The organism is Gammaproteobacteria bacterium (assembly GCA_030680605.1).
GTDB lineage: Bacteria > Pseudomonadota > Gammaproteobacteria > SURF-13 > SURF-13 > JAQBXX01.
Genome location: JAUXUQ010000022.1, coordinates 53579 through 108201 on the forward strand (window position 1 = coordinate 53579; position 54623 = coordinate 108201).

65 protein-coding genes, 1 tRNA gene and 2 pseudogenes (1 of these 68 cut by a window edge) are annotated in these 54623 nt (G+C 59.2%); 35 read left to right on the forward strand and 33 right to left on the reverse strand.

From position 1 onward, the window contains the following. Positions 1 to 182: 182 nt before the first annotated feature. The 5 genes from Q8L89_08945 to Q8L89_08965 form a co-directional block, all read right to left on the reverse strand. Positions 183 to 1037: an alpha/beta fold hydrolase gene (locus tag Q8L89_08945; GenBank protein MDP1709171.1), complete on the reverse strand. Its 855-nt coding sequence runs from the start codon at positions 1035 to 1037 to the stop codon at positions 183 to 185. Next, a complete protein-coding gene (locus tag Q8L89_08950) occupies positions 1019 to 1222 on the reverse strand; it encodes a hypothetical protein (protein ID MDP1709172.1) in 204 nt (67 codons plus the stop codon). The genes Q8L89_08945 and Q8L89_08950 overlap by 19 nt, the downstream gene beginning before the upstream one ends. 160 nt (positions 1223 to 1382) lie before the next feature. Next, positions 1383 to 2723 (reverse strand): DUF262 domain-containing protein, encoded by a 1341-nt coding sequence (locus Q8L89_08955; protein MDP1709173.1) that lies wholly within the window; start codon positions 2721 to 2723, stop codon positions 1383 to 1385. A gap of 99 nt (positions 2724 to 2822) precedes the next feature. After that, positions 2823 to 3485, reverse strand: coding sequence for a hypothetical protein (locus Q8L89_08960; protein MDP1709174.1), 663 nt, complete (start codon positions 3483 to 3485; stop codon positions 2823 to 2825). A 92-nt stretch (positions 3486 to 3577) separates the two neighbouring features. Then, a complete protein-coding gene (locus Q8L89_08965) occupies positions 3578 to 4180 on the reverse strand; it encodes a competence protein CoiA family protein (GenBank protein MDP1709175.1) in 603 nt (200 codons plus the stop codon). 225 nt (positions 4181 to 4405) lie between these two features. Here Q8L89_08965 and Q8L89_08970 point away from each other — a divergent pair, with 225 nt between their 5' ends. The 12 genes from Q8L89_08970 to mtnC all read left to right on the forward strand — a co-directional run bounded on the left by Q8L89_08970 (position 4406) and on the right by mtnC (position 13569). Continuing rightward, on the forward strand, positions 4406 to 4603 hold the full coding sequence (locus Q8L89_08970; GenBank protein MDP1709176.1) for a hypothetical protein: 198 nt from the start codon (positions 4406 to 4408) through the stop codon (positions 4601 to 4603). A gap of 147 nt (positions 4604 to 4750) precedes the next feature. After that, entirely contained in the window at positions 4751 to 5731 is a 981-nt protein-coding gene (locus Q8L89_08975; protein MDP1709177.1) for an integron integrase, read from the forward strand. Between the two features lie 71 nt (positions 5732 to 5802). Next, positions 5803 to 6015: a TraY domain-containing protein gene (locus Q8L89_08980; GenBank protein MDP1709178.1), complete on the forward strand. Its 213-nt coding sequence runs from the start codon at positions 5803 to 5805 to the stop codon at positions 6013 to 6015. Next, positions 5999 to 6268: a type II toxin-antitoxin system RelE/ParE family toxin gene (locus Q8L89_08985; GenBank protein MDP1709179.1), complete on the forward strand. Its 270-nt coding sequence runs from the start codon at positions 5999 to 6001 to the stop codon at positions 6266 to 6268. Before Q8L89_08980 ends, Q8L89_08985 begins: the two co-directional genes overlap by 17 nt. A 14-nt stretch (positions 6269 to 6282) precedes the next feature. Further along, positions 6283 to 8157 (forward strand): tRNA uridine-5-carboxymethylaminomethyl(34) synthesis enzyme MnmG, encoded by a 1875-nt coding sequence (gene mnmG, locus Q8L89_08990; protein ID MDP1709180.1) that lies wholly within the window; start codon positions 6283 to 6285, stop codon positions 8155 to 8157. Continuing rightward, positions 8150 to 8803, forward strand: a complete 654-nt coding sequence (gene rsmG / locus Q8L89_08995) for a 16S rRNA (guanine(527)-N(7))-methyltransferase RsmG (protein ID MDP1709181.1) — start codon at positions 8150 to 8152, stop codon at positions 8801 to 8803. Before mnmG ends, rsmG begins: the two co-directional genes overlap by 8 nt. Beyond that, a complete protein-coding gene (locus tag Q8L89_09000; GenBank protein ID MDP1709182.1) occupies positions 8803 to 9609 on the forward strand; it encodes a ParA family protein in 807 nt (268 codons plus the stop codon). The genes rsmG and Q8L89_09000 overlap by 1 nt, the downstream gene beginning before the upstream one ends. Next, positions 9599 to 10453, forward strand: a complete 855-nt coding sequence (locus tag Q8L89_09005; GenBank protein MDP1709183.1) for a ParB/RepB/Spo0J family partition protein — start codon at positions 9599 to 9601, stop codon at positions 10451 to 10453. Before Q8L89_09000 ends, Q8L89_09005 begins: the two co-directional genes overlap by 11 nt. 289 nt (positions 10454 to 10742) lie before the next feature. Continuing rightward, complete coding sequence (locus Q8L89_09010) at positions 10743 to 12032, forward strand: hypothetical protein (protein ID MDP1709184.1); 1290 nt, start codon at positions 10743 to 10745, stop codon at positions 12030 to 12032. Beyond that, on the forward strand, positions 12029 to 12205 hold the full coding sequence (locus Q8L89_09015; protein MDP1709185.1) for a hypothetical protein: 177 nt from the start codon (positions 12029 to 12031) through the stop codon (positions 12203 to 12205). Before Q8L89_09010 ends, Q8L89_09015 begins: the two co-directional genes overlap by 4 nt. Positions 12206 to 12230: 25 nt before the next feature. After that, the gene (locus Q8L89_09020) at positions 12231 to 12830 is read left to right on the forward strand and encodes a methyltransferase domain-containing protein (GenBank protein ID MDP1709186.1); all 600 of its coding nucleotides are present in this window, start codon (positions 12231 to 12233) and stop codon (positions 12828 to 12830) included. A gap of 58 nt (positions 12831 to 12888) precedes the next feature. Further along, positions 12889 to 13569: an acireductone synthase gene (gene mtnC, locus Q8L89_09025; protein ID MDP1709187.1), complete on the forward strand. Its 681-nt coding sequence runs from the start codon at positions 12889 to 12891 to the stop codon at positions 13567 to 13569. Here the strand turns inward: mtnC and Q8L89_09030 are convergent. Next, the gene (locus tag Q8L89_09030) at positions 13566 to 14135 is read right to left on the reverse strand and encodes a DUF1134 domain-containing protein (protein ID MDP1709188.1); all 570 of its coding nucleotides are present in this window, start codon (positions 14133 to 14135) and stop codon (positions 13566 to 13568) included. The genes mtnC and Q8L89_09030 overlap by 4 nt on opposite strands. Positions 14136 to 14296: 161 nt before the next feature. Between Q8L89_09030 and Q8L89_09035 the strand changes: the two genes are divergently transcribed. The 12 genes from Q8L89_09035 to glmS all read left to right on the forward strand — a co-directional run bounded on the left by Q8L89_09035 (position 14297) and on the right by glmS (position 25075). After that, a complete protein-coding gene (locus Q8L89_09035; protein ID MDP1709189.1) occupies positions 14297 to 14497 on the forward strand; it encodes an AtpZ/AtpI family protein in 201 nt (66 codons plus the stop codon). Continuing rightward, positions 14494 to 14904, forward strand: coding sequence for an ATP synthase subunit I (locus Q8L89_09040; protein ID MDP1709190.1), 411 nt, complete (start codon positions 14494 to 14496; stop codon positions 14902 to 14904). Before Q8L89_09035 ends, Q8L89_09040 begins: the two co-directional genes overlap by 4 nt. Beyond that, entirely contained in the window at positions 14901 to 15728 is an 828-nt protein-coding gene (atpB, locus tag Q8L89_09045) for a F0F1 ATP synthase subunit A (GenBank protein ID MDP1709191.1), read from the forward strand. The genes Q8L89_09040 and atpB overlap by 4 nt, the downstream gene beginning before the upstream one ends. A 112-nt stretch (positions 15729 to 15840) precedes the next feature. Continuing rightward, on the forward strand, positions 15841 to 16131 hold the full coding sequence (gene atpE, locus Q8L89_09050; protein ID MDP1709192.1) for a F0F1 ATP synthase subunit C: 291 nt from the start codon (positions 15841 to 15843) through the stop codon (positions 16129 to 16131). 41 nt (positions 16132 to 16172) lie between these two features. Next, complete coding sequence (locus Q8L89_09055; GenBank protein MDP1709193.1) at positions 16173 to 16643, forward strand: F0F1 ATP synthase subunit B; 471 nt, start codon at positions 16173 to 16175, stop codon at positions 16641 to 16643. Between the two features lie 14 nt (positions 16644 to 16657). Beyond that, entirely contained in the window at positions 16658 to 17194 is a 537-nt protein-coding gene (locus tag Q8L89_09060; GenBank protein MDP1709194.1) for a F0F1 ATP synthase subunit delta, read from the forward strand. Between the two features lie 49 nt (positions 17195 to 17243). Beyond that, on the forward strand, positions 17244 to 18785 hold the full coding sequence (gene atpA, locus Q8L89_09065; protein ID MDP1709195.1) for a F0F1 ATP synthase subunit alpha: 1542 nt from the start codon (positions 17244 to 17246) through the stop codon (positions 18783 to 18785). A gap of 98 nt (positions 18786 to 18883) precedes the next feature. Next, entirely contained in the window at positions 18884 to 19747 is an 864-nt protein-coding gene (atpG, locus tag Q8L89_09070) for a F0F1 ATP synthase subunit gamma (GenBank protein ID MDP1709196.1), read from the forward strand. A 50-nt stretch (positions 19748 to 19797) separates the two neighbouring features. Then, positions 19798 to 21177, forward strand: a complete 1380-nt coding sequence (gene atpD / locus Q8L89_09075; protein ID MDP1709197.1) for a F0F1 ATP synthase subunit beta — start codon at positions 19798 to 19800, stop codon at positions 21175 to 21177. 110 nt (positions 21178 to 21287) lie between these two features. Then, positions 21288 to 21710: a F0F1 ATP synthase subunit epsilon gene (locus Q8L89_09080; protein ID MDP1709198.1), complete on the forward strand. Its 423-nt coding sequence runs from the start codon at positions 21288 to 21290 to the stop codon at positions 21708 to 21710. Between the two features lie 81 nt (positions 21711 to 21791). Further along, positions 21792 to 23162, forward strand: a complete 1371-nt coding sequence (glmU, locus tag Q8L89_09085) for a bifunctional UDP-N-acetylglucosamine diphosphorylase/glucosamine-1-phosphate N-acetyltransferase GlmU (GenBank protein MDP1709199.1) — start codon at positions 21792 to 21794, stop codon at positions 23160 to 23162. Positions 23163 to 23242: 80 nt separating this feature from the next. Further along, on the forward strand, positions 23243 to 25075 hold the full coding sequence (glmS, locus tag Q8L89_09090; GenBank protein ID MDP1709200.1) for a glutamine--fructose-6-phosphate transaminase (isomerizing): 1833 nt from the start codon (positions 23243 to 23245) through the stop codon (positions 25073 to 25075). A gap of 38 nt (positions 25076 to 25113) precedes the next feature. Here the strand turns inward: glmS and Q8L89_09095 are convergent, their stop codons facing one another. The 17 genes from Q8L89_09095 to Q8L89_09175 all read right to left on the reverse strand — a co-directional run bounded on the left by Q8L89_09095 (position 25114) and on the right by Q8L89_09175 (position 37740). Then, positions 25114 to 25413 carry an MscL family protein gene (locus Q8L89_09095; GenBank protein ID MDP1709201.1) on the reverse strand — a complete coding sequence of 100 codons (300 nt, stop codon included), beginning with the start codon at positions 25411 to 25413 and terminating at the stop codon, positions 25114 to 25116. Positions 25414 to 25594: 181 nt separating this feature from the next. Further along, positions 25595 to 25670 (reverse strand) — tRNA-Lys (locus Q8L89_09100). Positions 25671 to 25799: 129 nt separating this feature from the next. Then, positions 25800 to 26501, reverse strand: coding sequence for a 7-cyano-7-deazaguanine synthase QueC (gene queC / locus Q8L89_09105; GenBank protein MDP1709202.1), 702 nt, complete (start codon positions 26499 to 26501; stop codon positions 25800 to 25802). Between the two features lie 71 nt (positions 26502 to 26572). Beyond that, positions 26573 to 27262: a 7-carboxy-7-deazaguanine synthase QueE gene (gene queE / locus Q8L89_09110; protein MDP1709203.1), complete on the reverse strand. Its 690-nt coding sequence runs from the start codon at positions 27260 to 27262 to the stop codon at positions 26573 to 26575. A gap of 36 nt (positions 27263 to 27298) precedes the next feature. Further along, positions 27299 to 28108 carry a tol-pal system protein YbgF gene (gene ybgF / locus Q8L89_09115; GenBank protein ID MDP1709204.1) on the reverse strand — a complete coding sequence of 270 codons (810 nt, stop codon included), beginning with the start codon at positions 28106 to 28108 and terminating at the stop codon, positions 27299 to 27301. Continuing rightward, the gene (gene pal, locus Q8L89_09120; GenBank protein ID MDP1709205.1) at positions 28108 to 28638 is read right to left on the reverse strand and encodes a peptidoglycan-associated lipoprotein Pal; all 531 of its coding nucleotides are present in this window, start codon (positions 28636 to 28638) and stop codon (positions 28108 to 28110) included. The genes ybgF and pal overlap by 1 nt, the downstream gene beginning before the upstream one ends. Positions 28639 to 28670: 32 nt before the next feature. Continuing rightward, positions 28671 to 30002 carry a Tol-Pal system beta propeller repeat protein TolB gene (gene tolB / locus Q8L89_09125; GenBank protein ID MDP1709206.1) on the reverse strand — a complete coding sequence of 444 codons (1332 nt, stop codon included), beginning with the start codon at positions 30000 to 30002 and terminating at the stop codon, positions 28671 to 28673. A 6-nt stretch (positions 30003 to 30008) separates the two neighbouring features. Further along, positions 30009 to 30908: a cell envelope integrity protein TolA gene (gene tolA, locus Q8L89_09130; protein MDP1709207.1), complete on the reverse strand. Its 900-nt coding sequence runs from the start codon at positions 30906 to 30908 to the stop codon at positions 30009 to 30011. 9 nt (positions 30909 to 30917) lie between these two features. Further along, a complete protein-coding gene (gene tolR / locus Q8L89_09135) occupies positions 30918 to 31355 on the reverse strand; it encodes a protein TolR (GenBank protein MDP1709208.1) in 438 nt (145 codons plus the stop codon). Next, a complete protein-coding gene (gene tolQ, locus Q8L89_09140) occupies positions 31355 to 32026 on the reverse strand; it encodes a protein TolQ (GenBank protein ID MDP1709209.1) in 672 nt (223 codons plus the stop codon). Before tolQ ends, tolR begins: the two co-directional genes overlap by 1 nt. Further along, positions 32016 to 32435, reverse strand: a complete 420-nt coding sequence (gene ybgC / locus Q8L89_09145; GenBank protein MDP1709210.1) for a tol-pal system-associated acyl-CoA thioesterase — start codon at positions 32433 to 32435, stop codon at positions 32016 to 32018. Before ybgC ends, tolQ begins: the two co-directional genes overlap by 11 nt. Continuing rightward, on the reverse strand, positions 32428 to 33483 hold the full coding sequence (gene ruvB / locus Q8L89_09150; protein ID MDP1709211.1) for a Holliday junction branch migration DNA helicase RuvB: 1056 nt from the start codon (positions 33481 to 33483) through the stop codon (positions 32428 to 32430). The genes ybgC and ruvB overlap by 8 nt, the downstream gene beginning before the upstream one ends. Before the next feature lie 12 nt (positions 33484 to 33495). Next, positions 33496 to 34104, reverse strand: a complete 609-nt coding sequence (gene ruvA / locus Q8L89_09155; GenBank protein ID MDP1709212.1) for a Holliday junction branch migration protein RuvA — start codon at positions 34102 to 34104, stop codon at positions 33496 to 33498. After that, positions 34101 to 34613 carry a crossover junction endodeoxyribonuclease RuvC gene (ruvC, locus tag Q8L89_09160; protein ID MDP1709213.1) on the reverse strand — a complete coding sequence of 171 codons (513 nt, stop codon included), beginning with the start codon at positions 34611 to 34613 and terminating at the stop codon, positions 34101 to 34103. Before ruvC ends, ruvA begins: the two co-directional genes overlap by 4 nt. 5 nt (positions 34614 to 34618) lie before the next feature. Further along, complete coding sequence (locus Q8L89_09165; protein MDP1709214.1) at positions 34619 to 35365, reverse strand: YebC/PmpR family DNA-binding transcriptional regulator; 747 nt, start codon at positions 35363 to 35365, stop codon at positions 34619 to 34621. 102 nt (positions 35366 to 35467) lie between these two features. Beyond that, on the reverse strand, positions 35468 to 36367 hold the full coding sequence (locus tag Q8L89_09170; GenBank protein ID MDP1709215.1) for a diguanylate cyclase: 900 nt from the start codon (positions 36365 to 36367) through the stop codon (positions 35468 to 35470). A 14-nt stretch (positions 36368 to 36381) separates the two neighbouring features. After that, a complete protein-coding gene (locus Q8L89_09175; protein MDP1709216.1) occupies positions 36382 to 37740 on the reverse strand; it encodes an MBL fold metallo-hydrolase in 1359 nt (452 codons plus the stop codon). 180 nt (positions 37741 to 37920) lie between these two features. Here Q8L89_09175 and ppsA point away from each other — a divergent pair, with 180 nt between their 5' ends. From ppsA to Q8L89_09225, 10 genes are all read left to right on the forward strand, one after another. Then, positions 37921 to 40341 carry a phosphoenolpyruvate synthase gene (ppsA, locus tag Q8L89_09180; protein MDP1709217.1) on the forward strand — a complete coding sequence of 807 codons (2421 nt, stop codon included), beginning with the start codon at positions 37921 to 37923 and terminating at the stop codon, positions 40339 to 40341. 1 nt (position 40342) lies between these two features. Then, complete coding sequence (locus tag Q8L89_09185) at positions 40343 to 41473, forward strand: 4Fe-4S dicluster domain-containing protein (protein ID MDP1709218.1); 1131 nt, start codon at positions 40343 to 40345, stop codon at positions 41471 to 41473. Next, positions 41470 to 42321 carry an FAD/NAD(P)-binding protein gene (locus Q8L89_09190; GenBank protein ID MDP1709219.1) on the forward strand — a complete coding sequence of 284 codons (852 nt, stop codon included), beginning with the start codon at positions 41470 to 41472 and terminating at the stop codon, positions 42319 to 42321. Before Q8L89_09185 ends, Q8L89_09190 begins: the two co-directional genes overlap by 4 nt. 1 nt (position 42322) lies before the next feature. Next, the gene (locus Q8L89_09195; GenBank protein ID MDP1709220.1) at positions 42323 to 43126 is read left to right on the forward strand and encodes a sulfhydrogenase subunit delta; all 804 of its coding nucleotides are present in this window, start codon (positions 42323 to 42325) and stop codon (positions 43124 to 43126) included. Next, positions 43119 to 44405, forward strand: a complete 1287-nt coding sequence (locus Q8L89_09200; protein ID MDP1709221.1) for a Ni/Fe hydrogenase subunit alpha — start codon at positions 43119 to 43121, stop codon at positions 44403 to 44405. The genes Q8L89_09195 and Q8L89_09200 overlap by 8 nt, the downstream gene beginning before the upstream one ends. Further along, positions 44402 to 44857, forward strand: a complete 456-nt coding sequence (locus Q8L89_09205) for a hydrogenase maturation protease (protein MDP1709222.1) — start codon at positions 44402 to 44404, stop codon at positions 44855 to 44857. Before Q8L89_09200 ends, Q8L89_09205 begins: the two co-directional genes overlap by 4 nt. A 113-nt stretch (positions 44858 to 44970) precedes the next feature. Then, positions 44971 to 45594, forward strand: coding sequence for a hypothetical protein (locus Q8L89_09210; protein MDP1709223.1), 624 nt, complete (start codon positions 44971 to 44973; stop codon positions 45592 to 45594). 150 nt (positions 45595 to 45744) lie between these two features. After that, positions 45745 to 46257 carry an Hsp20/alpha crystallin family protein gene (locus tag Q8L89_09215; protein MDP1709224.1) on the forward strand — a complete coding sequence of 171 codons (513 nt, stop codon included), beginning with the start codon at positions 45745 to 45747 and terminating at the stop codon, positions 46255 to 46257. A 52-nt stretch (positions 46258 to 46309) separates the two neighbouring features. Beyond that, positions 46310 to 47287, forward strand: coding sequence for a pyruvate dehydrogenase (acetyl-transferring) E1 component subunit alpha (gene pdhA, locus Q8L89_09220; GenBank protein MDP1709225.1), 978 nt, complete (start codon positions 46310 to 46312; stop codon positions 47285 to 47287). Continuing rightward, positions 47284 to 48321, forward strand: coding sequence for an alpha-ketoacid dehydrogenase subunit beta (locus Q8L89_09225; GenBank protein MDP1709226.1), 1038 nt, complete (start codon positions 47284 to 47286; stop codon positions 48319 to 48321). The genes pdhA and Q8L89_09225 overlap by 4 nt, the downstream gene beginning before the upstream one ends. Before the next feature lie 23 nt (positions 48322 to 48344). On the opposite strand, the gene Q8L89_09230 is transcribed toward Q8L89_09225, so the two are convergent. Beyond that, positions 48345 to 49118, reverse strand: coding sequence for a zinc-dependent peptidase (locus Q8L89_09230; GenBank protein ID MDP1709227.1), 774 nt, complete (start codon positions 49116 to 49118; stop codon positions 48345 to 48347). Between the two features lie 14 nt (positions 49119 to 49132). Next, positions 49133 to 49321 (reverse strand): annotated as a pseudogene (locus Q8L89_09235) (phage integrase N-terminal SAM-like domain-containing protein). A gap of 85 nt (positions 49322 to 49406) precedes the next feature. Between Q8L89_09235 and Q8L89_09240 the strand changes: the two are divergent. Beyond that, positions 49407 to 49619: a transketolase C-terminal domain-containing protein gene (locus tag Q8L89_09240; GenBank protein ID MDP1709228.1), complete on the forward strand. Its 213-nt coding sequence runs from the start codon at positions 49407 to 49409 to the stop codon at positions 49617 to 49619. Between the two features lie 73 nt (positions 49620 to 49692). On the opposite strand, the gene Q8L89_09245 is transcribed toward Q8L89_09240, so the two are convergent. The 8 genes and pseudogenes from Q8L89_09245 to dcm all read right to left on the reverse strand — a co-directional run. Continuing rightward, a complete protein-coding gene (locus tag Q8L89_09245) occupies positions 49693 to 50196 on the reverse strand; it encodes a hypothetical protein (protein ID MDP1709229.1) in 504 nt (167 codons plus the stop codon). Positions 50197 to 50298: 102 nt separating this feature from the next. Then, the gene (locus Q8L89_09250) at positions 50299 to 50667 is read right to left on the reverse strand and encodes a type II toxin-antitoxin system VapC family toxin (protein ID MDP1709230.1); all 369 of its coding nucleotides are present in this window, start codon (positions 50665 to 50667) and stop codon (positions 50299 to 50301) included. Continuing rightward, positions 50664 to 50861, reverse strand: coding sequence for a type II toxin-antitoxin system VapB family antitoxin (locus tag Q8L89_09255; GenBank protein ID MDP1709231.1), 198 nt, complete (start codon positions 50859 to 50861; stop codon positions 50664 to 50666). The genes Q8L89_09250 and Q8L89_09255 overlap by 4 nt, the downstream gene beginning before the upstream one ends. A gap of 339 nt (positions 50862 to 51200) precedes the next feature. Further along, positions 51201 to 51365, reverse strand: a pseudogene (locus tag Q8L89_09260) (addiction module toxin RelE). A 29-nt stretch (positions 51366 to 51394) separates the two neighbouring features. After that, positions 51395 to 52624, reverse strand: coding sequence for a type II restriction endonuclease (locus Q8L89_09265; protein MDP1709232.1), 1230 nt, complete (start codon positions 52622 to 52624; stop codon positions 51395 to 51397). Next, a complete protein-coding gene (vsr, locus tag Q8L89_09270; protein ID MDP1709233.1) occupies positions 52621 to 53067 on the reverse strand; it encodes a DNA mismatch endonuclease Vsr in 447 nt (148 codons plus the stop codon). Before vsr ends, Q8L89_09265 begins: the two co-directional genes overlap by 4 nt. After that, complete coding sequence (locus Q8L89_09275; GenBank protein ID MDP1709234.1) at positions 53067 to 53351, reverse strand: hypothetical protein; 285 nt, start codon at positions 53349 to 53351, stop codon at positions 53067 to 53069. The genes vsr and Q8L89_09275 overlap by 1 nt, the downstream gene beginning before the upstream one ends. Before the next feature lie 23 nt (positions 53352 to 53374). Beyond that, positions 53375 to 54623, reverse strand: the 3' portion of a protein-coding gene (gene dcm / locus Q8L89_09280; GenBank protein MDP1709235.1) for a DNA (cytosine-5-)-methyltransferase. 14 nt of this gene lie beyond the right edge of the window; the window shows 1249 of its 1263 coding nt (coding positions 15–1263); the start codon falls outside the window, past its right edge — the gene reads right to left on this strand; it ends in the stop codon at positions 53375 to 53377.

Consider the following 54623-nt stretch of genomic DNA (forward strand, 5'->3'; position numbering starts at 1 on the left):
TAAGGCCTGACCCGCATGCCCTCCCTCGCGGGCATGCGGCGAACGAAGCGATGACTTTCTCGACTAGATTTGCCAATTCTATCAACGACCCGCGAATCAAAATCAAAATCAATGGGGTCAGACTCAAATCAATGGGGTCAGACTAATCAATGGGGTCAGACTCGATTGATTCTCACGCTGGTTCATCGCGCCTCCAAGCCTTCAGTTCCCGCGAAGAACGCTCGAATGAGATCGAGACGCTCACTGTGGATGTCGGCATTCGAGTCCATGAAAGGATGGGCATAGTCAGGCCGAACGATGGCCCGGCCGCCCCGCGTCTCGGCAACATCGAGGAGATCCTGAGAGCTCTGCCTCGGCACAACGGTGTCCTGTTCGCCCGCGATCAGGAGAAATCGAGCGCCGTCTTTCGGGAAATTGACAACAGGGTCGTATTGCTCCGGGCAACCCAGGTGCGAGACGCGGCTTGGAGTCGAATCAATCACGGCACGATCAAAGTCGATGCCCGATCCGACGACGTTGAGCAACACGACGCCGCCAAAAGAAATGCCGTAGAGGAAGCGCTTACCCTTGGCCGATGCACCGATGCGGGCGAAAAGCTCCTGATAGTCACTCACCATTGCCTTAAGCCGCCGATTTCCCTCGGAGCCCCCGTAACCGCGATAATCAAATATATATACGTCAAGGCCCGCCCGTGAGAAGCCGGCCAGACTCGAAAGCAGCTGGTCGGCCAGCATCGCGTTACCTTGAGCCACCAATATAGAGCCGATAACAGCCCCGTCAGTGGCGGTACTCCTGAGCTTGTAACCCCTCAAGAGACGGCCATCCTTTGTCCTATGCACCATGGGCTCAGCATTTGGAACCTGGCCGGCAGTGGCTGGATTCGGCGTTCCGGCGGCAATGCTCCATGTCCAGAAGGCAAAAGGCTCTCGAAAAAAGCCGCAGACGCTTTCCTCAAGCTTCTCTGATTCAGTTGCCGGGGAAGTTGTGGCAGTGGTCACAAGGACGAGTGCCGCGAGTATCAGGCGAAGAAGCTGCATATACCGAAAATCAGAATCAATGCAGAACCAATGGGGTCATGCAGAACCAATGGGGTCAGACTCGATTGATTCTCAAGATAGAAACGGTAATCTGCGTCGGCACAGAAGATTTCTGTACGGTTGTTGCCGCGCAGGATGATATGTTGCGGTTGGCCGGGAATCACAAATCTAGGTATGCGCGCCATTGCCTGCCTCCAGCTTCATAGGAATAGGTACTGTCCTACGTTTTCAATCATATATCAATCGAGTCTGACCCCATTGATTCCACACCTCCGAGCTCGTTAGCCCAAGGTGTCAACTAAATCGGGGGAAGTTTACAGTCCGAGTTGAAGCTGTTGTTAGCCATCAGTTATTTCTTGGGCGTGACCAATTACAGAATCTATGGGTAAGACGCGCATTCTCCGGCACCGTTTTACCACCGCGCCAATACTGTTCTATGTGGTCAAGGGCAGCATCATCTACCAACTGAATTTGTTGACCACATATTTCACATGTTGGATTTAAATCAAATATTTCTCGCTTCAGGCTATAACTAAAACAGCGCGGTTCTCGATGCTGAATCCCGATTACTTGCTGGAGCGCACTGCGCCATTTATCGAATCTTTTGGTGATTGCCTGAATCGAACTTGTGGACAACTCGATTGAGTCTATGAACTCTTGGTCGGACGTCATTAAATAGATTAACGCCTCGCGAACAGCGTCAAGATTTTGGAATACCCGATTCTTATCCTCCTTTGCAAAGGAATACATCAAAATATCGTACAGCGACGCATTAAACACCTTCGGTTCCCAATGACCGTTTGGGTCAGTTTCCGTGCCTTTGTAGTAGCGTTTAAATGCGTTGGCTCCGAGAACAGACTTGACGAGATGAACTGAATTTCTAAACGCTGCTTCCAGTTCTGCTGAATCAGAATCAGAAATAAACTGATGTTTTTCCATTTCCCTATTTAAGAAGCTACGCATAGGGGGCTTATAGTTCAAGTATGTCTGGTGAAAGAACGCAGAAAATCTCAAAACCAGTTCCACATCTTTCATCCGCTTGTCTGGCGCAGAGATACCCATAAGTGCGGTGAACTCAGAACTTGTTGCCAGTTTCTTTAGCAGATGGTTGTACGGGCCTCTGTAGATACAGTTGCGAAGCTCCTGATCATTTAATGAAACTGAACCTGTATTGAGTCTTTCGAATATTTCAAATTTCAAATTAGGATCGGATTCCTTACGGAAGGTAATTGTGCGGATTTTGCAATAACGAACTTTGTCCTGATCTGCCTCGGGCAGCTCTGCAAAATGCTTCCGATTGTACTCCGCAAAAACTTTTAGCCCAGAAAGGCGGAAATCCGCACCATCTGGAAACTTTCCGTCTACGAACGAAAAGAATGATGTAAGTCGTTGCTGCCCATCAATTACGTATTCGTTTCCATCATTCTCTTGTGAGATGTAGACCACAGGGAGCGGGATATCCAACAGAGCAGATTCGATAAGCCGGCTAGATTTTTTGGGATCCCATACAAACTGGCGCTGAAAATCTGGCTGGATTACGAGTTTGCCTCGTTTCCACTTGTTGTAAAGTGACTCTATTTCGGGATCACCTTGATCTGTAAATATCTTGTTCCGCCCAGCTTGAACATCAGCTTCTTCGACCTCTTCTTCAAGAGGTGTTTCGAATTGCAGTTCATCTTCTTCCATCAGTGATGGCTCCTTACAGACTAATTATTGATGGCTAACGTGCAAGCTCAGCGGACTGGCAAAAAGCGCAGCTTTTTGCCAGTCCGCTGGAGCACAGTGTTAGGCGAGAATTTTAACCGGGTGATGTTTTTCATATTCACGATTAATTTTTCTAACTCTATGAATTGTTTTAGGAGACGAAGACACGCTGACAAACATCAGGGAGTGCCAGTAAATTGCAGTAGAATACCCACTTAGGAGGCGTTCGCGAATGCGCGCAAAGTCATCGGGGAATTTTTTTCGTCGGTGATGTTGAAACACGGTGACCACAGTATAGGGAGATATCGATTTGATCAGCCTATCAAGATCGGAGTAGCGGACGTGCTTATCAGAAGAACTACGTTCGGGCTCAAAACCATTGTCTGGATCAAGGAAAATAACCTGGTCTTGGCTGGTTTCAATGCCTGCGAAAAATGAGTTGTGACTGTTACCGTTCAGGGCTTCATTTGGCTCATGAAAGCTGACCTTGTACTGCGCGCCTGTTGTGGCTGGCAACCCCAGCACTAACCCAGGGTCTCGGCTGGAACGCAAATGGTTACAGAAATTCAGTATCTCTTGTCTCGCAGGAAATAATTCGGGTGCAGTGTTTCCGTCTGGCCCATTGTCATCGGGCGTCATCATCCACGCGATCTTGAGGTGGCTATAGCCAAGGGCTTCAACAAGATAATGGTGGTAGTCCCACTTGAAGCTGTCTTTTGAGTCACCGAGATATTGGCGCTTCATTTGGTTTGATCGCCTAACGTAGAGGTGACCGGCGCTGCGCCGCTTTTTGGCGCAGCGTCCAGCGACCAAAGGGAGCGAGGTTGAGCGCCATGTTATGCATAACCACTTTCCAGCGCGCGCACATGTTTGAGATGGCCCCACCCGCCGCAGGGTGTGTTTTTGGACATGCGACGAACATTAAGCACCTTGCCACCACCAAGATCAAGCCGAGCAGGTGCTGTTGTGTAAGCCACGGATTTGCGAGGATGTTTCCACCGGAACGAATAATAGTCACCGCGTGGACGAAGATTAAAGCGATCTTTTTTGTAAGGGTCGCGGGCGTCAAATACCCATATCATATTTCTATAAAAACGCTCTCTAGTCTCTATTTCATCAACGGAAATTCCAGAGCACTGCAATTCAATAACGGTGCCACCAGGGAGCACAGCATCTGCTCTGTGGTTTTCACCATCTTTAGACATGAATACTTCAAGGGAAGCGCCAAGTGTTTTTAGGTAATGCTGCCACCGAATATGCCAAGCAGACGGGCTTTCTGCCCACGGATCGCAATCAACACCTGAAAGGTGACGCCAATGCCACATAACAATTTGCCCGCAACAAGCGACCAACTCCCCACCGCAACCGGGACAGATTGTCCGTTGACCGGAGAACTCCGGCTCAATAGTGGCCCCCTGTTCAGTGGTGAAGCAGATCATGAGCCTATTTGGTTTCCAGAGGTGGCATATATAGGTGCTCTATGTGATGCATTTCAAGACTGCAAGAATGATGAGGAGCGCAACGGTTTGGTAAGCCAGATTCGCTTTGAGGCACAGGTATTTCCCGATATGCATAACGCAGAGTTCAGCGGGACTCCGGCAGCATTATCGCCGGAGGCTCCGCTGGAACGCCGGGTTGGGCCTGGCGCACAGGAGGGCTGAGATATGCAAACAGCGAAAGAGCGAGAAGAAGCGTTTCGCCGCGACTTAGCGGAACTGCTGGCAAAGCACAAGGCCGAACTGAACATCGCGGACGACGGCAAGAGCTACGGAATGCACAGCGGAATCGCCGAGGTAACGATGATGAGCGAATGGGACGAGGCAGGGAATCAGACCGCCGACTACACGGAATTTCGGATATGAGGCCCAACGTAAAGTAGACACCAATAAAGTACTAAATAGTTTAGCACACTGGTGTACTAAACTATTTTTAATGAGATATTGCTTTATAATCAAAGTTGGCATAAATTTATCACACCATTTCCCGGTTTTTAGTACACCGTCCTAAAAATGCCCAACGAATCTCAGAAATCCCCGAAGCTTATGGAGCAGGTGCGCGACTGTTTGCGGGTTAAGCATTACAGCCTGCGTACCGAGCGTGCTTACATGGACTGGATTAAACGCTTTATTTTGTTTCATGACAAGCGTCATCCGGAGAAAATGGCGGTGGCCGAGGTGGAGGCGTTTCTTTCGCATCTCGCGGTGGCGCGCGAGGTGTCGGCTTCGACCCAGAACCAGGCGAAAAGCGCTTTGCTGTTCCTGTATAAAGAGGTGCTGGGTATTGAGCTGCCTTGGCTGGAAAATGTGACGCGCGCCAAGACGCCACAACGTTTGCCGGTGGTGCTGACAGAGGACGAAGTGCGGCGCGTGCTGGGTAAGATGGAGGGCACGCTTTGGTTGATGGTCAGCTTGCTGTATGGCACGGGTATGCGGCTGATGGAGTGCGTGCGATTGCGCGTGAAGGATGTGGATTTTCAACGCGGCGAAATTACAGTGCGCGAGGGCAAGGGCTTCAAGGATAGAGTGACGATGCTGCCGCAGATTTTGTTTGAACCATTGAAGCATCACCTGGACCGGGTGCGCGAGGTGCATAAGAACGACTTGGCACAGGGTTATGGCAAGGTCTATCTACCCAATGCACTGGCGAAAAAATATCCGAATGCGGCAGCTGAGTGGGGATGGCAATATGTGTTTCCGGCGCGTGGACTTTCTACCGACCCGCGCTCCGGCGAGGTGAGGCGGCATCATGTGGACGAGAAGCTGATTCAGCGTGCAATGAAGCGGGCGGTGCAAGAGACGGATATCGTTAAGCCGGCGACGCCGCACACCCTGCGCCATTCCTTTGCCACGCATTTGCTGCAGGCCGGTTACGACATCCGTACGGTGCAGGAGCTGCTTGGCCACAAGGATGTGCAGACGACGATGATTTATACTCATGTATTAAACCGCGGCGGGAAGGGTGTGCAGAGCCCGCTGGATCAGTTGCTTTAAGGGAGGGAAGAGGGTGTACCGTGGGGGTGCTGCCCCATGCTATACTTGTATAGCATTAGTAGGAGGACACGATGTTAGCCCTGAGATTATCCCCCGAGATTGAGCAGCGTTTGGAAAAGCTGGCGCAGAAAACTGGCCGCACCAAGAGCTATTATGCCAAAAAGGCGATCACCGAGTTTTTGCAGGACGAGGAAGATTACCTGCTCGCCTTGACGCGCCTGGAAAAGAGTAATCCCCGCATTTCCCTGGAAGAGGTCGAGCGCCAACTTGGTTTGGAAAGTTGAGTTTGACAGCGCCGCGCTGAAAGACTTAAAGCGCCTGGATCAAACTGCTCAGCGGCGTATTGTCCACTATCTGCGCGAACGCATCGCCATAGAAGAAAATCCGCGCCGCTTGGGCAAGGCTCTGCACGGAGATAAATCAGGGCTCTGGCGTTACCGCGTAGGTGACTATCGCTTGCTTTGCCGTATTGAAGACAACATATTAATGGTTCTCGTCATAGCTGTTGGACATCGTAGCGGCGTTTACAAAAACTAGATGCATGTATTGCGATGAAGTATCAACACAAATTTGACGTAATCATTGTCGGCGGCGGGCACGCGGGCACCGAAGCGGCGCTGGCGGCGGCGCGCATGGGCGCGCGCACATTGTTGCTGACGCAAAGCATTGAAACCCTGGGCCAGATGAGCTGCAACCCCTCCATCGGCGGTATCGGCAAGGGCCATCTGGTAAAGGAGATTGATGCGCTCGGCGGGCTGATGGCGCGTGCGGCGGATCAGGCCGGTATCCAGTTCCGTACCTTGAATGCGAGCAAGGGCCCGGCGGTGCGTGCCACCCGTGCGCAGGCCGACCGTGTACTCTACCGGCAGGCGGTGCGGGGCGCATTGGAGGCGCAAGCCAATCTTTCCATCTTTCAGCAGCCGGTGGAAGATTTAATCATTGAGGGCGAGCGCGTTACGGGTGTGGTGACGCAGATGGGTTTGCGTTTCAGCGCCCGCTGCGTGGTGCTGACAGTGGGCACGTTTCTCGCCGGGCGTATTCATGTCGGATTGTCGAATCATCAGGGTGGCCGCGCCGGTGATCCACCCGCGAACGCGCTGGCAAGTCGCATGCGCGAGTTGCCGTTTCGGGTGGGGCGTTTGAAAACCGGCACGCCGCCGCGCATCGACGGGCGCACGATAGATTATTCAAAGCTCGCGCCGCAGCCGGGCGACGAACCGCAGCCGGTGTTTTCCTTCATGGGGCGCGTCGCAGATCATCCGCGCCAGGTGCCGTGCCACATCACCCACACCAACGAGCGCACGCACGACATCATCCGCGGCGGCCTCGACCGCTCGCCGATGTACACCGGCGTGATCGAAGGTGTGGGGCCGCGCTACTGTCCGTCCATCGAAGACAAGATCGTGCGCTTTGCCGACAAGGCTTCGCATCAGATTTTTGTCGAGCCGGAGGGGCTGACCACGCACGAGGTTTACCCCAACGGTATCTCGACCAGCCTGCCGTTCGATGTGCAGATCGAGCTGGTGCGCTCGATCAAGGGCTTTGAAAACGCGCACCTCACCCGCCCCGGCTACGCGATTGAGTACGATTACTTTGACCCGCGTGACTTGCAGCCTTCACTCGAAACCAAAATCATTCAAAATCTGTTTTTCGCCGGCCAGATCAACGGCACCACCGGCTACGAAGAAGCGGCGGCGCAAGGCATCATGGCGGGCATCAATGCCGCCCTGCGGGTGCAGGAGCAGATGCCGTGGTGTCCGCGCCGCGATGAGGCGTATATCGGCGTATTGATTGACGACCTGATTACGCGCGGCACCAGCGAGCCGTACCGCATGTTCACCAGCCGCGCCGAGTACCGCCTGTTGTTGCGCGAAGACAATGCGGATTTGCGTCTCACAGCCAAGGGCCGCGAACTCGGCGTGGTAGACGATGCGCGCTGGCAGGCATTTGAGGCCAAGCGCGAGGCGATAGAAAAGGAACAGCAGCGCCTGCGCGCCACCCGGCTGCGCCCGGAGACATTGCCGGAAGAGGAGGCCGTGCGCGTGCTGGGGCAGCCGCTCAGCCGCGAGGCGACGCTGATGGAGTTGCTGCGCCGTCCGGATGTGAATTATCACGCGCTGCTGTCTCTGCCGGGTGCGGGTGAGGCGGCGGCCGATGAAAAAGTGGCGGAGCAGGTGGAGATACAGGCCAAGTATCATGGCTATATAGAGCGCCAGCACGACGAGATTGCGCGCGCGCGCCTGCATGAAGACACAGCCCTGCCGCTGGACCTCGATTACAGCAACGTGCGTGGTCTTTCCAGGGAAGTGCAGAGCAAGCTCGGCGACCACCGGCCGGCCACGCTGGGCCAGGCGGGCCGCATCTCGGGCGTCACCCCCGCCGCTGTATCGCTGTTGTGGGTACATGTGAAAAGGTGGCGTGCGTAATCATGAGGCGCTGAAAAATGTACTCCACGCCGGCCTCGTGCAACTCGGCGTGGCGTTGCCCGTTGCGGCGGAGCAGAGCCTGCTCGACCTTGTCCAGCTCATGGAGAAGTGGAACAAGGTCTACAATCTGACGGCGGTACGCGACCCGCAGGAGATGATCACCCGCCACCTGTTGGACAGCCTCGCGGTGCTGCCGCATGTGCGCGGCCAGCACGTATTGGATATCGGCTGCGGTGCGGGCCTGCCCGGCCTGCCGCTTGCCATTGCCCTTCCCGGTACCCGTTTTACCCTGCTCGATGCCAATGCCAAGAAGACCCGCTTTGTCACCCAGGCCGCGGTGGAGCTGGGCTTGGCCAATGTCGAGGTGGTACAGACACGGGTGGAGAAGTACCGGCCTGTGCGGAAATTCGATACACTGATGGCGCGCGCCGTTGCCAGTGTTGCCGAGCTGCTGCGTAACGCGCAACACCTGTGCGCCAGCAACGGCGAGTTTCTGTTCATGAAGGGGGCTTACCCGGCGCAAGAGTTGGCAGAGATGCCCGGGGAATTCAAAATGGTTGAAGTCATCAAACTGCAGGTGCCGGGGCTGGATGCAGAGCGCCATCTGGTGCGCGTGCACTGCGCTACAGCACAGGAGTCCGTGTAATGGCGCGCATCATCGCGCTCGCCAACCAGAAGGGCGGCGTCGGCAAGACCACCACGGCCATCAATCTTGCGGCCTCTCTCGCCGCGTGCAGCCGCCGGGTGCTGCTGGTAGACCTTGATCCCCAGGGCAACGCCACCATGGGCAGCGGCATTGACAAGAACGGCGTCAGTTACAGCGCTTACGATGTGCTGACGGGTGATGTCTCGCCCGCCGACGCCATACAGCCGACCCAGCTGAAAAACTTTTTTGTGCTGCCGGGCAATGCCAACCTCACGGCTGCCGAGGTGGATCTGGTCGGCAAGCTGCAACGCGAACACCGGCTGCGGCTGGCGCTGGCGCAGGTGGACGCGCAGTATGATTACATCCTCATTGACTGCCCGCCGTCGCTCAACATGCTTACGGTGAACGCGCTGGTGGCGGCGCAATCGGTGATGATCCCCATGCAGTGCGAGTATTACGCGCTGGAAGGGTTGGCCGCGCTGCTCGACACGGTCGAGCGTGTGCGCCAGACGCACAATCCGCGGCTTGCCATCGAAGGCCTGCTGCGTACGTTGTTTGACCCGCGCAACAACCTGGCGAACGAAGTCTCCGCGCAGCTCACGCAGCACTTCGACGACAAGGTCTACCGTACGGTGATCCCGCGCAATGTGCGGCTGGCGGAGGCGCCCAGCCACGGCATGCCGGCGCTGGTATATGATAGGGCCTCACGCGGCGCGCTCGCTTATCTTGCGCTGGCGGGGGAAATATTGAAAAAAGACCGACAGGCGCAGCTGATGAACAAGGAAAAAGTAGCCAGTGGCAATTAAAAAACGCGGACTGGGGCGCGGCCTCGATGCATTACTCGGTGGTGCGGTTGCGGCCGGTCAGGTCGGCGATGGCGATCTGCGGACTCTGCCGCTGGAGATTATCCGGCGCGGCAAATACCAGCCGCGCATGGACATGCGCCCGGAGACGCTGGAAGACCTTGCCAACTCGATACGCGCGCAGGGTGTGGTGCAGCCGATCGTGGTGCGGCCCATCGCGGCGGGGCAGTACGAAATCATCGCCGGTGAGCGCCGTTGGCGCGCGGCGCAGATCGCGGGCCTGACCGACATCCCCGCCGTGGTACGCAAGGTGGCCGACCAGGCCGCCATCGCCATGGCGCTGATTGAAAACATTCAGCGCGAAGACCTCAATCCGCTGGAAGAAGCCAACGCCTTGCAGCGTCTCATCAATGAATTCGACATGACCCACGAGCTTGCCGCCGAGGCGGTCGGGCGCTCGCGCGCGGCGGTGAGCAACCTGCTGCGGCTGCTCTCGCTCAATGCCGACGTGCGCAAACTGCTGGAAACCAACGCACTGGAGATGGGCCATGCCCGCGCCCTGCTCGGCCTCAGCGGCAAGGCGCAGAGCGAGGCCGCGCAGCGTGTGGCCGACAAGGGCATGTCGGTGCGTGAGACCGAGCAACTGGTGCGCCGTCTGCAGTCAGCACCCGCACGCGGCAAGACCAAGCCCCGCGTCGATCCCGACATCCGCCGCTTTGAAGCAGAACTGTCGGAAAAGCTGGCGGCACCGGTGCGTGTAGAGCACGGCGACAAGGGCAAGGGTCGGCTTATTATCAGCTACAACAGCCTGGACGAGTTGGAAGGAATCTTGAAGCACATCAAATAGCGCCATGCAGCACGTGCTATGTACGCCAGCGTACAGAACATTCTCGACAGAGGGCGCATAAATACCACAGCTTGGACGTCGATCATGCCTTATCTGTATTGGTATAGTCAGTGCAGACTACCTTCGAGCCTGAGCAAGAGTGCAGCGGATGAGGCTTACGCCGTGATGCCGCCGATGACTAAACTGGCTGCATGAGCAGCAGCGGGAAATCCACTGGAAAACCCTGGATTACTGTTTAAGCGAGCGGGGCCACTTCTGACAAGCAGCAGCTAAATTTTAAGGAGGACCTATGTTCAGCCAGCGTTTTCTTTTAATCGTATCTTTATTAATTCCGTTCATTCTAGTTGCGCCCGCTGCTGCGGATGACGCAAAAGCCACGCCTGTCATAGACAACTTTTACGTCGAGCAAGTCGATAACCTCGACCCTGACACCGACTTGGTGTTTGTCCTGGAAGGTACGCGGGGCGGCGCGGCCAAGTTACGCATCAGTGGTATCGCGCGCACCATTCCCATGCGCGAGGTTGAGTCGGGCGTGTATGAAGGCAGCTACACCATCAAGCGTACGGACAAACTCAAGGCCAATACCCGCGTGAGTGCCACGCTTGAGAAGCGAGGACTGCTGGCCACACGGAGCCTGGGGAAGCCACTCACGACCGACAGCCTGAGCATTGGGAGCTTCACTGTGCAAGCCGTGGATCGTATCGAGCCGGGCGTCGATCTCAATTTCACACTGAACGGCACGCCGCGCGGCAAGGCTACATTTACCATCGAAGGGGTGGTAGCCAACGTGCTGATGAGGGAAACCAGCGCCGGTGTTTACACAGGCACATACACCATACGCCAGCGCGACAACTTCCCGCCCGGCGTGAAGATCACAGCCATGCTCTCGCCACACACGCAATCGGCGGTAGCAACGCTCAAACAATCATTAGTCAAAGACGCTGACGCGCCGATCATTAAGAATCTCACGCCGCACGATGGTGACACGGTATCGCTGGGCAGCCGTATATTCATCTCAAGCAGTTTTGATGATGGCGCAGGCTCCGGTGTAGATCCTGCCGCGGTGCGTGTGCTGTTTGACGGGCGCGACGTTACTGATAGCGCTGTTATCACAACGAGCTTCTTCAGCTATCAGCCTGAGTCTCCGCTTTCCCCTAAGGAATATAAGGTAGAGGTCAGCGCCAAAGACCTGGCCGGTAATGCAGCACGTATGCAGTGGAAATTCAAAGTGCAGCGTGACGGGGGCAGGCCAGATGCAAGGGCCATCTTGCCTCTGGAAATCCTGAGCCCTGCCAACAACAGCGACGTGAGGGGGTCGGGAGCCGTAGAGGTGAGTGGCAGAAGCGCCCCTAATATCGACGTGAGCATCAATGTTGAGGCCTACTCCGCGCTCGCCGGTATCATTGGGATGAATCAAAATATCCTTAACCGCACAGTGAGGAGTGATGCTAACGGTAACTTCAACTTCACCTTCAAGCCACTCTTCGTCGTACCCGGAACGCGCTACGAAGTGAAGCTCAGTGTCGGCGGAGGTGACCAAAGACGCGAACAGACACTGGTGCTGCATGCGCGTCAATGAGCAAGCCAATTAAGATAATCGTCACAAGCAGTGAGGGTGTCACGCCCTCGCTGCCGTTCGTGAACGACGTGCCGGTTCTTTATGCGAATCCATTTTTCGCCTTGAACGGCACGCTGCAAAGCGCGGTGGCGCAGGAAGTAGCGGGGGAGGCCTCCCTGAAGCACAGCAAATAACCGGTTTGCAGGCTTACCCCCAGGCATGAACGAAACCGAGCAACGTCGTAAGGAATGGGAAACACGCTATCAGGCTGGCGCTACGGGCTGGGATCGCGGCGTACCCAGCCCTGCGCTCCATGCCTGGCTGGCGAGCGGTGCCCTTACCCCTTGCCGCATACTCATTCCCGGTTGTGGCCGCGGCCACGAAGTAACGTATCTGGCGCAACTGGGTTTCGATGTTACGGCCGTCGACCTCGCCCCCTCAGCCGTGCATGCCTTGCGCGCCGCGTTGGCAACAACTGGCGTTTCAGCGCAGGTGGTGGAGGCAGACCTGTTTCATTGGCAACCAGACACTACCTTTGACGCCATCTACGAACAAACCGCATTGTGCGCCATTGATCCCACCATGCGCAGCGACTACGCTGAAAGACTATGGACATGGCTCAAGCCCGGCGGAAAACTCTACGCCCTCTTCATGCAGACCGGTCAACCCGGAGGCCCGCCGTTTCACTGCGAGCTGGTGGACATGCGCGCACTATTTCCTGCGGAGCGCTGGCACTGGCCCGATGAATCCGCAACACGCATCCCACACCCTTCGCGTGCAGAAATGCACGAGCTTGGGTTTGTGCTCACGCGGCGGTGAGAGTTACGCTACCGTATCGGCATCTACAGCCGACCTGAATATAAGGCATAGCCACGCCATGATTAAAGCCATTCTTACTGACATCGAAGGCACAACGTCGTCGCTGTCGTTTGTGAAAGACGTGTTGTTTCCCTACGCACACACGCACATGGCGGCGTTCGTGCGCGCCCATGCGCACGAGGCGGCGGTGCGTAAATGGCTCGATGAGGTGCGGCAGACGCTGGGTGGGTGTGCCGATGATGAAAAAGTCATTGCGCAACTTGTGCAGTGGATAGACGAAGATAAAAAAGTTACGCCGCTGAAGGCGCTGCAGGGCATGATCTGGGAGGCAGGCTACCGGCAGGGCGATTTCAAGGGCCATGTGTACGAGGACGCGGTGCAAAAACTTGAGGAGTGGCGCGCGCAGGGTTTAAAACTGTATGTATTTTCCTCCGGCTCGGTGCAGGCGCAAAAACTTTTATTCACCCACTCGGAGTATGGCGATCTCACGCCGCTGTTTTCAGGCTATTTCGATACCACCGCAGGGACGAAACGGGAGCCGGGTTCTTATCGCAAGATCGCAGCGGACATCGGCCTGCCGCCGGGTGACATTTTATTTCTGTCGGATATTAAAGAGGAGCTGGATGCCGCCCGCAACGCAGACATGCAGACGGTGTGGCTGCTAAGAGAGGGTGACCTGCCCGCCGCACATCCACAGGCCCGCAGCTTCGACGAGATTTCTTGGGTGTCTGAAAGTTAAAACGGCACCCAGGTCTTTTCCTCGCTGTAACTGAGATAGCCGATGTTCACGCCGCCACGCAGGCCGACGCCCAGACGGATGGGCGCAAGCACGATCTTGTCTTTTTGCTGGTAGTTGATGCCCGCACCGGCAATGTAATAGAAGCTGCCCTCAACAGCGGGGAAGCGCTGGTAGATGGCGCTGGCCGCAGGCAGGTGATAGACCAGCACGAACACCTTGGAGGCGTTCGCCCCAGCGTCGAAGCCGATGGAGGGGCCGGTCCAGTGTACCTTGCGCGTGCCGCCGTTTTTCAGCGTGATACTGCCGTCGCCGTAGCGCAGGCCCACCACCAGCGCGCCACTTACCTCTTCGCCCTTGATGTAGCCGTTGGGCTGGCCGTGATCCTCAAAGGCCTTTTCTATGACCTTGGCGAGACCAGCTGTGCTTTCACCAAAAAACGCCTCGGCTTCCTTGAGGGTGGTGTTTTTGTCGTAGGTGTCCTTGTCGTCGGCTGCGGTTGCCGCCAGCGGGGCGCCGAGCAGACAGGTCATCAGGGTCGCGAGGGCAGATAATGAGGTCAGGCGCATCGTTCAAGTCTCCTGTCGGATGGCGGTGTGTGAGGAGTCAGTCTATCATAGCCAATAATGCGGCAAGGCACGCTACGGTTGACGCCAGGACGGCATGGCGTCGCCCAACTACCGGGCGGTCGTTGACGCCACACCGCCTCAACCTTTATACTTCGCGCCCTATGAGCAAGGCCAAGGGAACCGGCTTGGCGCTGATCGGGGTAGGTACGCTGTTGACCTCCTCGGTGCTGGTCGGGTTGCTGTTGGGATATGGTCTCGATGTGTGGTTAGGTACACTCCCACTCTTCATGTTCATCTTGGGCTACCTGGGTTTCGTGGGCGGATTCCTGAAGGTTTACAGGCAGTTGACCAAGCCAGAGTGAGCAGAAACGCACTCACACAGGCGGTATCCGGCGGCGCGCAAGTGGTGATTGCCACGCAGGCAGTCATTTTGCTGGCGAGCGCGCTGGGGTCTTTTGCGCTCGCCGGGCCTTGGGCAGGACTTTCTGCTGGCTATGGCGGGTTGGTGGCCATGGCGCTGGCGTGGTTATTGAGTCGGCGCGTTGCGCGCGCGGGTGAGGCAGCGTGGCAGAGCAGTGGCCGGGGCATGCTGATTTTGTTCGCAGGCCTCGCGCAGCGATTTATGTTGGTGCTGGTGTTGCTGGGCATCGGGCTGGGTGTGTTCAAGCTCCATGCGCTCGCCACCATCACCGGGTTTGCCCTGACGCAGTTGGGCTATTTAACAGGAATGCGTACTACAGGTTCAGGACACAGGGGATCACAGCCGTGAGCGCAGCGCCAACCTCCTCGGGCGGAGGAACAGTCGAGTATATTCAGCATCACCTGACCAATCTATGCGTCGGTGACTGCACGGGCGGCTTCTGGTCGTGGCATATTGATACGCTGGCTGTCAGCGTTATATTGGGCGCGCTGATTGTGCTGACCAGCTGGCGTCTGGGGCGGAACCTGTCGGCCGATGCACCCAGCGGCTTTCAAAATGCCGTAGAGGCGATTCTCGAGTTCGTCGGCGGTCAGGTAAGAGACAGCTTCCCCGGCCACAACCCGCTCATCGCGCCGCTCGCGCTGACGATTTTTGTGTGGGTGCTTCTGATGAATTCCATGAAGTTGATCCCGGTGGATCTGCCCGGCGTTATCCTGGGGTGGTTCGGCGTGAGCTATTTCAAAATAGCGCCGACCACGGATCTCAGCGCCACCTTTGCACTGTCGCTTACTGTGTTCGCGCTTATCATCTTTTACAGCATCAAGATCAAAGGCCCCATCGGCTATCTCAAGATGTTCCTGTTTCACCCCTTCGGCAAGTTTTTCATTCCGGTGAATGTCGTGATGACCCTGATCGAAGAGGTCGCCAAGCCCTTGAGCCTGGGGTTACGACTGTTCGGCAACCTGTTCGCGGGAATGCTGGTGTTTCTGCTCATCGCCCTGATCGGCGGCACGCTCGCCGTGGGCGTGGCAGGCTGGCTGTTCTGGTTCCCGCTGCAAATCACGCTCGGTTTCGGCTGGCTGATTTTCCACATGCTGGTGATTACGCTGCAGGCGTTTATTTTCATGGTGTTGACCATTGTGTATCTTGGCATGGCGCATCAGGACCACTAACTATCAGGAACTACAGTAGCTGGTGGCCAGGAAATATACCACCTCGCCACCAGCAACTAGTCACTCGCCACTTGTTGATTTAGAACTACTTACTTTAATTTAGGAGACTGAAATGACACCCGACATGATTGCAATGATTTACGCCTACACCGCAGTGGGCGTGGGCGTGATTCTCGCCGCCGCCGGCCTGGGCTCGGCCATCGGCTGGGGCCTGATCTGCGCCAAGACGCTGGAAGGCATCGCGCGCCAGCCGGAGATGCGTCCGCAGCTGATGACCAACATGTTCATCTTCGCAGGCCTGATGGAGTCATTCCCGTTCATCATTCTCGCGTTCGGCATGTGGTTCCTGTTCGCCAATCCGTTCGTGGGCGCACTGCAGGCAGCCATAGGCGCGGCGGGTTAATTGCCCGCCCCATTCTTTCCGCTTGATCGAGTGAGACGCGCATGAATATTACAGCCACATTGTTTGGCCAGATCGTGGCCTTCATCCTGCTCATCTGGTTTGTTAACCGGCTGCTGTGGGGGCCGCTGACCGCGATGATGAAAGAGCGTGAGAAGCGTATCGCTGATGGACTGGCCGCAGGCGAAAAGGGCCGCCACGACCTGGAGCTGGCCGAAAAGCACGCCAAAGAAGTGCTGCAGAAGGTGAAGACCCAGTCTGCCGAGATACTGGCACAGGCCGAGCGTCGCGCCAATGAGATCGTGGAAGAGTCGAAGGGCAATGCCCGCGTCGAGGGTGAGCGCATCATCACGGCAGCCAAGGCCGAGATCGAGCAGGAAGTGAACCGCGCCAAGACCGAGTTGCGCACGCAGGTGGCGGCGATTGCCGTGGCCGGTGCGGAGAAGATTCTGGGTCGCGAGATCGATGCCAAGGCGCACAGCGAAGTGCTGAACCAGCTGGCTACAGAAATCTAGTCCGGACACTATCCATGGCCGAAAAAATCACCGCTGCCCGCCCCTACGCGCAAGCTGTATTCGAGCTGGCGCAGAGCCAGAAAGAATTGCAGCGCTGGTCGGAGATGCTGGCGCTCGCCGTCGCTGTGGCGAGTGACGACACGTTGCGCAAGCTCGTCGGTCATCCGCGCGTCCACAAGGCCCAGCTGGCCGAGCTGGTGCTGGCGGCGTGCGGCGATGGCCTGAGCGCCACCGGGCAAAACTTCATCCGCCTGTTGGTCGAAAATAGCCGACTGCCGCTGCTGCCGGAGATCGCGGCGCTGTATGAGGCGAGCCGCGCCGAGGCCGAGGGTGTGCTCAAGGTGCAGGTGACGTCGGCCTGGCCGCTCTCGAGCGCCGAAGAAGGCAAGATTGCCGCAGCGCTGAAGGCGCGCCTGCAAAGAGAAATCAAACTGACCGCGACGGTGGACAAGAGTCTGCTGGGCGGTGCCGTGATTCGCGCTGGAGACCGTGTTATCGACGGCTCGGTGCGCGGACAACTCGGCAAGCTCGCGCATGCATTGGCGCCCTGACCGGCAAGCACTTTAACCGAATTTCAGACTTTTATTTGAGGAAGCTTACATGAAGCTCAACCCTTCAGAAATCAGCAATTTGATCAAGAGCCGCATCGAGAATTTTGCGGTGCTCACCGAGGCGCGCACCGAAGGCACTGTGGTTTCAGTGACCGACGGCATTGTGCGCGTACACGGCCTGTCCGACGTGATGCAGGGCGAGATGATCGAGTTTCCCGGCAACACCTACGGCATGGCGCTCAACCTGGAGCGCGACTCCGTCGGCGCGGTGGTGCTGGGTGATTACGAACACATCAGCGAAGGCGACAGCGTAAAGTGCACCGGCCGCATTCTGGAGGTGCCGGTAGGCGAGGCGCTGCTGGGTCGCGTGGTGGATGCCCTCGGCAGCCCCATCGACGGCAAGGGTCCGATCAAGACCACACTGACCTCACCGATTGAAAAAGTAGCACCGGGCGTGATCGCACGCCAGTCGGTAAGCCAGCCGGTACAGACCGGCCTCAAGGCCATCGACGCGATGGTGCCGATTGGCCGCGGTCAGCGCGAGCTCATCATCGGTGACCGCCAGACCGGCAAGACCGCCGTGGCGGTAGACACCATCATCAACCAGAAGGGCACGGGCGTGAAGTGCGTCTATGTCGCCATCGGCCAGAAGGCATCGTCGGTGGCCGCCGTGGTACGCAAACTGGAAGAGCACGGCGCGCTGGCGCACACCATCGTCGTGACCGCCACCGCCTCGGATTCCGCCGCGATGCAGTTCATCGCACCCTACTCCGGCTGCTCCATGGGCGAATACTTCCGCGACATCGGCGAAGACGCACTCATCGTGTATGACGATCTGACCAAGCAGGCCTGGGCCTACCGTCAGGTATCGCTGTTGCTGCGCCGTCCGCCGGGCCGCGAGGCGTATCCGGGCGACGTGTTCTATCTGCACTCGCGCCTGCTGGAGCGCTCCGCGCGCGTGAACGCCGAGCATATCGAGAAGATCACCAACGGCAAGGTGAAAGGCAAAACCGGTTCACTCACGGGCCTGCCCATCATTGAAACCCAGGCCGGTGACGTGTCGGCCTTCGTACCCACCAACGTGATCTCGATCACCGACGGTCAGATCTTCCTCGAAACCGATTTGTTCAATGCCGGTATCCGGCCTGCCATCAACGCCGGTCTTTCCGTGTCGCGTGTGGGCGGCGCGGCGCAGACCAAGATCATCAAGAAGCTGGGTGGCGGCGTGCGTCTCGACCTGGCGCAGTACCGCGAACTTGCCGCATTCGCGCAGTTCGCCTCCGATCTCGACGAGAGCACCCGCAAACAGTTGGAGCGCGGTCAGCGCGTCATGGAGCTGATGAAGCAGAAGCAGTACGCGCCGATGAGCGTGGCCGAGTTGGCCGTATCGTTGTTCTCCGCCAATCAGGGCTTCCTCGACGATGTTGAGGTGCCCAAGATTCAAGCCTTCGAGCAGGCGCTGCTGAGCTACATGAAGTCCAGGCAGGCTGCGTTGATGGAGAAGATCAATGCCACGGGCGACTACAACAGCGATATCGAGGCTGGTCTGCGTGCCGCAGTAACAGAATTCAAGCAAAGCGGTGCATGGTAAAAAACAGATACAAGATACAAGTGGAAAGATACAAGTAAAACCAAAAGCAGGGTTTTACTTTTCTCTTGTACCTTTAACCTTTTCTCCGGGTTTTTAATATGGCTGGCAGCAAAAAAGAAATACGCACCAAGATCAAGAGCATCAAGAACACGCAGAAGATCACGCGTGCGATGGAGATGGTTGCGGCTTCAAAAATGCGCAAGGCGCAGGAGCGCGTGCGTGCTGCACGCCCCTATGCTGCCAAGATGCGCAACGTGATCGGCCATCTGGCCCACGCCCATCCGGAATACAAGCATCCCTATTTGCAGGAACGCACGGTCAAGCGCATCGGTTTTATTGTGGTGTCGTCCGACCGCGGGCTGTGTGGCGGCCTGAACACCAACCTGTTCCGTGCCGCGCTGGCCTCGATGCGCGACTGGAGCAAACAGGGTGTGCAGGTGGATATATGTACTGTAGGCACCAAGGCCGCAGGCTTTTTCAAGCGCTTTGGCGGCAACATCATCGCGGAGAAGTCGCACCTGGGCGATGCGCCCGGCCTGGCCGACCTGATCGGCGCGGTGAAGGTGATGCTGGATGCCTACAACAGTGCGCACATCGATCGTCTGTATCTGGTCTATAACAATTTCGTCAACACCATGGTGCAGAAGCCGGAACTTCAGCAGATGCTGCCCGTCGTGCCGGACACCGATGAAACGCTACACCATCACTGGGATTACATCTACGAGCCCGAATCGAAAGAAGTGCTGACCCATTTGCTGACGCGCTACGTCGAGTCGCTGGTGTATCAGGGCGTGCTGGAGAATATTGCCTCCGAGCAGGCCGCGCGCATGGTGGCCATGAAGAGCGCGTCGGACAACGCGGGCGAGCTGATCGGCGATCTGCAGCTGGTCTACAACAAGGCGCGTCAGGCCGGCATTACGCAGGAATTGTCAGAAATTGTGGCCGGTGCAGCAGCAGTATAATGCCGCACGTTAATTAACGAATTTTAATTTAAGTTTGTGAGGAACTGAGCATGAGTTCAGGAAAAGTGGTTCAAGTTATCGGCGCCGTGGTGGACGTTGAGTTCCCACCCGATTCGCTGCCCAAGATATATGACGCGCTGCTGGTAGACAGCGCCGGGCTGACGCTCGAGGTACAGCAGCAGCTCGGCGACAGCGTGGTGCGTACTATTGCGATGGGTTCGTCCGATGGTCTGCAGCGTGGCGTGGCGGTGAGCAACACCGGTGACCCGATCTCGGTGCCGGTAGGCAAGGAAACCCTGGGCCGCATCATGGACGTGCTCGGCAAGCCGATTGATGAAAAGGGCGACATTGGGGAAAAGGCGCGCTGGTCGATACACCGCAAGGCCCCGGCCTATGACGAACTCGCTGCGAGCACCGAGCTGCTGGAAACCGGCATCAAGGTTATCGATCTGATCTGCCCGTTCGCCAAGGGCGGCAAGGTCGGTCTGTTCGGTGGCGCCGGCGTGGGCAAGACCGTGAACATGATGGAGCTGATCCGTAACATCGCTATCGAGCACTCGGGTTACTCCGTGTTCGCGGGCGTGGGTGAGCGTACCCGTGAAGGTAACGACTTCTACCACGAAATGACCGAGAGCAAGGTTATCGACAAGGTGTCGCTGGTGTATGGCCAGATGAACGAGCCGCCCGGCAACCGTCTGCGCGTGGCGCTGACCGGCCTCACCATGGCCGAGTTCTTCCGCGATGAAGGCCGCGACGTGCTGCTGTTCATCGACAACATCTACCGTTACACGCTGGCCGGTACCGAGGTATCTGCGCTGCTTGGCCGTATGCCGTCAGCGGTGGGCTACCAGCCGACACTGGCTGCTGAAATGGGCGCCCTGCAGGAGCGTATTACCTCCACCAAGACCGGCTCGATCACCTCCATTCAGGCCGTGTACGTACCCGCCGACGACTTGACCGACCCGTCGCCCGCCACCACTTTTGCGCACCTGGACGCCACCGTGGTGCTGTCGCGCCAGATCGCCGAGCTGGGCATTTACCCCGCCGTGGATCCGCTCGATTCCACCAGCCGCCAGCTCGATCCGCTGATCATCGGCCAGGACCACTACGACACCACGCGCGCGGTGCAGGGCACCTTGCAGCGTTACAAGGAGCTGAAGGACATCATCGCGATTCTCGGTATGGATGAACTGTCAGAAGAAGACAAGCTCACCGTGACCCGTGCGCGCAAGATACAGCGCTTCCTGTCGCAGCCGTTCTTCGTGGCCGAGGTGTTCACCGGCTCACCCGGCAAGTATGTATCGCTCAAGGACACGATCCGTGGCTTCAAGGGCATCGTCAATGGCGAGTATGATTCCTTGCCGGAGCAGGCGTTCTATATGGTCGGCACCATCGACGAAGCGATAGAAAAGGCCAAGACGCTCAAGTAAAGACAGTGGCGAGTGGATAGCAGCTAGTAGCGAGTAATGTACTTCCTCGCCACTAGCCACTCGTAACTCGCTACTTGTATAAATGAAATCAAAGGCAAAATAGGTTAACCATGGCCATGACACTGCATCTGGATATCGTAAGCGCCGAGGCGGAAATATTTTCCGGGCCGGCGGAGATGGTATTTGCGCCCGCTTCGCAAGGCGAGGTCGGTATTCTGCCGCGTCATACGCCGTTGCTGACCACGCTCAGGCCGGGCGAGGTGCGGGTGAAGATTCCAGATGCTGAAGAGCAGGTGTTTTACGTCTCCGGCGGCATACTGGAAATCCAGCCACACGTGGTGACTATCTTGTCCGATACCGCACTGCGCGCCCACGACGTGGATGAGGCCGCCGCGCTGGAGGCCAAGCAGCGCGCCGAGCAGGGCATGCGCGACCGCAAGTCCGATATCGACTACGCCCAGGCCCAGGCCGAGCTGGCCGAGGCCGTGGCGCAATTGCAGACCATTCAGCGTCTGCGCAAAAAGGGCCGCTGATACAACGTGTAGGTCGGATCAAGCGCAGCGGATCCGACACGCGATGCTTGTAACTTTCCGTTTTTCTTGTATCTTGGGTCTATGGGCCTCTCCGTAATTATACTTGCCGCCGGGCAGGGTACGCGCATGCGTTCCGCGCTGCCCAAGGTGCTGCACCCGCTGGCGGGCCGGCCACTGCTGGAGCACGTCATCTACACAGCACGCCAACTACAGGCGGATCATATTTACGTGGTCTATGGCTATGGCGGCAGCGCCGTGCCGCAGGCGCTCGAACAGCTTGCCGTAGGCTGGGTGGAGCAGGCCGAGCAGCTGGGGACAGGCCATGCCGTTAGCCAGGCCATGCCGTCGGTGTCGGACGGTGACACGGTGCTGGTGCTCTACGGCGATGTGCCGCTGATCAGTGCGGCAACACTCCAGCGCCTGATCGCCGCAGTAAGCGACAACAGTCTCGGCTTGCTCACTGTGCACCAGCACGATCCGCGCGGCTATGGCCGCATTGTGCGCAATGCCGATAAACGGGTGACACGTATCGTCGAGGAGAAAGACGCGACCTCCGATGAGCGCAGCATCAGCGAAATCAATACCGGCATGATCGCCGCACCGGCAGCCCGCATGCGCGCGTGGCTCGCCAAGCTCGAAAACAACAACGCCCAGAAAGAATATTACCTTACCGACGTGATTGCGCTTGCGGTGCAGGACGGCATCGTTATCAATACTGTCGAGCCCGACAAAGTGGCCGAGACCATGGGCATCAACAACAAGGCCCAGCTGGCCGAGCTTGAGCGCTATTATCAGCGCCACGAGGCCGAACGATTGATGCTGGAGGGCGCCACCCTGCTCGACCCGCTGCGGCTCGATGTGCGTGGCGAGTTGAGCGTGGGTCAGGATGTTACGCTGGATGTGAATGTGGTCATAGAAGGCAAGGTGACACTGGGTAACAGGGTGCGCATCGGGCCACAGGTGGTGATTCGTAATGCCAGCATCGGTGATGACGTCGAGATACTCGCCCACTGTGTGATTGAAGATGCGGCAATTGGGGCCGGGTGTCGTATCGGGCCATTCGCGCGCATCCGCCCTGAAACCAAACTGGCCGCTGGCGTGCATATCGGTAATTTCGTTGAGATCAAGAAATCCAGGGTAGGTGCAGGCACCAAGATCAATCATCTGAGTTATATCGGCGATGCCACCGTCGGGCGCGAGGTGAATATCGGCGCGGGCACCATTACCTGCAATTACGACGGCGCGAACAAACACCAGACGATTATCGAGGACGGCGCCTTCATCGGCTCCGACACCCAACTGGTAGCCCCGGTCACCGTGGGCGCCCAGGCAACGATCGGTGCGGGTTCAACGATTACCCAGAACGTAGCGCCAAAGGTGCTGGCGGTCAGCCGGGTGAAGCAGAGTACCGTGCCGGGCTGGAAAAGACCTGTTAAAAGCAGTGACAAGTAGCAAGTTGCAAGTGGCAAGAATAAAGATGAAAAAGAGTCTCTCTTGCTACTTGCTACTTGAAACTTGCTACTGAGGTATATATGTGCGGAATCATCGGGGCCGTAGCAGAACGGGACGTGATGCCCGCACTGGTCGAGGGTCTCAAGCGTCTCGAATATCGCGGCTACGATTCCGCGGGCGCGGTTGTGCTCGATGCCGGCGGCAAGCTGGCGCGGGCCCGCACAGTGGGCCGGGTGGTGGAGCTGGAGCAGCAGCTTGCCGGACGCAAGCTGCAAGGAATGACAGGCATCGCCCATACCCGCTGGGCGACACACGGCGCGCCAAGCGAGCGCAATGCGCACCCACACATTTGCCGTGGCACTGTGGCTGTGGTGCACAACGGCATTATCGAAAACCATGAGGCGCTGCGGGCCGAGCAGACGCAGGCGGGCTACGAGTTTACCTCGCAGACCGACACCGAAGTCATTGCGCATCAACTGCACCAGCATCTGGCGCAAGGTCAATCATTGTTCGAGGCCTTGCGCGCTACGGCTGTCGAATTGCACGGCGCCTATGCCCTGGGGGTGATCGGCATCGCTGATCCTGCCCGGCTGGTGGCCGCGCGGCGCGGCAGCCCGTTGGTGATAGGCCTCGGCGAGGGTGAGAATTTCATCGCTTCCGATGTGGCGGCACTGCTGTCGGTAACGCGGCGCTTTATCTTTCTCGAAGACGGCGACATCGCTGACATCACCCGCGACCACGTGCGCATCATCAATGCGGTGGGTGACGAGGTCACGCGCAAGATACATGTGAGTGCACTCAGCGCCGATGCAGTAGAGCGTGGTGAGTACCGCCATTACATGCTGAAGGAGATCTTCGAGCAGCCGCGCGCTGTGGCGGATACCCTCGAAGGGCGATTGCATGCGGGCCGGGTGCTGGAGGAGAGTTTTGGCCCGGATGCCGCCACAGTGCTGGACGTCGTCAAGCGTGTACACATCATTGCTTGTGGTACGAGCCACCATGCCGGGCTGATTGCACGGTACTGGATCGAGGCGCTGGCGGGCATCCCCTGCACTGTCGAAGTAGCGAGCGAGTTTCGCTACCGTCGCCCGGTGGTCAGCCCCGACTGTCTGGTGGTGGTGATCTCGCAGTCGGGTGAAACAGCCGATACCCTCGCCGCGCTGCGCGAAGCAAAGCGTCTCGGTTTCCGCCACTCCCTCGCCATTTGCAACGTGCCAGAAAGCTCGCTGGTACGCGAGGCGGAAATCGTGTTGATGACACACGCCGGGCCCGAGATTGGCGTTGCTTCTACCAAGGCCTTCATCACCCAACTGGTCGCGCTCATGCTGCTTACCATCGTGCTGGGGAGGCGTCATGCGCTCACGCCGGAGCTGGAAGGCAGGCTGGTTGCCCAGCTTGAGTCATTGCCGGCAAAAATCGAACAGACGCTGGCCATGAGCGATAACATCAAGCAACTCTCCGAACAATTTGCCGACAAGCACCATGCCTTGTTTCTCGGGCGCGGCGCGCATTATCCGGTGGCGATGGAGGGCGCGCTCAAGCTGAAGGAGATTTCCTATATCCATGCCGAGGCCTATCCTGCGGGCGAACTCAAGCACGGCCCGCTGGCGCTGATAGATGCCGAGATGCCGGTGATTGCGGTGGCGCCGAATAATGAATTGCTGGAGAAGCTCAAATCCAATCTGCAGGAGGTGCGCGCGCGTGGCGGCAAGCTGATCGTGTTTGCTGACGATGCAGCAGGCTTTAAATCCTCAGAGGGCGTGCAGGTGTTAAGCGTGCCACATGTGGAGGATGACGTATCGGCAGTAATTTATACCGTGCCACTACAGCTGCTGGCCTATCATGTCGCGGTACTCAAGGGCACCGACGTGGACAAGCCTCGCAATCTGGCGAAATCGGTAACAGTGGAATAAAAGCCGGGACCGTAACAGACCCGGCCAGATGTTTCTGCTCAGGCAGTTTTATCGAGCTTGTCGAGTCCGAGTGCCTTCACGCCGAAATACACCACCACCGCAATCACCAGGAAATCAATGACAACCGATACGAAGTGCCCTGGCAATATCGCAACGGGGCCAAGGGTAAGCGTGGGCGTTTGCAAGCCTTCGGCGGCACCCAGCGCAATGCCTATGAGCGGGTTAATGACGTCGGTGACCAGCGCGGCCACGACCCTGGATACCGCGCCGCCCAGAATAAAACCTACAGCCAGCCCGACTACACCTTGTGTTCTTATGAAGTCCATAAAACCGTGCATGTGCCTGTCTCCCTTATCAGCCGGGAATTGAGTGGTACCGGGGGATTGGAGCAGGCAGGCGGGGTGGGGTCAACGTTTAGCGGGCAGGGGAATGTGGCGGCGAGCGAGCGCCCGCAGAGCACTGGCGCGTTGCTGGATGTTCCCGGCGGGCGGTGCGGTATTTGGCGAAAATGACAGATGATGGTGGGCCGTGTGCGGATCGAACGCACGACCAACAGATTAAAAGTCTGCTGCTCTACCGGCTGAGCTAACGGCCCAAATAATATAAAACGTGCTTAGTGCCTCGGCTCGCCCCCTTCTTCCCAGGGGCGACGAGGTGGGGATGAAGGCTGCCTATTGTAAACGTTGGCGGCGCCAAGACCAAGGTGTGTGGTACTTGCGGGCCACTATTGATAGCGGGTGGGGTCTGGAATGCTGGCGGCCTTGAAGCCCGCAGCACGCAGGCGGCAGGCATCGCAGCGGCCGCAGGCACGGCCGGCGTCATCGGCGCTGTAACAGGAGACGGTGGCGGCATAGTTCACCCCGAGCCGCAGCCCTTCGCGGATGATGTCGGCCTTGCTTAAATGGATGAGTGGGGCGTGCAGGGTGCAGCGGTGGCCTTCCACCCCCGCCTTGGTGGCGACATTGGCAAGGTGCTCGAAGGCCGCGATGAACTGTGGCCGGCAGTCCGGGTAGCCGGAGTAATCCACGGCGTTCACGCCGATAAAGATGTCTCCTGCCTTTAACACCTCGGCCCAGCCCAGCGCCAGGGCCAGCAGCAGGGTATTGCGCGCCGGAACATAGGTGACAGGTATGCCAGCGCTGGGCTGCTGTGGTATGTCGATGCTGACGTCGGTCAGGGCCGAGCCACCTATGGTGCCGAGATCGACCTGGATAACTTTGTGGTCAGCGGCGCCCAAGCTGCGTGAGCAGTGTTCTGCGGCGGCCAGTTCCGCGCGGTGGCGCTGGCCATAATCAACCGCCAGGGTATGGCACTCAAACCCCAGCCCGTGGGCAATGGCCAGTGTGGTGGCCGAGTCCATGCCGCCGGAGAGCAACACGACGGCGCGGGTGTGGGCAGCTGTGAAGGGGATGATGGCGGCGCTCATGGTTATTTAAGGGTAGGGGTGTCTCTAAAAAGGATGGATTTTGCTTCTTTATAGGCGCCATTCATTATTTGTTATTTGCCGGGGACATTGCCCCACAAATACTTATGCAGCTGGATTTGCATACGTACCGGCAGGCGGTCTTCGAGTATCCAGTCGGCGAGCTGGGTGGGGTTGAGTTCGCCGTGGCTGGGGGAAAACAGCAGCTCGCAGTGCTGTGCCAAAGCATGCTGGGCGATGGTGGCCTTGGCCCAGTCGTAGTCGGCACGATGGCAGAGTACGAATTTGACCTGATCGCCGGGCTTGAGATGGGCGATGTTTTCAAAACGGTTTTTCTCAGCTTCGCCGGAGCCGGGGGTCTTGATGTCCATGACCGTGGTGACGCGGGTATCGACGGGGGCGATGTCGAGTGCGCCGCTGGTTTCGAGGGATACCTGATAGCCCGCATCACACAGCGCGGACAGCAGACCGAGTGCGGCACGCTGGGCCAGCGGCTCACCGCCGGTGACGGTGACGTAATGCGGCGTGTACGCCGCGACACGGGCCAGTACGTCGGGCAGCGTCTGCCACTCGCCGCCCTGAAACGCGTAGGCGGTGTCGCAATAGCCGCAGCGCAGCGGACAGCCGGTGAGGCGGATGAATACAGTGGGCAGGCCTACAGTGCGGGTCTCGCCCTGTAGAGAGTGGAAGATTTCGGTGATACGCAGCCGTGTCTCCTGTGGCTGCGGCGCGGAGCGTATCCCAATGTCTGCGGCAGGGTGCATGTGCTCATTTTACACCCTGCCACAACGGGTTTTGCGCTAATGCCCCTCTTTCTTCATGCGCTGCAGGCGGTTATCGGCCAGTTGGGCGACGGAGGTGTTGGGGTAGGTCTGGATGACATCGTTAAGACTCTTGCGCGCTGCGTCCCATTTCCCCATCTCATAGTGTACAAAGCCGGCCTTGAGCATGGCGTCGGGGCGCTTGGGGCTGGCGGGTGATTTATCGACCAGGGTCTGAAATGCCTGCAACGCCTCCTTGAACTGGCGCGTGACATAGTGGGCCTCGCCCAGCCAGTACTGAGCATTATCGGCATTGGCACCTGCCGGGTAATGGGCCAGGTAGGCCTGAAACGCCGTGATGGCCTTTTCATAGCGCGCCTCCTTGAGCAGGGTGAAGGCCTGCTGATAGGTAGCGGACTCCTGCGCAGGGTCGGCTACCGCAGTGTCTGCAGTGGCCGGACCGGTGGTGGTTGCTTCAGGCAATCCCGCTGACGCATCGGCAGGTAACGCGGAGGCGTCGAGAGCAACGTCTGCCGTGGTATTTACGGCAGGACTGGCGGCCAGCCCACGCAGGCGCTGGTCAAAGTCCTGATTGGCGCTGCGTTGGCTTTCCTTGAGCTGCTGCAACTCATGGGTCTGTACCTCAAGCTTGCCACGCAGGCGTTGCAGCTCCTGTTGCAGCTCATCCATGCGCACGATGACTTCCGCCAGGCCCTGGCTCGCGGCCAGCCGCTCCAGGTGGGCGATGCGCTCCTCCTGGGTTGGCGGTCGGGCATCGTCCGCTGCTGCTGCCAGGAGTGGCAGCAGCAGGGCCCCGGTCAGGGCCAGTAAGCGGATGGCGATGGACATTATCTGCGGCTGGTGTAGACGATTTCGACGCGGCGGTTTTGCTGCCATGCGCTCTCGTCATGCCCAATAGCGACTGGCTTTTCCTCGCCGTAGCTCACCACCTGGAGTTGCTTGGTGGCGGCGCCTTCGGCCAGCAGCAGCTGACGCACCGAGTTGCCACGGCGTTCACCCAGGGCCAGGTTGTATTCGCGCGAGCCGCGCTCGTCGGCATGGCCTTCCACCGCGACAGCGGCGTTGGGCGTGCTGGCGAGGTATCTGGCGTGGGCCGAGACCGTAGCACGATCTTCCTGCCTGACTTCGCTGCTATCGAGATCAAAGTAGATGACGCGCCGTGATAACGGGCTGGAGGGATCATCCAGCGCATCACCCCGGAAGGCGCCACTGCCATCCATAGCGCTGGCGGCGGCGCCACTGTCGGCGGCGCTGCTGCGGTCTTCGACTGCGGCAGCAGATTTGGGGGTCGTGCTCTGGCACCCGACCAGGGCGACTGCGGACACCGTCAAGAGTAACAATTTTATGAAGAACTGCATACGGGGCTCCTTGGTATGTGGGGTAGGGAAGTTTAAGGTTTTGTATCGGTTTGTTGAGGTGTAATTCTGGGGCCGAATGGAGACCAGACCGCTTCACGCACATCACCCTCTTGCAACAGCAGGCGATTGTGCACACGGCCGTCCACGGATACGGCCATAAGTGTACCGCGAGTGCCTTCATTGGTGGCGTAAATAATCATGGCGCCATTTGGTGCAAAGCTCGGCGATTCGTCCAGTGTGCGGTCGGAGAGCACGCGCACCCCCCCTGTTTTCAGATCCAGTAGCCCAATGCGGTACTGGCCGCCGGTGCCGTGTACCATGGCAAGCTGCTTGCCGTCGGGGGAGAACACACCGCGCGCATTGTAGTCGCCTTCGAAGGTGATACGTGCTGCGTCGCCGCCATTGGCTGGCATGCGGTACAGCTGCGGGCGACCGCCGCGGTCAGAGGTGAATACCAGCGTGGCGCCATCGGGCGACCAGACCGGCTCGGTATCAATCGCCAGATTGTTGGTGAGGCGCTGGAGGGTGCGGGCGGCGAGGCTCATCACGTAGATTTCAGGGTTGCCGTCCTTGGACAGCGTGAGCGCGAGCCGGCTGCCATCGGGGGACCAGGCAGGTGCGCCATTCAGCCCGGGGTACGAGGCGATCAGCTCCCGCCTGCCAGTGACTATTTCCTGGATGTAGATCTGCGCGCGCTTGTTTTCAAACGTCACGTAGGCCAGCCGGGTGCCGTCGGGTGACCAGGCAGGCGAGAGCAGTGGCTGCTTGGAGTTCAGGATAGACTGCGGGTTGTGGCCATCGGCGTCAGACACCTGTAGCGAGTAACTCTGTGCTGGCGGTTTGCCTGCGACAGCAATGTAGGCGATGCGCGTGTTAAACGCGCCCCGTTCGCCGGTCAGCTTTTCATAGATGATATCGCTGATCTGGTGTGCCGTGCGGCGCATGTCCGCAGTGCTCGTCGGAATGCTGTAGCCGACCAGCTGGATACCCTGGAATACGTTGAACAACTGGAACTGTACCATATACTGCCCGGCGCCCAAGGCGCGGACCTTGCCGATCACCAGCCCTTCAACTCCCAATACCCGCCAGTCGCGGAAGTTGACCTCGCCGGCCTCGCGCGGCCGTGCCAGCAGATCGCGATCCGGCAGCGGCGCAAAACGCCCGCTGCGCTTCAGGTTGGCGGCGATGATCGCGCCGATGTCTTCCGGCGGTGCGCCCTGCCCCTCAGCCCCAAACGGCACCACGGCAATGGGCAGTGCGCCCGGCACGCCTTCGGTGATCTCTATGGTCAGCGCTGCCTGCGCGCCAGAGCATGGCAGCCACAGCGCGAACAGGCAGTACAGCAGGTGTTGTCTGGTCAGCATGTGTCCTCAGGGTTTAAAGATGAAAGTCAATTCACGAAAGCTTTCGAACAGAGTCGGATCGGGCGGTAACGGCAGGGGCGAGGCCTTGTATACCGCGCTTACCACTGAACGATCAAACACGGCATCACCACTGCTGGTCGTGATCCGCGCCTCAATCACCTCGCCGCCGGGAATCAGCCGCACCGTTACCGTGCAGGACATGCCGGACTGAGCGCTCAGCGGCCGCAGCCAGCGGCTTTTTACCCGGTTCGTTATCAGCGGGATGTACTGGGCAATCAGCGTTTGGGCCTGGTTGTCGCGCGCGGCCTGTTCTTCCGAGGCGAGCTGATCCTTGAGCAATTGTTCGGCCTCTTTGCGCTGCCGTGCCTCCTTTTCTGCCTTATGTCTTTTTTCAGCCTCGATTTTACGTTGCGCCTCAGCTGCGGCCAAGCGCTTTTCTTCTTCGCGCCGTAACTGCTCGGCGCGCTGTTTGGCCTCTTCGGCCTGCTTCTCTTTCAGGGCGGCTTCGCGTTTGGCAGCTTCCTGGCGTTTTTGTTCCGCTGCCTGTTGCTCCTGCCGGGCCTGCTCTTGCTGCCGGACAAGCTCCTGCTGGACCTGTTCCTGCTGCCGGGCCTCTTCCGCCACCCGTTGGACCTCCTCCTCAGCCTGACGTTTTTCATCTTCAAGCCGCTGTTTTTCTGCCTCCTGTTCGGCACGCCGTTTGCGCTCGGCCTCCTCCTGTTGCTGCTGTGCGGCCTTGCGTGCGCTGTCGTCGACCACGGTAGCCTGCACTACGGCGTCTTGCGTGCCGGCAGACTGGGGCTTGGGTGTCCAGTCGAGGCTGATGACCAGCATGGCGATCAGCACGAGGTGCACCAGCACGGCCAGCACCACCGCTCGCATATTGTTGCGTATTGCTTTAAACATCAGGCGTGGTTATTGGCGGCCAGGTGCGGGTGGAGACTGGGTAACCAGGCCCACGCTGGCTGCGCCCGCGCCTTGCAGCAGGGTCATGGTGTTAATGACGCGCCCATAATCGACGTTTCTGTCACCCCGTACCAGTACCGGTGTGTCGGGCTGGTTGCGCAGCACTGCACTGACCCGCTGGCTGAGTGTGGCTTCGTCGAGCGGCCGCTCCTTGCCATCACCGACGTTCAGATAGAGGTCCCCTTGTGCGTCCACCGTAATCACCAGCGGCTCTTTCTTGTCTGGCTCCAGTGGCGTGCTGGCGGCCTGTGGTAGATCCACCTTGACGCCTTGCGCGAGCAAGGGCGCGGTGATCATGAAGATTACGAGCAGCACCAGCATCACGTCGATATAGGGTACGACGTTCATTTCTGACATCGGCGAGCGCCGTTTGCGTTCGCGCGTCATTATACGTGTGCCTGCCGTTGCAGGATGGTGGAAAACTCCTCCAGGAAGGCGTCATAGCGGCTGTGCAGGCGTTCGACGTCATCGGCGAAGCTGTTGTAGGCGATCACCGCCGGTATGGCCGCGAACAGGCCCATGGCAGTCGCAATCAGGGCCTCGGCGATGCCGGGTGCGACCATGGCGAGCGTGGCCTGATGCACGTTGCCCAGCCCGATGAACGAATTCATGATGCCCCACACGGTGCCGAACAGGCCGATGTAAGGGCTGGTGGAGCCTACTGTGGCGAGAAACGACAGGTTGACCTCCAGCGCCTCCACCTCCCGCGACAGCGCAACGCGCATGGTGCGCTGCGCGCCTTCCAGTACCGCCATCGGCTCCACACCGGTCTGTTTGCGCAGGCGCGCAAACTCCTTGAAGCCGGCCTCAAAAATCGCCTCCAGCCCTCTCGGGTCAGGTCGCCGCGTCACTTGCTCGTACAGCAGGTTGAGATCATTGCCCGACCAGAACCGCTTTTCAAACAGGTCTGCCGCTGCGCGTGTCGCTTGCAGTGAGCCGCGTTTGATAAAAATCATGCTCCACGATACCAGCGAGACGACCAGCAGCAACAGCATGACCAGTTGCACCAGCAGGCTGGCATTGAGTATGAGATGCAGGATGGACAGGTCAGAGGTCAAGGCAAAGCTCCCCGGTGATGGTTTTCGGTATGGCGCACGCCCTGAGTGTGGCGTGATTGAGGCAGGCGAGCCGGACACGGCCCGCGCAGTGTACGGGCCCGGCCTGAGCGGCGCGCACCTGCTGCTCGAAGGCCAGGCTGGCATGGCCGCGTTCGATGAGTTTTACCGTCACGTGCAGCAATTGATTAAAGTGGGCCGGTTTGAGGAAGTCCAGGCTTATCTCACGCACCGCAAAAATCACGCCCTCTTCGCGTAGCAGGGCATCCTGCTCGAAACCCAGTGTGCGCAGCCATTCCGTGCGCGCACGCTCCATGAATTTGAGATAGTTGGCATAATACACTACCCCGCCGCTGTCGGTATCTTCGTAATAGACCCGGATTGGCCAGGAAAATTCTCCCGACTCAGGCATCGTCGTTAAATAAGTCCGGCGAGGTGGCGGGGCTGGCATGGTTTTGCGGCGGTTTGAGTCCGAAGTGCTGGTAGGCGGCCCGGGTGGCGACGCGCCCGCGGGGGGTGCGCATGAGGAAGCCCTGCTGAATCAGAAACGGCTCCAGTACGTCTTCGATGGTGTCGCGCTCCTCGCCCAGTGCTGCGGCAAGGTTGTCCAGGCCGACCGGCCCGCCGTCGAATTTTTCAATTACGGCCAGCAGCAGCTTGCGATCCATCATGTCGAAACCGTTGCTGTCGACATCAAGCATGGCGAGTGCCTGATCCGCGATGTCACCTGTGATGCGTCCTGCGGCCTTGACCTCGGCGAAGTCGCGCACGCGGCGCAGCAGGCGGTTGGCGATGCGCGGTGTGCCGCGCGAGCGCCCGGCAATCTGGACGGCGCCGTCCGGATCAAGGGCAAGATTCAGAATCTGCGCCGAGCGCTGCACGATCAGCTGCAGGTCGGCGCGCGTATAAAATTCCAGTCGCTGCACGATGCCGAAGCGGTCGCGCAGAGGTGAAGTAAGCAGCCCGGCGCGGGTGGTGGCGCCGACCAGTGTGAACGGCGGCAGGTCGAGCTTGATCGAGCGCGCCGCCGGGCCCTCTCCGATCATGATGTCGAGCTGATAGTCTTCCAGCGCAGGATAGAGGATTTCCTCCACCACCGGGCTCAGGCGGTGTATCTCGTCCACGAACAGCACGTCATTCGGCTCCAGGTTGGTGAGGATGGCGGCGAGATCGCCGGGGCGCTCCAGCACCGGTCCTGAGGTGTGTTTGAGGTTGACCCCCATCTCGTGGGCAATAATGTGCGCGAGCGTGGTCTTGCCGAGCCCCGGCGGGCCGAAGATGAGTACGTGATCCAGTGCCTCCTGGCGTGCCCGCGCGGCGCGGATGAAGATGTCCATCTGTTCGCGCACTGGCGCCTGGCCAACGTAGTCGGCCAGGCGTTTGGGCCGCATGGCGCGGTCTACGCTGTCATCGTCGCGTGCGGCAGCCTGAGGGGAGATGAGGCGGTCGGTGTCTATCATGGCAGGGCTATCTTACGCCTTGGCCATGGATTGCAATGCACGGCGGATGATCTGCTCGCTGCTGAGTCCGGCGCTGTCAAGGGTATGCACCATGCGGCTCGCCTCCTGCGGCTTATAGCCGAGCGCGATCAGTGCGCGTACGGCATCACTTGCCGGGTCGGTCTTCTCGCTCAGTGGCACGGCTGCCGACCCGGCAGCAAGCGCAGGGCCGATATGCCAGTCGCTCAGGCGGTCGCGCATTTCGAGAATCAGGCGCTCGGCGGTCTTTTTGCCGACGCCGGGCAGGCGGGTGAGGCTTGCGCTGTCATTGTCTTGCACGCAACGGGCAAAGCCGGCGACGGTGATACCGGACAAAATGGTGAGCGCTACCCTGGCGCCAATGCCGTTGACCTTGAGCAGGTTGCGGAAGAAGAGGCGTTCGGCCTCGGTGGCGAAGCCGAACAGCAGGTGTGCATCGTCGCGCACTACCAGATGGGTGTGCAACACGACCTCGCTGCCGGTTGGCGGCAGTTCGTAAAACGTGGACATCGGTGCCTCAATATCATAGCCCACACCCTGCACCTCCAGCGTGAGTTGCGGCGGTTGCCGGGTAAGCAGAATGCCGCGTAGCCGGCCGATCATCGGCGCGACCGCCGCAAACGTTGCCCGCCCGCCAGTGCGGCGGCGGGTGTCAGCTGATGGCCATGGCACAGCGCCACGGCCAGTGCGTCGGCAGCATCCGCCTGCGGCTTCCCGGGAAGCTTGAGCAGCACGCATATCATGTGCTGCACTTGCGCCTTGGCGGCATTGCCGCGCCCGACCACGGCCTGTTTGATTTCCGCCGGTGTGTACTCGGTAATTTCGAGGCCCTGTGTGACGCCGGCGCAGATTGCCGCGCCGCGTGCGTGCCCGAGCTTGAGCGCGGAATCGGCGTTGCGATGCATGAATACACGTTCAACGGCCATGATGTCAGGACGGTGGCTGGCAACAAGTTCTGTCATGCTTTCGAAAATGACTTTCAGGCGCTCCGCCAGCGGCCCATCGGGCAGCCGTATGCAGCCGCTGGTGACATAGCACGACCGGCCGTTTGCAATATCGATCACCCCAAAACCGGTGAGGCGCGAGCCGGGATCAACGCCAAGGATACGGATGTGTGTCACGCCGTTTTGGGCATCACGGTATCGGGGATGTCTGCATTGGAATATACATTCTGCACGTCGTCGAGGTCCTCCAGCATGTCGAGCAGTTTGACCATGCGCTGTCCATCGTCCATGCCAAGCGTGGCACTGGTGGATGATTGCATGGTGACCTCGCCCTGTTCCGGTGCGAGCCCTGCCGCGCTCATCGCCTGCTTGACGCTGAGAAACTGTTCGGGTGAGGTGAGCACGTCGATGGAGCCGTCATCGTGGGTGATGATGTCGTCGGCTCCCGCCTCCAGCGCCGCTTCCATGATACTGTTTTCATCGCTGCCCGGCGCGTAGGAGAACACGCCACGCTGGGTGAACAAATAGGCCACCGACCCGTCGGTGCCGAGGTTGCCGCCGCACTTGGTGAAGGCGTGGCGTACCTCGGCCACGGTGCGCACCCGGTTGTCGGTCATGCAATCGACTATTACCGCCGCACCGCCCGGGCCGTAGCCCTCATAGCGCACCTCTTCGTAGTGTTCACCTTCAAGCTTGCCGGCGCCGCGCTTGGTCGCACGCTCGATGGTATCGCGCGTCATGTTCTGATCCAGCGCCTTGTCGATGGCGTGACGCAGACGCGGGTTGGTGGCGGGGTCGCCACCGCCCATGCGCGCGGATACGGTGATTTCACGGATAAGCTTGGTGAATATCTTGCCGCGTTTGGCGTCCTGGGCGCCCTTGCGATGCTGAATATTGGCCCATTTGGAATGACCTGCCATGTACCCCGTCCTGCCGTGAGTCCTGCCGGGCATTCTAGCACTGCGCAGCGGCAACAAAAACAGCCGATGTAACGGTCTGAATCTGTCCCGGAGCGGGACGGGCTATTCAGCCGGGGCCAGGGTTGGGCTGTATAGCCGGTATTTGTTTTTGCCAGCCTGTTTGGCGCAGTACATGGCGCTGTCGGCGTTATGGAATAGGGTCTCAGCGTCGACTCCATCGGCAGGGTAAAGCGCGATGCCGATGCTGGCGGTGGTGAACAGCTCCTGCTTGCCGATCACGAATGCGCGCGCCAGCATTTCAAGTATTTTTTGTGCCACCAGCTCCGCATCACGCCGTCTGGCGATATTGGTCAGCAGCGCAGTGAATTCGTCGCCGCCGAGACGGGCGACGGTGTCGGCGCTGCGCACGCAACCCATGAGGCGTTCGGCGGCGATGCGCAGCAGTTGGTCGCCGACCGCATGACCTTGCGTGTCGTTGATCGTCTTGAAATCGTCGAGATCGATAAACAGCACCGCCAGCATTTGACTCTGGCGGCTGGCCTGGGCCAGCATCTGCTGCAGGCGATCGTCGAACAGCAGGCGGTTGGGCAGGCCGGTGAGCGCATCATGATGGGCAAGATGATAAAAGCGCTGCTCCTTGTGCTTGAGTGTGCTGATGTCGCTGAAGATGGCGACATAATTGATGATGCTGCCCGCGTCATCACGGATGATGACGATGTTTTCCCATTCCGGGTAGACCTCGCCGTTCTTGCGCCGGTTCCAGATTTCACCCTGCCATTGGCCTGTGCGCGCAAGGCTGGCCCACATGGTTTTGTAAAAAGCCTCATCGTGGTGACCAGACTTCAGTATTTTAGGATTCTTGCCGATCACTTCCCCGGCGCTGTAGCCGGTGATGGTGCAAAACGCCGGATTCACATACTCGATGTTTTTGTGCGCGTCGGTGATGACCACGCCCTCCATGATGTTTTCCAGAATCTTGGCTGCCAACGGCAGATTTCCCATAGCTCTTACCCTTGTTACTCCAGCGCGACGGTTTCCAGGTAATCCGGTAGCACCACCTGCCAGCCCAGTTGTTCTTCGATGTGCTGCCGCAGGCCGTCCGCGGCGGCGGGCTCGCCGTGGGTGATGAAGGTGGTGCGAGGGGGCGCATCAAAATGCCGCAGCCAGTCGATGATTTCGACATAATCTGCATGCGCGGAGAGATTGTCGAGCGCCGCCACTTCGGCGTGCACCGGTATGTATTCGCCGTGAATCTTGACCGATTCGGCACCATCCAGCATCGCCGCACCGCGCGTGCCCCCGGCCTGGAAGCCGGAAAACAGAATGGTATTGCGCGCATCAGGCGCGAACGCCTTGAGGTGGTGCAGCACGCGCCCACCGGTCGCCATGCCGCTCGCGGAGATAATGATCATCGGCCCCTTGCGCCGGTTGAGCGCCTTGGACTCTTCGACACTGTTGACGTACTTTACCATGCCCGATATCGCCTCACATTCCTGAGGGGTGAGGCGATGTATGTCTGCATTATCGCAGAAGATATTTGTGGCGCTTGTGGCGAGCGGGCTGTTGAGAAACACCGGGATGTCGGGGATAGTGCCGGCGTCTTTCAGCAAGCGGAGGTAATGCAGCAAGGTCTGCGTGCGGCCCACCGCAAAGGCCGGAATCAGCACCATACCACTGCGTGCGACAGTGCGGTTGATGACTTCTGCCAGCTCTTCCTGCGGATCAGACTGGTCGTGACGGCGGTTGCCGTAGGTCGACTCTATTACCAGGTAGTCTGTATGCTGTATGGGGCGTGGTGCATACATGGTAGGGTCATGCGGGCGCCCCAGATCACCTGAAAACAGCAGGCGCATGTGCGTATCACTGAGCAGCGCACACGCTGAACCGAGGATGTGGCCATTGGGAATCAGCCGCAACGTCAGGCCGGCACCCAGATCAGCATCGTGCTCGAAGGCTATGGGTGACAGCTGGCGCAAGGCGTTCCTGGCGTCCTCTTCTGTGTACAGCGGCAGTGCCGGGGCATGTTTGGAATAGCCGCGCTTGTTGGCGTAGCGCGCCTCTTCTTCCTGCAGGTAACCACTGTCCGGCAGCAAAATGCCGCACAAGTCACGGGTTGCGGCGCTGCAATACACCTTGCCCTTAAAGCCGTTTTTGATCAGTAACGGGAGATAGCCGCTGTGGTCAAGGTGGGCGTGCGTGAGCACGACAGCATCGATTTCGCGGGGATCCACCGCCAATGCCGCGCGATTACGCAAGCGCAGCTGTTTGTAGCCCTGAAACAGACCACAATCCACCAGTATTTTTCTGCTACCGCAGGTGACCAGGTACTTGGAGCCGGTGACGGTACCGGTCGCACCCAGAAAACGTATCTTCACCTGCCTCTCCTTTAAGGTTGCCTGCGTAAGGCCCGAGCCTGCCACACTACTGGCAACAGTGTGGCGCACATGTCATGGCCTGCTTGACCTATATCAAACAGGCCGTGACATGGTTAACATACAATACAAATGGCTCTGATGGCATGCCATACCCATCAATTTATTTAGCTGGCAAGAACCATGCCCAACTATATACTCTGGTTTGACAAGATTGGCTTGCAGGATTTGCCTGTGGTCGGCGGCAAGAATGCCTCGCTGGGTGAGATGTACTGCGCGCTGGGTGCGCAGGGCGTGAAGGTGCCCAATGGCTTTGCCGTCAGCGCGCAGGCCTACTGGCATGTACTTGACAGTGCGGGCGTGCGCGATGAATTGCAGCGCCTGATGACGGGTATTGACACGCAGGGTGTGGCCGAGCGCGCGCGGCGCGGTGCGCTCGCGCGTGACCTGGTTCGTGGCGCGGGTATTCCGGAAGACCTGTGGGGCGAGATACGCGAGGCCTACGACAAGCTGTGCGCGCAGTATGGAGCGGCGCAGACCGATGTTGCCGTGCGCTCATCTGCCACCGCCGAAGACCTGCCCACGGCCTCATTCGCCGGGCAGCAGGAAAGCTATCTCAATATCTGCGGCCACGGTGCGTTGCGCGAGGCGGTAATCAAATGCCTGGCCAGCCTGTTTACCGACCGCGCCATTTCCTATCGCATCGACCAGGGCTTCGATCATTTTCAGGTGGCCCTTTCCGTCGGTGTGCAAAAGATGGTGCGTTCGGATCTCGCCGCGAGCGGTGTGATCTTTACCCTCGACACAGAGACCGGTTTCCGCGATGTAATTTTTATCACAGGCAGCTACGGCCTGGGCGAAAATATTGTGCAAGGCACGGTGGATCCGGATGAATTCTATGTGTTCAAGCCCACCCTGCGTGCCGGTCATCAGCCGCTGATCAGGCGTCGCGCAGGCAGCAAGCAGTTGCGCATGGTGTACGCCGAGGGCGGAGTGGGAGCCTCTACACGTAACCTTGCCGTGCCGGAGGCCGAACGCAGAAAATTCTGTATCAGCAACGACGAAGTGATGACGCTGGCCGATTACGCGCTCAAGATCGAAGATTATTATTCACGTCAGGCGGGACACGACCAGCCGATGGACATCGAGTGGGCCAAGGATGGCGTTAGCAACGAATTATTTATTGTGCAGGCGCGGCCTGAAACCGTGCAATCGCAACGCCGTGGCGATGTGCTGGAAACCTACGTGCTGGAAGAGCACGCCGCGCCGGTGTTGCAGGGCAAGAGCGTGGGACAGAAAATCGGCGCAGGTATGGCGCGTCTCATCGCCGGTGTCGACCACCTGGCAGATTTCCAGCCCGGCGAGGTGCTGGTGGCCGAGACCACCACGCCCGACTGGGAGCCGGTGATGAAGCAGGCCGCCGCTATCGTGACCAGCCGCGGTGGCCGCACCTGCCATGCCGCCATCGTGGCGCGCGAGTTGGGCATTCCCGCGGTGGTGGGTGCGGAGGGCGCGCTACAGGCGCTGGTGTCCGGCGAGGAATTTACGGTGTCATGTGCCGAAGGCGATGTGGGGAATATCTACCGCGGAAAATTGAACTACCGGGTAGAGCGCGCTGAGCTCACAAATCTCGACAGGCCACACACAAAAATCATGATGAATCTGGCCGATCCGGATCAGGCCTTCGGGATGTCTTTCATCCCCAACGACGGTGTGGGCCTCGCGCGCATCGAGTTCATTATCAACAGCAGCATCAAGGTTCATCCGCTCGCGCTGCTGTACCCAGAGCGTATCACCGATCGCCGTGTGCGCAAGGAGATAGAAGCGCTGACCACAGGCTACAAGGACAAAAGCGAATATTTTGTTGCGCGGCTGGCCGAGGGCGTGGCGACCATCGCCGCCGCATTTTACCCCAAGCCGGTAATCGTACGGCTGTCGGATTTCAAATCGAACGAGTACGCCAGCCTTGTCGGCGGCAAGGATTTTGAACCGCAGGAAGAAAATCCCATGCTGGGGTTTCGCGGTGCGGCACGTTACACCCATCCTGACTATGCTGAGGGTTTTGCGCTGGAGTGTCGTGCGCTGAAACGCGTACGTGAGGAGATGGGCCTCACCAACGTCAAGCTCATGGTGCCTTTCTGCCGCCGGGTGGAGGAGGGCGAACGGGTCATTGCCGCGCTGGCGCAGCATGGGCTGGAGCGCGGCAAAAATGAGCTGGAAGTGTATGTGATGTGCGAGATACCCAACAACGTCATGCAGATCGACGCATTCGCGAAGCTGTTCGACGGCTTTTCCATCGGCTCAAACGATCTTACCCAGCTTACGCTGGGCGTCGATCGCGATTCCGCGCTGGTGGCGTTCGAGTTTGACGAGCGTGACCCCGGCGTGCTGGAGATGATGCGGCTGGCGGTGGAGGGTGCGCGCCGCAACGGGCGCCATTCCGGCATCTGTGGACAGGCACCGTCGGATTATCCCGAGGTGGCGGAGTTTCTGGTGCGCACGGGCATCGACTCCATATCACTCAATCCGGACACCGTGCTCAAGACCACGTTGCGCATCGTGCAACTGGAGGCGGATTTGAAACAAGCGCCCGGCGCGAAATGATATGACTGCACAATCCCGGCTGCTGGCGCGAGTGGATTTCGATAGGCTTATCCAGACGCTTGCAGCTCAGGGTTACCGCGTAATGGGGCCGCGTGAGCGCGCCGGTGCCATTATGTTCGACGAGATCGCGCGCGCAGAGGATTTACCTGTCGGTCTTGTGAGTGCGCAGCAGCCCGGCAGTTACCGGCTCGAAGATTCAGGCAATGGACGGTTTTTTGATTACGTGCACGGCCCCGAATCGCTCAAGCGATTGCTGTTTGCGCCGGAAGAGCGGCTGTGGACGGTATCCGCCGAGGGTATGGTTTCCTTCAAGGAGACGCTGCCCGAGGCGCGGCCCGTCGCGGTGATCGGAGCGCGCGCGTGTGACATCGCAGGCATGCAGGTGCAGGATCGTACATTTCTGGCGGGCAGCCACAACCCCTATGCCGACCCGTATTATCAGACACGGCGCGAAAATCTGTTTATCGTCGCGGTGAACTGCACGCGCTCGGCGACGACGTGCTTCTGCGCCTCGATGGATACCGGCCCGCGTGCCCGCGGAGGTTATGATCTTGCGCTCACCGAACTGGAAGATGATTTTCTGCTGGAATCTGGCAGCGCGGCAGGTGCGGTGGTACTTGCCGCGTTGTCGCTGAGAAGTGCAGAGGCGGGAGATGAGGCTTCTGCGGCGCAGGCCATCGAGGTCGCAGCGGTATCACAGACACGGCGCATGGACAGCACCGATATCCAGGCGCTGCTGTTTGACAATCTCGAACATCCGCGCTGGGATGATGTGGCGGAGCGCTGCCTGTCGTGCGGCAATTGCACTATGGTATGCCCCACCTGTTTCTGTCACCGCGAGACGGACGTGACCTCGCTCGACGGCGCCGTGAGCGAACACCGGCGCCAGTGGGATTCCTGCTTTGCGCTGGATCACAGCTACCTGCACGGCGCGCAGATCCGTCCGCAGATCCGCCAGCGTTACCGCCAGTGGCTCACGCACAAGCTTGCCTCATGGATCGAGCAGTTCGGCACCAGCGGCTGCGTGGGCTGTGGGCGCTGCATCACCTGGTGCCCCACCGGTATCGACCTGATTGAGGAAGTGAATGCCATCCGCGCCACCCCCGGGGCGCAGAAGGCCACAGATATATGAGCGCTATGGCGCACGCCATCAATCCGTATCTGCCGCAGCGTGCGGAGGTGGTGGAGCGGCTGGAGGAAGGGCGCGATATCTTCACGCTGCGCCTGCGTCTGTGCGATGAAACTGCGCGCGCGGCATACAGTTTTCAGCCCGGCCAGTTCAACATGTTGTATCTGATCGGCGCGGGCGAGGTGGCGATCTCGATAGTCTCCGACCCCGATAATCCGGGGCTCATCGATCACACGATACGCGCGGTGGGGCGCGTCACGCAGGGCCTGCAGCAACTCAAGCCGGGCGACACACTGGGCCTGCGCGGCCCGTTCGGGCGCGGCTGGCCGCTGGAGGCGGCGCGCGGACGCAGCCTGTTACTGATTACCGGCGGCCTCGGCTGCGCCCCGACCACCTCCATGATCCACTATGCGCTGCAACGCCGCGCGCAATATGGCGCGCTCACCATATGTCACGGCGTGAAGCATCCGGACGATCTCATTTACACCGATCGCATTCAGAGCTGGTGCGGCGCGCCGGACACCCAGGTGCTGCTGACGGCGGACAAGGGTACGCCGGAATGGCGTGGCCGCGTGGGCCTGGTCACGCAAACACTGGACGATGTAGAGCCGGAGTTGTTCAAGGGTGTGGCCATGATGTGCGGGCCGGAGCCGATGATGCGTGCGGTGGCGGAAAGCCTGCTCCAGCGCGGCATGGCGCTGGATGATATTTATCTCTCGCTGGAGCGCAACATGCACTGCGCGGTGGGACATTGCGGACATTGCATGTTCGGCGGCAAATTCATCTGCAAGGACGGCCCGGTGTTTGCCTACGCCGAGGTGCGCACCTTGCTGGCGGTAAAGGGTTTTTGACATGACACAGAAACTGCGCATCGCCGTGCACAAGTTTGCCTCCTGCGACGGCTGCCAGATTCAGTTTTTGAATCTGGAGCAGGATCTGCTCACCCTGGCGCGCCAGGTGGAGATTGTGCATTTCGCCGAGGCCACCAGCGTCATGCAGCCGGGCCCGTATGACGTGTCTTTTGTGGAGGGCTCGATTTCAACCTCGGCGGATTTACAGCGCATCCAGCAGGTGCGCGCTGCGAGCCGCATGCTCATCACCATCGGCGCGTGCGCCACCGCAGGGGGTCTGCAGGCGCTGCGCAACTGGCAGGATCACGGCGAGTTTGTGCGCGCGATCTATGCGCGCCCCGATTACATCGACAGCCTCGCGCAGTCCACGCCCGTCTCGGCGCACGTCAAGGTGGATGCCGAGTTGTGGGGCTGTCCGATCGACCAGCAGCAGTTGAAGCGCGTACTGGGCGACGTACTTGCGCGCATCACGCCGCGCATACCCGGCGAGTCGGTCTGCATGGAATGCAAGCGCGCGGGCAATGTGTGCGTACTGGTCGCCAAGGCGGAGCCGTGCCTGGGCCCCGTCACGCGCACCGGCTGCGGAGCACTGTGCCCGCGCTATGAGCGCGACTGTTACGGCTGCTTCGGGCCGCAGGAGGACGGCAACGCGCGCGCGCTGGGCCGCCGTTTTCAGGCGCTGGGTCTGTCCGCTGACGAGATCGTGCGCCGCTTCCGTTTCATCAACGGCTGGGCGCCCGCGATGCAGGCGGCGGCATCCGCGTGGGAGAAGCCGGCGATGTCCGTGAGCCGCCCGCATGAGTGATCGCCGTATCGAGGTTCCGGTATTGGCCCGCGTCGAAGGTGAGGGCGCGCTGTATGTGCGCATCGCGGACAGACGGGTGACGGAGCTGCGTCTCGAGATTTTCGAACCACCGCGCTTTTTTGAAAAGTTTCTGGAAGGGAGAAGCTGGAAGGAAATTCCGGACATGGTCGCGCGCATCTGCGGCATTTGCCCGGTCGCCTACCAGATGAGCGCGGTGCATGCCATCGAAGCGGCGTTCGGCGTGGTAATCACCCCCGAGATACGCCAGCTGCGGCGGCTCTATTACTGCGGCGAGTGGATGGAGAGTCACAGCCTGCACATCCACCTGCTGGCCGCGCCGGATTTTCTCGGCTTTCCCGACGCGATGGCGCTGGCCCAAAAACATCCGGACATCGTGCGCCGCGGCATGCGCCTGCAAGGGCTGGGCAACAGTATTGTGAGCCTGCTGGGTGGGCGTTCCGTGCACCCGGTGGGCGCCCGCGTGGGCGGATTCTACCGCGCGCCGGACGCAGCCGCAGCGGCGGAGTTGCTTGAGCGCCTGCGCGCGGCGGTGAACGATGCGGAAGATCTGGTGCGCTGGACGGCGCAACTCGAACTACCGGCCGTCATCCGCCACGCGCCGTTTATTTCGCTGCACCATGCAGCGGAATATCCGATGAACGAAGGCCGCATTGTTTCGTGCGAAGGGCTCAGCATCGGTGCCGAAGAATTTGAAGACTACGTCGAAGAGCGGCAGGTGCCGCACTCCACCGCGCTGCATGCGACGCTGGACGGGAAGCCCTATTGGGTTGGGCCGCTCGCGCGCGTCAACAACAATCTCGATCATCTGCCCGCCGCCAGCGCACGGCTGTTACGTGAGACCGGCATCGTCTGGCCCAGCCGCAATCCGTATCACAGCATCGTGGCGCGCGCGCTGGAGGTGCACATCGCGCTCACCGAGGCCGTTGCCATCCTGGAGCACTACCGCGTGCCGGATCGGGCCTATGTCGAGGTCGAGCCGCGCGCGGGCATCGGCATGGCCTGCACCGAGGCGCCGCGCGGCATCCTGTGGCAACGCTATGAATTCGATGCTGCGGGAATAGTAAAAAAATCGCGCATCGTGCCACCCACGAGCCAGAATCAGGCGCAGATCGAAGCGGATCTGCGTGCGTCCGTCGAGGAAAACATCGATCTGGATGATGCCGCGTTGCGCGCACACCTGGAGGCCGGCATACGCAACTACGATCCGTGCATCTCGTGCTCCACGCACTTTCTCGATCTCACGGTGGAGCGCACATGATCCGCGTGATCGGCGTAGGTTCACCATGGGGCGACGATCAGGCCGGCTGGCTTGCCGCCGAAGCGCTGCGCGGCCTGTTTGAGGACGATCGCGTGGAGGTGAAAACGCTGGATCGCCCCGGCCCGGCGCTGTGCGAACACTGGCAGCGCAACGACAGCGTCGTGCTGCTGGATGCGGTGCGCGCGCAGGGTGAGATCGGGCGCATCCACTGCGTGGAAGGCGCAGCGATCGCAGACCTCGGCGGCGCATCGCTGTCGAGCCACGGCTTCGGCGTGGCGGCGGCGGTGGCACTGGCGGCGGCGCTTGAGGCCATGCCCAGGCGTCTTTGCCTGCTTGGGCTTGAGGTCAGCGACAGCGGGCGCAGCGCCGGATTGAGCGCCGAGGCGGAGCGGTGTGTTCCGCAACTGACCGCCGCCGCGCATGCTCAAGTGACGACCTGGTTAAATGATTAGGGAACCTATGATTTATTCGAGAAACGTCATTCCCGCGCAATCGGGAATCCAGCAATCCACTGAATTTACAGCACCGGAATGACGGCACATCATATATCCAATAGGGGGTGGCTATGGACGTGATATTGATATTGGCCGGCGGCGTACTGCTGGGTATTCTGCACAGCTTCGACCCCGATCATATTGCCGCGATGACGGCGCAGGTCGCGCCCGGTGCGCCGCCACGTCATGCGCAGCGTTCGGGTTTGCTGTGGGGCTGCGGGCACAGTGTTGCGCTGTGCGCGACCGCCCTCACGCTTGCAGTGCTCGGCATGCGCGTCGCGCCTGTGTTTGAAACTGGTTTTGAGGTGGCGGTCGGCGCGGTGCTCATCATGCTCGGTCTGTGGCGGGTGAGCATTACACTGCGCGACGGACGTAAAGCGCAGGCAAACAGCCATACATCGTCCATGCTTCCGCTCTGGGTCGGTATGCTGCACGGCCTCGCAGGTACGGCGGGCATCATGATTATGGCGCCGCTGTTGCTGCTTGAATCGCTGCCCGCCTATGCAGCGTATCTCGTCTGCTTTTCCGCCGGCAGCATTTTGTCGATGACGCTGTTTACGTCGGCACTGGCGCGCGCGCAGGGCGCGTTGGTCACACGCCTGCGACAGGGGCGCGTGTGGCTCGGCGCCGGGGCGGGCATGCTCAGCTCCGGCGTGGGGGTGTGGTGGCTGCTGGGCGGCGCCCTTGCCGCCTGAGGCCACTGCGAGCCGCCGTACTTCGTTAAAAATACCGCCGAATATTGATCCAGATCAAAGCGTCTCAAGTGCCCGATTTCTACCATGATTTAGTGTCACATGAATCGATGTGATGAGACAGCCTGGATCACATTATCGAGGAGAGTCATCATGGCAAATAACAGCAAACAACCGATAGAAGCCCCGGCAAAATCCGCAGAAACGCCAAAAACCGTACCGGTCACGGCACTGAGTCCGTTTGAAGAAATGGAGCGCATGTTCGAGGGCATGTTTCCGCGTAGTCTGATGCGCCACGGGCGCTGGAACTGGCCGTCGTGGGGTGAATTGGCCGCGCCCACCATCCCCATCCCGCGTGTGGATGTGGTGGATCGCGATGACGAGATTGTCGTGCGTGCCGAGCTGGCCGGTGTGGACAAGAAAGACGTGGATGTGTCATTGACGGACAGCACGGTTACAATAAAGGGCAGCACGCGGCGCGAGGAAAAGGAAGAGAAGGGAAATTACTACCGTTGCGAGATTTCGCGCGGGTCATTTGCCCGCACCGTCAGCCTGCCCGCCGAGGTGGACGACAGCAAGGCCAAGGCGGTGTTCAAGGACGGCATGCTCGAGATATCGATGCCCAAGAAGGAAAAGGCCAAACGCCACAGCATCACGGTGCAATAACCAGCCCGTGAACACAGGCTGGCAAGGCCGCCTGTGTGCGCCAGGAGACAAGATGCAGAGGGACCTCATCAAGCAGTTTTTCTACGACATGCTGCTGGCGCGCTGTTTCGAAGAGACCGCCGCCGAGCAATACACGCAAGGGAAGATCGCCGGATTTCTGCATCTCTATCCGGGTGAAGAAGCCGTTGCGGTCGGCAGCCTGCGTGCGGCGGGGCCGGGCGACTATGTCGTCAGCACCTACCGCGAGCATGTGCATGCCTTGATGCGCGGTGTGTCCGCCGATGCCATCATGGCCGAGATGTTCGGGCGCGCCACCGGATGCTCAGGCGGCTACGGCGGTTCCATGCATTTATTCAGCGCCGAGCACCGCTTCCTCGGCGGTTACGCCATCGTCGGCGAAACCTTTCCGCTGGCCATCGGCGTCGGTTACTGGCTCGCCATGAAGCAATCGCCCGATGTCGTGCTGTGCTACTTCGGCGAAGGTGCGGTGAATCAGGGCACCTTTCACGAATCGCTCAACATGGCGGCGCTGTGGAAATTGCCGGTGCTGTTCATTTGCGAAAACAATCGCTATCAGATCGGCACGGAAATCCACCGCAACTCCGCCGTCACCGAGGTGTACAAGCGCGGCTGCGCCAGCGGCGTCCCCGGAAAACATGTGGACGGCATGGACGTGCTCGCGGTGCACCAGGCCACGCAGGAGGCGTTGCAACACGTGCGCGGCGGCAGCGGCCCATTTCTGCTGGAATGCGAGACCTACCGTTTCCGCGGCCACTCGATGGCGGACAGTGGCGCCTACCGCTCGGCGCTGGAAATGGCCGAGCTGAAGGCGCGCGACCCATTGTTGAATCTGCGTAACCGCGCGCTGCAAGAAGACTGGATCAGTGAGGACGAAATCGAAGCGCTGTTCAAAAAGGTGCACGAAACAGTCGATGAGGCGGTGCGTTTCGCCGAGCAAAGCCCGCCGCCTGCCGATCTGTATAAAGATGTCTACACACAGCCGCTCGATGTGTACCGGGGTGTGCCATGACGCACGCACGCAACGCAGACGCCGAGATGATTGCGCCCGCGCGCCCGCGTCACGAACTCATGGTATGGGAGGCGCTGAACCTCGCGCTCGATCACGCGCTGGCCGCGGACGACGCAGTGTTCGTTCTGGGTGAAGACGTCGGCCTTTATGGCGGCAGCTACCGCGTAACGCAAGGCCTGTATGCAAAGTACGGCGAGTGGCGCGTGCGCGATACGCCGATCTCGGAAAACAGCTTCACCGGATTGGGCGTGGGCGCAGCCATGGTGGGCGGCCGCCCCGTCGTTGAAATCACCACCGTCAACTTCGCGCTGCTGGCGCTGGACGCCATCATCAACATGGCCGCGAAGATACGCTATATGTCCGGCGGGCAATTTCGCGTGCCGCTGGTAGTGCGCATGGCGGGCGGTGTCGCCAAACAACTCGCCGCGCAGCACTCGCAACGGCTGGAACATACCGTGATGAACGTGCCGGGGCTGCGCATCGTCGCGCCCGCTACGCCGCAGGATGCCTGGTGGCAACTTACCCAGGCCGTGCGCGCGGACGACCCCGTCATTGTGCTCGAGCACGAACTGCTCTATTTCAAAAAAGGCCCGTTCGATATCCATGCCGAGGCCCCGCCCATGCACAGTGCGGCGGTACGGCGTCCGGGCGTACACGTCACGCTCATCGCCTGGCAACGCATGGTGGACGTGTGCCAGCAGGCGGCGGATGAACTTGCCACAGATGACATCCATGCGGAGGTGATTGATCTCAGAAGCCTGCGGCCCATAGACCTGCCGTTGCTGGTCGCGTCCATCAAGAAAACGCACCGCGCCATCGTGGTGGAAGAAGACTGCAAATTTGCCGGCGCCGGCGCAGAAATCGTCGCCGCGCTACAGGAAACCCTGTTTTTCGAACTGGACGGCCCCATCCTGCGCGTCGCCGCCGCCGATGTGCCGACGCCGTACAACGGTGCACTCGAGGCCGCCTCGATTCCGGATGCCGCAGCCGTGGTGCAGGCGGTACGGCGCATGGTGGGGCCGCGCGAGGAGTAGCGCGGTTTGTTGGGTGCTTGTGCTTACTGTTTGTTGAGCCTCGCCAAGGGGTCTTGGCGGTAAAACAGCGTCAGTTGCTGGTAAACCGCTGGATACGCTTGCTGCACCCGGTGCGGCATAGTGAAAAATGCCTCGCTCATCACCGCGAAAAACTCCGCCGGATTTTCCGCAGCGTAAGCGTCTATCCCCGTGTCTTTGCCCGCGTCCACCCGCAGGCAAAAATCGGCGTAAGCCGTGCTGAATGCGGCGCCCCATGCCGGCTGGCTCATCGCTGCGTGCAACTGAGGAAAGCCGTTCGCCTCACCGTTACGCATGTCGAGCTTGTGGGCGAATTCGTGTATCACCACGTTGTGCCCCGGCGTTAACTCGTCAGCGGCAACATCCTCCCACGATAGAATCACCGGCCCGCGCGGCCACGATTCACCGCTGAGCGGGTCATGTGCGTGGTGCACGATGCCTGCCTCGTCTTCATATTCGTGATCGGCAACAAATCCGCCGGGGTAAACGATGATCTCCACCCAGTCATCGTAATAATCGAGATCAAGATTCAGAATCAGTACGCACGCCTGCGCCGTAATCATCACGCGCATCTCGTCGGTGACCGCTAGGCCACCCGCCGCGCTGAATTTCTTGCCGTGCAGGAACAGCACAACCCATGCGCGCAAGCGGGCAAACTCATCTGCCGTTAAACCATGCAGGAAGGTGAGCCGCGCCACCACGCACCGCCATACCTCATCCGGCAGCGGTTCACGCCTCAGAATGCGGCGCCGCCGCCAGGCTTTTAAACTCCAGAACATGCGGGATACGTATGCACTGCCAAATTCCTGAGAAACGCTCTGGTGTCTTGCGGCCCCTTATCCCTGAGGCGACGCTTGCCCTGGAACAGGAGAAGGCGTTTAATCCAGTTTAAATACGCCTGATCGGTGCGGATACTGTAATGCTTCAGGCGGATTTTTCCACGCACCTGCTCAAGCAGCTTAGGGGTTGGTTTATCAGTCATCTTTGGGGTGTCCTGAAAAGGCGTTAATATATTGACCAGGTGAGGATTATCCGCGAATAGAAAAATACTAGCCATCACCGCCATCGTGGTGGAAGAAGACTGCAAATTTGCCGGCGCCGGCGCAGAGATCGTCGCCGCGCTACAGGAAACCCTGTTTTTCGAACTGGACGGCCCCATCCTCCGCGCCGCCGCCGATGTGCCGACGCCGTACAACGGTGCACTCGAGGCCGCCTCGATTCCGGATGCCGCAGCCGTGGTGCAGGCGGTACGGCGCATGGTGGGGCCGCGCGAGGAGTAACGCGGCACTACATTCAGGAACATCTGGTCAAATCGTCGTTGCGGATGCCGCATGTCGAAGCGGCTGTCAATTGTCAGCCGGGCGCTTGCGCCAGGTATTCCCGCAGCCGCTCGACCGGAAACCCGTAGCCGATGGCACCCATGGGGATGCGGTTCAGCCTGTGGTGGAGATCAGCCAAATCAATGTTTATCAGGCCGCCGTCATGTTCCACATTCACTCCGATATGAAACCGGATGTCGTTCATCGAACCCAGCACGCTGCGGTTGCCGGAGCGGGTGCAGCGGATCACGCGGCAAGCCTCCAGCATCCGTTCGATCTGCGTTTGGGGAAACCCGTCCCACAGCAGCGCCTTGAACAGGCGCTGGCCGAAAACCTCGTCCAGGTGCTCGAACTCCGGTTTTTTCAAGCCCGGCACGAACACCGAGTACAAAGTCGCGTCGTGCGTGAACAGCACGCACTTGCGCCGATCAATCCGCAGCAGGTTGGCGTGCCAGCTTTCGCCGGAAGCAGACGGGTCAATAAGGCGATCCGGGATTTCCGCCAGCAGCTTCTGCGTGCAATAGATCAAGGATGGCATGGACTTGAATTCACTCCCTGCGACGGTTCAGTCGGTCGCGGTCGTCTGAGCACCGGCTATGATTTCAAATCGGTTGCCCGATTTTCCTGCTTTGCTCGATGACTATGCCGTCTCGAAAGCCAGGCTCATCGACTCGGCGATTGCGCAGAGACGTTTGTCCCGTGTCCAGAGTCGCCCGGTTCCCGCCAGAGAAATTGCAGACAGGAGATGCGCGTCGACATAACCGATACCCCTACCCATCAAGCCGTGTCTTTCGATGAAAAACAGCACCTCCTCATCGGTAGCGACTGGGGCAGCGGGCAGGTCCTGCAATAGTGACAAAACCTCTTTGCGGTTCTTCAGATTGCCACAGGCCAGCTCGCCGACGACAAAAGGGTGTGCCAGCACCCGGCCGGCGTTCAAAATATCCAGTAGCGCCGGCTCACCGGCGCGCAGGTGGTCAATCCAGACCGAACTATCGACCAGGATCACGCCAAGTCGGACTGACGCCGGGGAACAGGCTGCAACTGCGGCTCAGTACCGCCCAACTGCGCCAAGCGCCGGGCACTCTCCCGCTCGATCAAGGCCTTAAGCCCCTCCCGGACCAACGCAGTCCTTTCCTTCAGGCCGCTAACGCGCTGCGCCTTGGCAAGAAGCTCGTCTTCAATGTTCAGCGTGGTTCTCATAGGTTTTCCCCCAATCAAGGATGAGATGCCTAAATCAGGCATCATTTGATGATTAATAGCATGATTGTGTATCGGGTGGCAAGGTACATTCGCCCTGACTTCCAACGCTACAACTGAAGCCCGGCAGCAAGCGTAGCCTGGGTTAGACGCGAAGCGCCGTAACCCGGGATCACTTACCGCAGTATCGTAGGACAATACGCTTCGTTATTGCCCCCGCGCTGATTTTGCGGCTGGGAAGTTGTGTAGTAGAACGTAAAGGCCTGACCCTACCTGCTGACCCTACCTGCTACTTAAAGGCCTGACCCTACCTGCTACTCTGTCAAAAGTATTTCCCATATCTCACCTCTCAAACCACGCTGCAATCAAAATACCCACCAGCTTTGCCAACTCGTTGCGCTCTGCCTTGCTTAAATTATCCCGCTCATTCTTGGCGAACAAAGTCAGCAAATAGAGCGGCATACTGTAGCTGCGGTAGTAGTAAATCACGCGCACCCCACCATGCTTTTCGGTGGAGTGTATGGGGTGACTTTTCTCTAGGCGTTCTGTCGTTCACGCACCAAGGAAGTGAATCCTGATACGTCCAGCAGCCATGCTTGCTGCGCTTCCGTGTAGGTGCCATGCAGGCTACGTGGCAAGACAAGTTGCAGGTTCTTGGCCTGCATTTCATCGGTCTGGTTGGTGCTGATGGCCGCTTCCAGCGTGAGCAGGTGTTTGCGCTCGATACGGTCGGCTTCCGCCAGCACCTGCCGCCAGCGGTCTTTGCATGTTGATTTCACACCAAGCATGGTCAGGTTCAGGGGATTGAATGCCGGGTCGTGATATTGGACCTGCCCCGGAAAAATGAAGTCTGGCTTTGTTTTGTTTTCCGTGACAGCGGCACGTGAATAGCGTATGCCGCATTCGTCAAACATCAGTTCAAGATGGTTTTCGAGTGCAAGGCCAACGCGGCTTTTTCGACGGTTCTGCACTGAAAGCGAGAACCCAATGAAGCTATCCACGTCACCATCAAAGCCCTTTGCAAGGCGATCTCCTATGAGATGCCGTTCGAGGGTGCGGAACAGGATTTCCTCCCGTTCCATCCAGACCATCAATACATCATCCGGCCCATCCTGCGGGTTTACATCCTTCAGAGTGGAACGGGCATAGGCGGAGAACTCCCTTGTTGTTGGAAAGCTGCCCTTGAATTTTTCAAGCATGGCATCCAGCCAGGTTTCCTCAGTTGTCTCGACGACAACACCGATGCTTTCAAGAATGAAGCGGGATGCAAATTCAACCCTGTCCTGTTCGGTTTCCAGTTCCTCACGAATCGAAAATCCGGGATGGGTCAGTTCGGAAAAACCGAACAGCCACATGATTTGCCGCGCAATGGTGGTGTCTTTTTCGGCCACGATCGCCAGCAAGGTGTTGTCCGGGCGCTTTGCAATCACCAACAAATCACCAGCGGTCGCGCACTGCGATACCAGGTTGGTCGGGAAGTAGAGCCGGTATTCACATCGGTTCACCCCGCGCTCAAGACGGGCTTTCTGCCGGGCGTCATACCAAGTCAGGAAGCCATCTTCGATGATGGGTTCAGCATCGTTATCGGTGAGATATAGAAACTTTGCCTCATACCGGACTTTCCCGTCCGGTTCGCCGAGAATGCTGCGCAGTCCCTCAACGCCGTTGAACTCGTGCTGGTTCGAACGGATTACATCCGCCTCAACGGCGCTTAGACGTTTCAGTGCAACACCATCGAAATATTGCGATAGATAGCCCTGCTTCATCCCCTTGCCTCCATGAGTAGCCTGTTGCTGTGCAGCCATTTGCCGATACGACGTGCTACACCTTCAATATCTTTGTCCGCGCCCCGAATGGCGCACTCCCACACGATGCCGACACGCCAATCCGCAGCCTGCAACGCCTGTCTTGCCTTGTGGTCGTTGGCACGGTTGTGCCTGATCTTCTTCCGCCAGAAGTCTGGGCGGGTTCTTGGCCACTTGAAGTACGGGCAGTCATGGCCGTGCCAGAAACAGCCATGGACAAAAATGGTAGCGCGGTAGCGTGGCAACACAATATCCGGTTTTCCTGGAAGATCGCGCACATGCAGCCGGAACCGGAAACCCTGCCGGTGCAGCAAGCTGCGAACAAGTATCTCCGGCTTGGTGTTCCGCCCCCGAATACCGGCCATCATCCGGCTTCGGGTTGCGGTGTCTACAATGTCAACCATCAAGCATCCAGTTGTATATTCATGCGTTTCATGAAGATCGGATAGGCGGCTTCGTAAACATCGCTACCGAACTGCCGAAACATGGTTGCAAGGGTGCTTTCAAGATTTCGACACTCAGTGGCAGTGAAAAATTTTTCACCGGTGGCAATGGAGATGATTGTTTCTGGAGCATCGTCGGGATGAAACAGCAGATCGCGTACCGACATTTCAGAAAACCACATCAACATGCCGTCGAAGCTCTTGTCGGAAAAATCAGGGATGCGTGATGCATTCATAGTATTCATGGTATGTCACTCCTTATGGATAGTCATGCAACAATCAGCGGCGCCTGATGGACGCCACTTTTCTCCTGCTGTATCAGTTCAATGACACGTGGCGCCATAATTCGAGCGATCTCGCGCATGACCGGCACAACAACACTGTTTCCGAATTGACGATACGCTTGTGTGTCACTCACTGGAATCCTGAAGTCATCCGGAAACCCCATGAGCCGCGCGCATTCGCGCGGCGTCAGGCGGCGGGGCCGCTTGCGCTTGCCTTGTGAAATGAGGATTTCGGAGCCGTCCTTGTAGTAACGGGCCGACAGGGTGCGTGCCACATTATCAGGGCCTGCCAGACCGAAGCCAAAGCCGTTACCGGCTGCGCGGTGCTTTTCCGCATAGGCTTGCAGATAAGCCCACAGTTTCGGCGTCAACGTGTATTTGCTGCTCACCACTGCCTTCGGGCCAGTTGTGAATGGTTCTTCCGGTGCTTCGCTGCCGTCCTGCGGATGCAGGATTGAGGACAGGCGCGGGCCTTTCGCGGGCAGTTGCAGGTCGTTCCACGAAAACCCGGTTTTCTCGCGGAACCCGACGATGATGATCCGTTCGCGGTGCTGCGGAACGAAGTGCTGGCCATCAATGACCTTGTAATGCACGTCGTAGCCGAGTTCATCCCGCAGGGTTTGCAGAATTACGCGGAAAGTATTGCCCTTGTCGTGCGAGAGCAGGTTCTTGACGTTCTCCAGCAGGAACGCCTTTGGCCGCTTGGCTGCGATGATGCGGGCCACATCGAAAAACAGCGTGCCTTGCGTGGCGCACTCAAACCCGTGCGGGTGGCCAAGCGCGTTCTTCTTGGACACACCGGCGATACTGAATGGCTGACACGGGAACCCGGCCAGCAACACGTCATGATTGGGGACATCCCTTTCATCAATGCTGGTGATGTCGCCCGCGAAAGTATGGACGGTGTCCTGCGGGAAATTGGCCAGATAGGTCTTTTGGGCGAAGCTGTTCCATTCGCTGGTAAACACACAACGCCCGCCGTGGGCTTCGAAGCCCAGCCGGATTCCGCCAATTCCTGCGAAAAGATCAATGAAGCTAAACGAATCATCGGCTACATTTTCATCGACTGCCGCCAAAGGCAATATCCGCTGCCGTATGGCATCGGCCAGATAGGGTGGTGGGTCGGTTTCTCGCACCTCCCAACGGCGGACGGTACGGATATCCACGTCGAGCAGTGCGGCAAGCTCTCTTTGGCTATAGCGGGCGCGAGCCTGCTTCAGCAGGTCGATGGGC

Bases quoted from the DNA above. Each gene is read 5' to 3' on its own strand.
- Q8L89_08945 (MDP1709171.1), bottom strand. From the start codon at position 1,037: ATGCAGCTTCTTCGCCTGATACTCGCGGCACTCGTCCTTGTGACCACT.
- Q8L89_08950 (MDP1709172.1), bottom strand. From the start codon at position 1,222: ATGGCGCGCATACCTAGATTTGTGATTCCCGGCCAACCGCAACATATC.
- Q8L89_08955 (MDP1709173.1), bottom strand. From the start codon at position 2,723: ATGGAAGAAGATGAACTGCAATTCGAAACACCTCTTGAAGAAGAGGTC.
- Q8L89_08960 (MDP1709174.1), bottom strand. From the start codon at position 3,485: ATGAAGCGCCAATATCTCGGTGACTCAAAAGACAGCTTCAAGTGGGAC.
- Q8L89_08965 (MDP1709175.1), bottom strand. From the start codon at position 4,180: ATGATCTGCTTCACCACTGAACAGGGGGCCACTATTGAGCCGGAGTTC.
- Q8L89_08970 (MDP1709176.1), top strand. From the start codon at position 4,406: ATGCAAACAGCGAAAGAGCGAGAAGAAGCGTTTCGCCGCGACTTAGCG.
- Q8L89_08975 (MDP1709177.1), top strand. From the start codon at position 4,751: ATGCCCAACGAATCTCAGAAATCCCCGAAGCTTATGGAGCAGGTGCGC.
- Q8L89_08980 (MDP1709178.1), top strand. From the start codon at position 5,803: ATGTTAGCCCTGAGATTATCCCCCGAGATTGAGCAGCGTTTGGAAAAG.
- mnmG (MDP1709180.1), top strand. From the start codon at position 6,283: ATGAAGTATCAACACAAATTTGACGTAATCATTGTCGGCGGCGGGCAC.
- Q8L89_09000 (MDP1709182.1), top strand. From the start codon at position 8,803: ATGGCGCGCATCATCGCGCTCGCCAACCAGAAGGGCGGCGTCGGCAAG.
- Q8L89_09010 (MDP1709184.1), top strand. From the start codon at position 10,743: ATGTTCAGCCAGCGTTTTCTTTTAATCGTATCTTTATTAATTCCGTTC.
- Q8L89_09015 (MDP1709185.1), top strand. From the start codon at position 12,029: ATGAGCAAGCCAATTAAGATAATCGTCACAAGCAGTGAGGGTGTCACG.
- Q8L89_09020 (MDP1709186.1), top strand. From the start codon at position 12,231: ATGAACGAAACCGAGCAACGTCGTAAGGAATGGGAAACACGCTATCAG.
- mtnC (MDP1709187.1), top strand. From the start codon at position 12,889: ATGATTAAAGCCATTCTTACTGACATCGAAGGCACAACGTCGTCGCTG.
- Q8L89_09030 (MDP1709188.1), bottom strand. From the start codon at position 14,135: ATGCGCCTGACCTCATTATCTGCCCTCGCGACCCTGATGACCTGTCTG.
- Q8L89_09035 (MDP1709189.1), top strand. From the start codon at position 14,297: ATGAGCAAGGCCAAGGGAACCGGCTTGGCGCTGATCGGGGTAGGTACG.
- atpE (MDP1709192.1), top strand. From the start codon at position 15,841: ATGACACCCGACATGATTGCAATGATTTACGCCTACACCGCAGTGGGC.
- Q8L89_09055 (MDP1709193.1), top strand. From the start codon at position 16,173: ATGAATATTACAGCCACATTGTTTGGCCAGATCGTGGCCTTCATCCTG.
- Q8L89_09060 (MDP1709194.1), top strand. From the start codon at position 16,658: ATGGCCGAAAAAATCACCGCTGCCCGCCCCTACGCGCAAGCTGTATTC.
- atpA (MDP1709195.1), top strand. From the start codon at position 17,244: ATGAAGCTCAACCCTTCAGAAATCAGCAATTTGATCAAGAGCCGCATC.
- atpG (MDP1709196.1), top strand. From the start codon at position 18,884: ATGGCTGGCAGCAAAAAAGAAATACGCACCAAGATCAAGAGCATCAAG.
- atpD (MDP1709197.1), top strand. From the start codon at position 19,798: ATGAGTTCAGGAAAAGTGGTTCAAGTTATCGGCGCCGTGGTGGACGTT.
- Q8L89_09080 (MDP1709198.1), top strand. From the start codon at position 21,288: ATGGCCATGACACTGCATCTGGATATCGTAAGCGCCGAGGCGGAAATA.
- glmU (MDP1709199.1), top strand. From the start codon at position 21,792: ATGGGCCTCTCCGTAATTATACTTGCCGCCGGGCAGGGTACGCGCATG.
- glmS (MDP1709200.1), top strand. From the start codon at position 23,243: ATGTGCGGAATCATCGGGGCCGTAGCAGAACGGGACGTGATGCCCGCA.
- Q8L89_09095 (MDP1709201.1), bottom strand. From the start codon at position 25,413: ATGCACGGTTTTATGGACTTCATAAGAACACAAGGTGTAGTCGGGCTG.
- queC (MDP1709202.1), bottom strand. From the start codon at position 26,501: ATGAGCGCCGCCATCATCCCCTTCACAGCTGCCCACACCCGCGCCGTC.
- queE (MDP1709203.1), bottom strand. From the start codon at position 27,262: ATGCACCCTGCCGCAGACATTGGGATACGCTCCGCGCCGCAGCCACAG.
- ybgF (MDP1709204.1), bottom strand. From the start codon at position 28,108: ATGTCCATCGCCATCCGCTTACTGGCCCTGACCGGGGCCCTGCTGCTG.
- pal (MDP1709205.1), bottom strand. From the start codon at position 28,638: ATGCAGTTCTTCATAAAATTGTTACTCTTGACGGTGTCCGCAGTCGCC.
- tolB (MDP1709206.1), bottom strand. From the start codon at position 30,002: ATGCTGACCAGACAACACCTGCTGTACTGCCTGTTCGCGCTGTGGCTG.
- tolA (MDP1709207.1), bottom strand. From the start codon at position 30,908: ATGTTTAAAGCAATACGCAACAATATGCGAGCGGTGGTGCTGGCCGTG.
- tolR (MDP1709208.1), bottom strand. From the start codon at position 31,355: ATGACGCGCGAACGCAAACGGCGCTCGCCGATGTCAGAAATGAACGTC.
- ybgC (MDP1709210.1), bottom strand. From the start codon at position 32,435: ATGCCTGAGTCGGGAGAATTTTCCTGGCCAATCCGGGTCTATTACGAA.
- ruvB (MDP1709211.1), bottom strand. From the start codon at position 33,483: ATGATAGACACCGACCGCCTCATCTCCCCTCAGGCTGCCGCACGCGAC.
- ruvA (MDP1709212.1), bottom strand. From the start codon at position 34,104: ATGATCGGCCGGCTACGCGGCATTCTGCTTACCCGGCAACCGCCGCAA.
- Q8L89_09165 (MDP1709214.1), bottom strand. From the start codon at position 35,365: ATGGCAGGTCATTCCAAATGGGCCAATATTCAGCATCGCAAGGGCGCC.
- Q8L89_09170 (MDP1709215.1), bottom strand. From the start codon at position 36,367: ATGGGAAATCTGCCGTTGGCAGCCAAGATTCTGGAAAACATCATGGAG.
- ppsA (MDP1709217.1), top strand. From the start codon at position 37,921: ATGCCCAACTATATACTCTGGTTTGACAAGATTGGCTTGCAGGATTTG.
- Q8L89_09185 (MDP1709218.1), top strand. From the start codon at position 40,343: ATGACTGCACAATCCCGGCTGCTGGCGCGAGTGGATTTCGATAGGCTT.
- Q8L89_09190 (MDP1709219.1), top strand. From the start codon at position 41,470: ATGAGCGCTATGGCGCACGCCATCAATCCGTATCTGCCGCAGCGTGCG.
- Q8L89_09195 (MDP1709220.1), top strand. From the start codon at position 42,323: ATGACACAGAAACTGCGCATCGCCGTGCACAAGTTTGCCTCCTGCGAC.
- Q8L89_09200 (MDP1709221.1), top strand. From the start codon at position 43,119: ATGAGTGATCGCCGTATCGAGGTTCCGGTATTGGCCCGCGTCGAAGGT.
- Q8L89_09205 (MDP1709222.1), top strand. From the start codon at position 44,402: ATGATCCGCGTGATCGGCGTAGGTTCACCATGGGGCGACGATCAGGCC.
- Q8L89_09210 (MDP1709223.1), top strand. From the start codon at position 44,971: ATGGACGTGATATTGATATTGGCCGGCGGCGTACTGCTGGGTATTCTG.
- Q8L89_09215 (MDP1709224.1), top strand. From the start codon at position 45,745: ATGGCAAATAACAGCAAACAACCGATAGAAGCCCCGGCAAAATCCGCA.
- pdhA (MDP1709225.1), top strand. From the start codon at position 46,310: ATGCAGAGGGACCTCATCAAGCAGTTTTTCTACGACATGCTGCTGGCG.
- Q8L89_09225 (MDP1709226.1), top strand. From the start codon at position 47,284: ATGACGCACGCACGCAACGCAGACGCCGAGATGATTGCGCCCGCGCGC.
- Q8L89_09230 (MDP1709227.1), bottom strand. From the start codon at position 49,118: ATGTTCTGGAGTTTAAAAGCCTGGCGGCGGCGCCGCATTCTGAGGCGT.
- Q8L89_09245 (MDP1709229.1), bottom strand. From the start codon at position 50,196: ATGCCATCCTTGATCTATTGCACGCAGAAGCTGCTGGCGGAAATCCCG.
- Q8L89_09255 (MDP1709231.1), bottom strand. From the start codon at position 50,861: ATGAGAACCACGCTGAACATTGAAGACGAGCTTCTTGCCAAGGCGCAG.
- Q8L89_09265 (MDP1709232.1), bottom strand. From the start codon at position 52,624: ATGAAGCAGGGCTATCTATCGCAATATTTCGATGGTGTTGCACTGAAA.
- vsr (MDP1709233.1), bottom strand. From the start codon at position 53,067: ATGGTTGACATTGTAGACACCGCAACCCGAAGCCGGATGATGGCCGGT.
- Q8L89_09275 (MDP1709234.1), bottom strand. From the start codon at position 53,351: ATGAATACTATGAATGCATCACGCATCCCTGATTTTTCCGACAAGAGC.